At 41.3% G+C, this 57,671-nt stretch carries 56 protein-coding genes (2 of these 56 only partly in view); all 56 read right to left on the bottom strand.

The window, feature by feature from the left end:
• Positions 1-399 carry the 5' portion of a recombinase RecA gene (gene recA / locus B0I26_RS01965; RefSeq protein ID WP_111643796.1) on the bottom strand. The gene continues 648 nt to the left of window position 1, outside the view, so the window shows 399 of its 1,047 coding nt (coding positions 1-399); its start codon is at positions 397-399; the stop codon falls past the left edge of the window.
• Between the two features lie 207 nt (positions 400-606).
• The gene (locus B0I26_RS01960; RefSeq protein ID WP_111643795.1) at positions 607-1,848 is read right to left on the bottom strand and encodes a competence/damage-inducible protein A; all 1,242 of its coding nucleotides are present in this window, start codon (positions 1,846-1,848) and stop codon (positions 607-609) included.
• Positions 1,849-1,887: 39 nt separating this feature from the next.
• On the bottom strand, positions 1,888-2,466 hold the full coding sequence (gene pgsA, locus B0I26_RS01955) for a CDP-diacylglycerol--glycerol-3-phosphate 3-phosphatidyltransferase (RefSeq protein ID WP_111643794.1): 579 nt from the start codon (positions 2,464-2,466) through the stop codon (positions 1,888-1,890).
• Between the two features lie 55 nt (positions 2,467-2,521).
• A complete protein-coding gene (locus B0I26_RS01950; protein WP_111643793.1) occupies positions 2,522-3,406 on the bottom strand; it encodes a helix-turn-helix domain-containing protein in 885 nt (294 codons plus the stop codon).
• A 34-nt stretch (positions 3,407-3,440) separates the two neighbouring features.
• The gene (locus B0I26_RS01945; protein WP_111643792.1) at positions 3,441-4,232 is read right to left on the bottom strand and encodes a DUF3388 domain-containing protein; all 792 of its coding nucleotides are present in this window, start codon (positions 4,230-4,232) and stop codon (positions 3,441-3,443) included.
• Positions 4,233-4,484: 252 nt separating this feature from the next.
• Positions 4,485-4,736, bottom strand: coding sequence for a DUF3243 domain-containing protein (locus B0I26_RS01940; RefSeq protein WP_111643791.1), 252 nt, complete (start codon positions 4,734-4,736; stop codon positions 4,485-4,487).
• 72 nt (positions 4,737-4,808) lie between these two features.
• Positions 4,809-5,525, bottom strand: coding sequence for an elongation factor P 5-aminopentanone reductase (ymfI, locus tag B0I26_RS01935; RefSeq protein WP_111643790.1), 717 nt, complete (start codon positions 5,523-5,525; stop codon positions 4,809-4,811).
• Between the two features lie 131 nt (positions 5,526-5,656).
• Complete coding sequence (gene yfmH / locus B0I26_RS01930; RefSeq protein WP_111643789.1) at positions 5,657-6,952, bottom strand: EF-P 5-aminopentanol modification-associated protein YfmH; 1,296 nt, start codon at positions 6,950-6,952, stop codon at positions 5,657-5,659.
• Positions 6,952-8,229, bottom strand: a complete 1,278-nt coding sequence (gene yfmF / locus B0I26_RS01925; protein WP_111643788.1) for an EF-P 5-aminopentanol modification-associated protein YfmF — start codon at positions 8,227-8,229, stop codon at positions 6,952-6,954. Before yfmF ends, yfmH begins: the two co-directional genes overlap by 1 nt.
• A gap of 255 nt (positions 8,230-8,484) precedes the next feature.
• Positions 8,485-9,444, bottom strand: a complete 960-nt coding sequence (locus B0I26_RS01920; protein ID WP_111643787.1) for an ABC transporter permease — start codon at positions 9,442-9,444, stop codon at positions 8,485-8,487.
• Positions 9,445-10,491, bottom strand: a complete 1,047-nt coding sequence (locus B0I26_RS01915) for an ABC transporter permease (RefSeq protein ID WP_111643786.1) — start codon at positions 10,489-10,491, stop codon at positions 9,445-9,447.
• Positions 10,488-12,017, bottom strand: coding sequence for an ABC transporter ATP-binding protein (locus B0I26_RS01910; protein ID WP_111643785.1), 1,530 nt, complete (start codon positions 12,015-12,017; stop codon positions 10,488-10,490). The genes B0I26_RS01915 and B0I26_RS01910 overlap by 4 nt, the downstream gene beginning before the upstream one ends.
• Positions 12,018-12,223: 206 nt before the next feature.
• Positions 12,224-13,315, bottom strand: coding sequence for a BMP family lipoprotein (locus tag B0I26_RS01905; protein ID WP_111643784.1), 1,092 nt, complete (start codon positions 13,313-13,315; stop codon positions 12,224-12,226).
• A gap of 103 nt (positions 13,316-13,418) precedes the next feature.
• Positions 13,419-14,144: a GntR family transcriptional regulator gene (locus tag B0I26_RS01900; RefSeq protein WP_111643783.1), complete on the bottom strand. Its 726-nt coding sequence runs from the start codon at positions 14,142-14,144 to the stop codon at positions 13,419-13,421.
• Between the two features lie 220 nt (positions 14,145-14,364).
• Positions 14,365-16,668, bottom strand: coding sequence for a DNA translocase FtsK (locus B0I26_RS01895; RefSeq protein ID WP_111643782.1), 2,304 nt, complete (start codon positions 16,666-16,668; stop codon positions 14,365-14,367).
• Between the two features lie 227 nt (positions 16,669-16,895).
• Entirely contained in the window at positions 16,896-17,111 is a 216-nt protein-coding gene (locus B0I26_RS01890; RefSeq protein WP_111643781.1) for a YlzJ-like family protein, read from the bottom strand.
• Positions 17,108-17,827 (bottom strand): ClpP family protease, encoded by a 720-nt coding sequence (locus tag B0I26_RS01885; RefSeq protein WP_409991401.1) that lies wholly within the window; start codon positions 17,825-17,827, stop codon positions 17,108-17,110. The genes B0I26_RS01890 and B0I26_RS01885 overlap by 4 nt, the downstream gene beginning before the upstream one ends.
• Before the next feature lie 134 nt (positions 17,828-17,961).
• Positions 17,962-19,629, bottom strand: coding sequence for a ribonuclease J (locus tag B0I26_RS01880; protein ID WP_111643779.1), 1,668 nt, complete (start codon positions 19,627-19,629; stop codon positions 17,962-17,964).
• A gap of 208 nt (positions 19,630-19,837) precedes the next feature.
• Entirely contained in the window at positions 19,838-20,710 is an 873-nt protein-coding gene (gene dapA / locus B0I26_RS01875) for a 4-hydroxy-tetrahydrodipicolinate synthase (RefSeq protein WP_111643778.1), read from the bottom strand.
• Between the two features lie 12 nt (positions 20,711-20,722).
• Entirely contained in the window at positions 20,723-21,970 is a 1,248-nt protein-coding gene (gene dapG / locus B0I26_RS01870) for an aspartate kinase (RefSeq protein WP_111643777.1), read from the bottom strand.
• Between the two features lie 47 nt (positions 21,971-22,017).
• Positions 22,018-23,067: an aspartate-semialdehyde dehydrogenase gene (gene asd / locus B0I26_RS01865; protein WP_111643776.1), complete on the bottom strand. Its 1,050-nt coding sequence runs from the start codon at positions 23,065-23,067 to the stop codon at positions 22,018-22,020.
• A gap of 134 nt (positions 23,068-23,201) precedes the next feature.
• Positions 23,202-23,804, bottom strand: a complete 603-nt coding sequence (locus B0I26_RS01860) for a dipicolinate synthase subunit B (protein WP_111643775.1) — start codon at positions 23,802-23,804, stop codon at positions 23,202-23,204.
• Positions 23,805-23,807: 3 nt separating this feature from the next.
• Positions 23,808-24,704 carry a dipicolinic acid synthetase subunit A gene (gene dpaA, locus B0I26_RS01855; RefSeq protein WP_111643774.1) on the bottom strand — a complete coding sequence of 299 codons (897 nt, stop codon included), beginning with the start codon at positions 24,702-24,704 and terminating at the stop codon, positions 23,808-23,810.
• A 148-nt stretch (positions 24,705-24,852) separates the two neighbouring features.
• Complete coding sequence (locus tag B0I26_RS01850; RefSeq protein ID WP_111643773.1) at positions 24,853-25,092, bottom strand: YlmC/YmxH family sporulation protein; 240 nt, start codon at positions 25,090-25,092, stop codon at positions 24,853-24,855.
• Between the two features lie 81 nt (positions 25,093-25,173).
• The gene (locus tag B0I26_RS01845; RefSeq protein WP_111643772.1) at positions 25,174-26,415 is read right to left on the bottom strand and encodes a M16 family metallopeptidase; all 1,242 of its coding nucleotides are present in this window, start codon (positions 26,413-26,415) and stop codon (positions 25,174-25,176) included.
• Between the two features lie 13 nt (positions 26,416-26,428).
• Positions 26,429-27,352: a polysaccharide deacetylase family protein gene (locus tag B0I26_RS01840; RefSeq protein WP_409991400.1), complete on the bottom strand. Its 924-nt coding sequence runs from the start codon at positions 27,350-27,352 to the stop codon at positions 26,429-26,431.
• A gap of 161 nt (positions 27,353-27,513) precedes the next feature.
• The gene (gene pnp / locus B0I26_RS01835; protein WP_111643770.1) at positions 27,514-29,625 is read right to left on the bottom strand and encodes a polyribonucleotide nucleotidyltransferase; all 2,112 of its coding nucleotides are present in this window, start codon (positions 29,623-29,625) and stop codon (positions 27,514-27,516) included.
• A 272-nt stretch (positions 29,626-29,897) separates the two neighbouring features.
• The gene (gene rpsO / locus B0I26_RS01830) at positions 29,898-30,167 is read right to left on the bottom strand and encodes a 30S ribosomal protein S15 (RefSeq protein ID WP_111643769.1); all 270 of its coding nucleotides are present in this window, start codon (positions 30,165-30,167) and stop codon (positions 29,898-29,900) included.
• A gap of 90 nt (positions 30,168-30,257) precedes the next feature.
• Positions 30,258-31,241: a bifunctional riboflavin kinase/FAD synthetase gene (gene ribF / locus B0I26_RS01825; RefSeq protein ID WP_111643768.1), complete on the bottom strand. Its 984-nt coding sequence runs from the start codon at positions 31,239-31,241 to the stop codon at positions 30,258-30,260.
• 34 nt (positions 31,242-31,275) lie between these two features.
• Positions 31,276-32,184 carry a tRNA pseudouridine(55) synthase TruB gene (gene truB, locus B0I26_RS01820; protein ID WP_111643767.1) on the bottom strand — a complete coding sequence of 303 codons (909 nt, stop codon included), beginning with the start codon at positions 32,182-32,184 and terminating at the stop codon, positions 31,276-31,278.
• Between the two features lie 104 nt (positions 32,185-32,288).
• Positions 32,289-32,651: a 30S ribosome-binding factor RbfA gene (gene rbfA, locus B0I26_RS01815; protein WP_111643766.1), complete on the bottom strand. Its 363-nt coding sequence runs from the start codon at positions 32,649-32,651 to the stop codon at positions 32,289-32,291.
• A gap of 15 nt (positions 32,652-32,666) precedes the next feature.
• A complete protein-coding gene (locus tag B0I26_RS01810; RefSeq protein WP_111643765.1) occupies positions 32,667-32,945 on the bottom strand; it encodes a DUF503 domain-containing protein in 279 nt (92 codons plus the stop codon).
• Positions 32,942-35,140: a translation initiation factor IF-2 gene (gene infB, locus B0I26_RS01805; protein WP_111643764.1), complete on the bottom strand. Its 2,199-nt coding sequence runs from the start codon at positions 35,138-35,140 to the stop codon at positions 32,942-32,944. Before infB ends, B0I26_RS01810 begins: the two co-directional genes overlap by 4 nt.
• Positions 35,141-35,199: 59 nt before the next feature.
• Positions 35,200-35,505 (bottom strand): YlxQ family RNA-binding protein, encoded by a 306-nt coding sequence (locus tag B0I26_RS01800; RefSeq protein WP_111643763.1) that lies wholly within the window; start codon positions 35,503-35,505, stop codon positions 35,200-35,202.
• Positions 35,495-35,785: an RNase P modulator RnpM gene (gene rnpM / locus B0I26_RS01795; protein WP_111643762.1), complete on the bottom strand. Its 291-nt coding sequence runs from the start codon at positions 35,783-35,785 to the stop codon at positions 35,495-35,497. Before rnpM ends, B0I26_RS01800 begins: the two co-directional genes overlap by 11 nt.
• 13 nt (positions 35,786-35,798) lie before the next feature.
• Complete coding sequence (gene nusA / locus B0I26_RS01790) at positions 35,799-36,947, bottom strand: transcription termination factor NusA (protein ID WP_111643761.1); 1,149 nt, start codon at positions 36,945-36,947, stop codon at positions 35,799-35,801.
• 36 nt (positions 36,948-36,983) lie between these two features.
• On the bottom strand, positions 36,984-37,457 hold the full coding sequence (rimP, locus tag B0I26_RS01785; RefSeq protein WP_111643760.1) for a ribosome maturation factor RimP: 474 nt from the start codon (positions 37,455-37,457) through the stop codon (positions 36,984-36,986).
• Between the two features lie 194 nt (positions 37,458-37,651).
• Positions 37,652-41,965, bottom strand: coding sequence for a PolC-type DNA polymerase III (locus tag B0I26_RS01780; RefSeq protein ID WP_111643759.1), 4,314 nt, complete (start codon positions 41,963-41,965; stop codon positions 37,652-37,654).
• A gap of 127 nt (positions 41,966-42,092) precedes the next feature.
• The gene (locus B0I26_RS01775) at positions 42,093-43,796 is read right to left on the bottom strand and encodes a proline--tRNA ligase (protein WP_111643758.1); all 1,704 of its coding nucleotides are present in this window, start codon (positions 43,794-43,796) and stop codon (positions 42,093-42,095) included.
• A 95-nt stretch (positions 43,797-43,891) separates the two neighbouring features.
• Entirely contained in the window at positions 43,892-45,151 is a 1,260-nt protein-coding gene (rseP, locus tag B0I26_RS01770; protein WP_111643757.1) for an RIP metalloprotease RseP, read from the bottom strand.
• Between the two features lie 15 nt (positions 45,152-45,166).
• A complete protein-coding gene (locus tag B0I26_RS01765; protein WP_181502663.1) occupies positions 45,167-46,315 on the bottom strand; it encodes a 1-deoxy-D-xylulose-5-phosphate reductoisomerase in 1,149 nt (382 codons plus the stop codon).
• Positions 46,316-46,342: 27 nt separating this feature from the next.
• Positions 46,343-47,116, bottom strand: a complete 774-nt coding sequence (locus tag B0I26_RS01760) for a phosphatidate cytidylyltransferase (RefSeq protein ID WP_111643755.1) — start codon at positions 47,114-47,116, stop codon at positions 46,343-46,345.
• Positions 47,117-47,896, bottom strand: a complete 780-nt coding sequence (locus B0I26_RS01755) for an isoprenyl transferase (RefSeq protein ID WP_111643754.1) — start codon at positions 47,894-47,896, stop codon at positions 47,117-47,119.
• Between the two features lie 170 nt (positions 47,897-48,066).
• Positions 48,067-48,624: a ribosome recycling factor gene (gene frr, locus B0I26_RS01750; RefSeq protein WP_111643753.1), complete on the bottom strand. Its 558-nt coding sequence runs from the start codon at positions 48,622-48,624 to the stop codon at positions 48,067-48,069.
• A 2-nt stretch (positions 48,625-48,626) separates the two neighbouring features.
• On the bottom strand, positions 48,627-49,349 hold the full coding sequence (pyrH, locus tag B0I26_RS01745) for a UMP kinase (protein ID WP_111643752.1): 723 nt from the start codon (positions 49,347-49,349) through the stop codon (positions 48,627-48,629).
• A gap of 67 nt (positions 49,350-49,416) precedes the next feature.
• A complete protein-coding gene (gene tsf, locus B0I26_RS01740; protein ID WP_111643751.1) occupies positions 49,417-50,298 on the bottom strand; it encodes a translation elongation factor Ts in 882 nt (293 codons plus the stop codon).
• A gap of 155 nt (positions 50,299-50,453) precedes the next feature.
• Positions 50,454-51,167: a 30S ribosomal protein S2 gene (gene rpsB, locus B0I26_RS01735; RefSeq protein ID WP_111643750.1), complete on the bottom strand. Its 714-nt coding sequence runs from the start codon at positions 51,165-51,167 to the stop codon at positions 50,454-50,456.
• 157 nt (positions 51,168-51,324) lie between these two features.
• Positions 51,325-51,834, bottom strand: a complete 510-nt coding sequence (locus tag B0I26_RS01730; protein WP_111643749.1) for a hypothetical protein — start codon at positions 51,832-51,834, stop codon at positions 51,325-51,327.
• A 9-nt stretch (positions 51,835-51,843) separates the two neighbouring features.
• Positions 51,844-52,131: a hypothetical protein gene (locus B0I26_RS01725; protein ID WP_111643748.1), complete on the bottom strand. Its 288-nt coding sequence runs from the start codon at positions 52,129-52,131 to the stop codon at positions 51,844-51,846.
• A gap of 57 nt (positions 52,132-52,188) precedes the next feature.
• Positions 52,189-52,953 carry a FliA/WhiG family RNA polymerase sigma factor gene (locus B0I26_RS01720; RefSeq protein ID WP_111643747.1) on the bottom strand — a complete coding sequence of 255 codons (765 nt, stop codon included), beginning with the start codon at positions 52,951-52,953 and terminating at the stop codon, positions 52,189-52,191.
• Positions 52,954-53,378: 425 nt separating this feature from the next.
• Positions 53,379-53,708, bottom strand: a complete 330-nt coding sequence (locus tag B0I26_RS01715; protein WP_111643746.1) for a hypothetical protein — start codon at positions 53,706-53,708, stop codon at positions 53,379-53,381.
• Positions 53,708-54,208, bottom strand: coding sequence for a chemotaxis protein CheD (locus tag B0I26_RS01710; protein WP_111643745.1), 501 nt, complete (start codon positions 54,206-54,208; stop codon positions 53,708-53,710). Before B0I26_RS01710 ends, B0I26_RS01715 begins: the two co-directional genes overlap by 1 nt.
• On the bottom strand, positions 54,205-54,819 hold the full coding sequence (locus tag B0I26_RS01705; RefSeq protein ID WP_111643744.1) for a chemotaxis protein CheC: 615 nt from the start codon (positions 54,817-54,819) through the stop codon (positions 54,205-54,207). The genes B0I26_RS01710 and B0I26_RS01705 overlap by 4 nt, the downstream gene beginning before the upstream one ends.
• Positions 54,820-54,839: 20 nt before the next feature.
• The gene (locus tag B0I26_RS01700) at positions 54,840-55,298 is read right to left on the bottom strand and encodes a chemotaxis protein CheW (protein ID WP_111643743.1); all 459 of its coding nucleotides are present in this window, start codon (positions 55,296-55,298) and stop codon (positions 54,840-54,842) included.
• Positions 55,299-55,373: 75 nt separating this feature from the next.
• Positions 55,374-57,401, bottom strand: coding sequence for a chemotaxis protein CheA (locus B0I26_RS01695; protein WP_111643742.1), 2,028 nt, complete (start codon positions 57,399-57,401; stop codon positions 55,374-55,376).
• Between the two features lie 5 nt (positions 57,402-57,406).
• Positions 57,407-57,671, bottom strand: partial view of a protein-glutamate methylesterase/protein-glutamine glutaminase gene (locus tag B0I26_RS01690; RefSeq protein ID WP_111643741.1) — the 3' end only. The gene runs 827 nt beyond the window's last position; 265 of the gene's 1,092 nt are visible here — the last part of the coding sequence; its start codon lies beyond the right edge, outside the window; the stop codon is at positions 57,407-57,409.

The raw sequence follows: 57,671 nt of genomic DNA, 5'->3' as shown, positions 1-57,671 counted from the left end.
GCTTCTTACAAGCGCCTCCGCGATCTCCAACGCCTGCTCCCCCGTATCTGGCTGTGAAAGAAGCAATTCATCAATATTAACGCCTAGTTTTTGGGCATAAATCGGATCAAGCGCATGTTCCGCATCGATGAACGCAGCTTGTCCGCCTAATTTTTGCACTTCAGCAATCGCATGCAGCGCTACTGTCGTTTTACCGGAAGATTCCGGACCATAAATTTCAATGATACGTCCGCGCGGATAACCGCCAACGCCTAATGCGATATCCAGCGCTAAAGAGCCGCTTGATACCGTTGAAATTTGCCGGTCTGTTTGCTCACCTAATTTCATAATGGAGCCTTTACCAAATTGTTTCTCAATTTGCTTTAACGCCTGTTCCAAGGCAGCTTGACGATCGTTCACACAATTTCCTCCTTTGTTTCTTAACTATTTATACTATATCGCTTTTTTTGTGATTTGCCAAGCAAAAAACGAACATTTATTCGTTTCCTTTCTATCTTTTGCTGGTGATAAAACCAGTTTTTTCTAGATATTATAAACAAAGGGTCAGACTTCCCCGAAAACCTACGTATTGGCCAGCATTAGAGGAGATCAGACCCTTATCATTTATTATTTATTTTCCAGTTTTTTCAACAAATAATAACAACCATATTTCGCTGTACGCATACGAATCGATTCGCGGCTGCCGGCGAGAGATAAAGAAAATACTTCAGTTGGACCATTGCTTATAGCAATTCCGATATAAACGGTTCCGACAGGTTTTCCTTCCTGCAAGCCCGGCCCGGCCACACCTGTAAAACTGATTCCTATATCCGTTTGGAAAAGCGTGCGAACGTTCTCAGCCAGCGCTTTTGCACATGATTCACTCACGGCTCCGTCTGTTTTTAATATCGCTTCGGAAACATGAAGGAGGCGTTGCTTTATTTCATTTGTGTAGCAAACAATGCCCCCTTTTACCGTTTGCGATGCTCCAGGGATGGCTGTCAGCTGCTGGGCAAATAATCCGCCTGTTAAACTTTCAGCAGAAGCAATCGTTACATTTCGGGCGATAAGCTGTTCCATTGTTTTGCTGAAAATCGTGCCTTCGTTGTATCCGTAAAAATAGTCTCCTGCTCTTTCTAAAATCGTTTTCTCGATTTCATCAAGCATTTTTTGTGCTTCAGAAACCGAATGATGTTTGGCCGTCAAACGCAATGTCACTTCTCCGTCACCGGCAAGAGGGGCGATGGTCGGATTGGATTGGCGATCAATTAAATCTTCAATCTCTGTTTCTAACTGTGATTCGCCGATGCCAAAAAACCGCAAAACGCGAGATTCAATCCGTTCATGACGCCCGAGTTTTCGCATAAGAAACGGACGACCATAATTTAAAAACATCGGCTTCATTTCTTTCGGAGGACCCGGCAGCAACATATATGTAATCTCATCAATGGTCAGCGCCATACCGGGAGCCATACCGTTATCATTTTTCAATACTTCCGCACCCTCTAGCACAAGCGCCTGTTTGATATTATTTTCTGTCATTGTCCGCTTTGTCCGCGCAAAATAAGCGCGTATCGACTGAAGCGCTTCCTCATCGATCATAAGTTTGCAGTTTAATAGGTCCGCAATGGTTTCCTTTGTTAAATCATCTTTTGTCGGACCAAGCCCGCCTGTAAAAATAATTAAGTTAGCACGCGTCTGCGCGACTTCAATGGCCCTCCGAAGCCGCGACGGATTGTCGCCAACAACGGTATGAAAATAGACATTAATCCCTAACTCCGCCATTTGCTTCGATAAAAACTGGGCATTCGTATTGGCGATTTGTCCGAGCAATAATTCTGAACCGACGGCAATAATTTCCGCATTCACAATAAAAGCATCTCCTTTGGCACAATTCCACTTAATGAACTATTTCGAATGGATGAACGCATGCTTATTTTTCGCAAAATAGTCCCATCCAGACCAAATCGTAAAAAATACTGCCACCCATAACGAAATCATCGCAAACGGAAATGAGACCATTTCAAACGGCAGGTTGCGAAGAAGAAGCGCAGAAATCGCAATAATTTGCGTCCACGTTTTTATTTTGCCTAACATGTTGGCGGCGACGACTTCCCCTTCACCCGCAAGAACAAGGCGTAATCCTGTTACGGCAAACTCCCGGCTGATAATAATAATCACCATCCAAGCAGGCGCCAAGTCGAGATCAACAAGTACGATAAGCGCTGCCGACACAAGCAATTTGTCAGCAAGCGGATCTAAAAATTTCCCCAAATTAGTAACTAAGTTATATTTCCGGGCAAAATAACCATCAATCCAATCAGTCGTTGAAGCCAAAATAAAAATCAATGCGCCAACTAAATGGGCTACCGGCAATATTTGCGTGCCAACTTGAATGTTCCCCCAATTAAACGGAACGAGCATAACGATGAGAAAAAAGGGAATAAGCATAATTCGTGCTATCGTAATCTTATTTGGCAAATTCACATCCAATAACCTCCACTAAGAAAAACATATAAAAGTCATCTATAACAAAGATGACTTACGACTTTTTGAATAAAATTTTTATTTTTTGAAACACTTCTTCACTAGGACTAATTGGATAAGTAAAAGGTTGTCCGTTAATTTTCATTTCAATATCTGTTGCTTTTCCGATTTTCACAAGAATTTCCGATTCATTTGACAAATCAAATCGCTGTGTTTCATTTTCGTTTAAAGTAGCGGCAAAAAATGTGTGGCCTTTTCCATTATGAACTTCAACCCATGATGTTCCCTTAGAAGCAACTTCGAGTATAAATTGATTTGTATTTGTCAGTTCTACCGTTGATTCTTTTCCATTTTGCTCAATAACTGTTAATGTATGCATATTTTCTTCTTCCTCTGAAGGTTGTTCAGAGGATTGTACTTCCTTTTGCCCTTTGCTTTCCTCGCTTTTCTCTTTATCCTTCGCTTCTTCCAAAGGTGAATTTTTTGATTGTTCAACTTCCGCTGGATTGTTTGTTACATTTTCTTTCGATGTTTTATTATTTACATCCCATTTTTGGATAATAAGCCAAAGTGCAACAGCTGCCCCAATAATCAATACGGTCATCAGCAGCTTCGGGAGCATGTCAATGATTTTTGACGTTTTCGGCGAAAGCTGCTGTCTGCTTTTTACCCGTGACAGCTGTTCAGGCAATTCTTCATGCTGTGAGCTAGGAATTTCATGTTTGTACTCTTCAAATAACTGTTCAGAGTCTAATCCTACCGCTTCCGCATATTGCTTAATAAACGCACGCACATAAAAATTTCCCGGCATGATATTATAATTGCCTTCTTCAATTCCGATTAAATAACGTTTTTGAATTTTCGTCATTTCCTGTAACTCATCTAAGCTAATGTTCTTCGCTTCTCTCGCTTCTTTCAACCGCTTACCTAACTCTGTCAATGAGAACACCTTCCACATTTTTTATTAAAAAATATTAAAAGTCAAAATTCCCGAATCCATCTTCAGAAAATAAAGACTGCTGATCAACTAAATCGTATGTAATTTCTTCATCATGTTCATTTCGCAATTCAATAATATAATCGAAATCATCAAGCGTATATTCTGTATGTCTGACAAAAATATCCGGATGTTCAACGACTTTTGTTGCCGGCAAGCGCATAAGTTCGCGAATGAGCTGCCAATGCCGTTCGTTTGCGCGGCGGGTCGAAACAATCGCATCAATGATAAATATATTGTTCTCATTATATTCATCTTCTATTAATTGACTGCGAACCGTTTGTTTAATCAATGTGGATGATACAAATAACCAACGTTTATTGGCACAAACGCTTGCGGCAACGACAGATTCTGTTTTCCCAACACGAGGCATGCCGCGAATGCCGATTAACTTATGGCCCTCCTGCTTAAAAAGCTCGGCCATAAAGTCAACAAGCAATCCTAACTCATCGCGGACAAAACGAAACGTCTTTTTGTCATCCGCATCGCGTTGAATATAACGTCCATGCCGGACCGCTAAACGATCACGCAATTTCGGCTGACGCAGCTTCGTAACCGTTATATTATCCATTGTGCGCAAAATGGATTCAAGCCGCTCAATTTGCTCATTGTTATCACAAAGCAAAAGCATTCCGCGCCGCGAATCATCGACGCCGTTAATCGTCACAATATTAATGGACAACATCCCTAAAAGAGAAGAAATATCACCTAACAGCCCCGGTCGATTGATATGTATTTCATATTCTAAATACCATTCTTTTTTCCCCATCATCGCTTCCTCCCTTTTATTAGGATGGTCCAAATAATGTGACGTATTATGCTAAATTTATACTACTATAATAGCGAATTTCAATGCAACAGAAAAGGGGATTAGAAGGAAACAAGGAAAAATGATCATACACAACGAAAGAGGCTGACCCAAAAGTAAAGTGTCAGACCCCACAACACAATATATAAGACATAACATAAGACTATATATTGTGAAATGCACGTGAGGCCAGACACTTATGGATCAGTCTCTTTATTTCTGGCTTTGCACTAATTTAACCATCGCATTAGCGATTGCGTACTGTTCCTGCTCATCCGCGGCGTTCCAAAGGTCAGCAAGCACACGTTCTTCAGGGTTTTTTGGATCGACTTGTTTCGCTAAATAGTCACCGATTTGGTAAGCCATATCGGAAATCACTTCGCCGTTCATTCCTTGTTGCTGCGCCTGCTCTAACCGTTCGCTTAAAAAGCTCTTCCATTGGTTGAAATTATCTAAAACAGACATTGCCTCTACCTCCTTGATATTCGATTCAAGGATAGTTTGCCAACCTTTTGCGAAATTATTCGATTCATTTTCTTAACAATACCATCCGCCGTTGACAGATAAAACTTGCCCTGTAATATACGAGGCATGATTCGAAATTAAAAACGAAACAGCTTTTGCCACTTCATCCGGCGTACCTATTCTCCCCATCGGTATTTCCTCGGCAAGCTGCGTCAGCTCCTCTTCATTAAACTGGCCCAACATCTTTGTATGGATGGCTCCCGGAGCAACCGCATTCACGCGGATTCCGCTCGGAGCAAGCTCCTTGGCTAAAGCTTTTACAAACGTATTTTGTCCTCCCTTTACCATCGAATATAACACTTCACACGATGCTCCTGTTAATCCCCATATCGATGAAATAACAACAATATTGCCGCTTTTTTGCGAGATCATATGCGGCAGCAGTTTTTTCGTCAGCAAAAACGGGCTTGTCACATGAAGCTGAACCATTTTTGTGACCAATTCATCGCTCATGTCCGTTATAAGACCGTAATAGCTATTACCGCAATTATGAACAATGACATCAACGGGCTGCTGAAGTTGGGTGAGAAGTGTTTCGACTCCATTTTTTTCTGAAAGATCCGCTTGAATGAGATACGCTTCTTTTATTGGGGTATTGGAAACAAATTGTTCAAGTGAATGCCGGTTTTGATGATAATGCAAAAAAAGACCGTACCCATCAGCAGCAAGTTGTTTGGCAATGCTGAGACCAATATCGCCGCTGGCACCCGTAATAAGCGCATACTTCATGAACTTTTCCTCCTAAAAGAGACTGACCCGTAAGCACAGATCTCACCCCATCCTATATAGCCGGATAAGAACACTATATAGGATGGATTGCACGTGAGATCAGACACTTATGAGCCAGTCTTGATTTCTCTTTATTCCCTTGCGTTTTTTGGAACAACTTGACAAACAACCAATTGCGATTCGTTAAAGCATTCGTTTGCTGCTTGTTCAATGTCTTGGCACGTGAGCGATTCCAATACAGAAACAACATCAAACAAACTCATTTGATTAAAGGCGTAACGCGTAAATTGGTTGGCGATGTATTCAGGAGAATTGAGAGAGCGCAAAAATGCACCGATTTTTTTCTTTTTGACCCGTGTTAGATCTTGCTCATGAAGCGAATGCTCGCGGAATGTCAACATAATTTTCTTTAGTTCATCGGCTAAACGATCCGGTTCAGCCGTGTCACCGCCGACAATCGCAAAACCAAACTGGGCTTCTTCCGTATAATCGTATGAAAATGTCTCATCAATTAAGCCATCGCTGTATAGCCGCTCATAATGCGGTGAACTTTTTCCAAATAAATAATCCAATAACACATTCATCGCCAGTTCATGCTTTAATTTATCTTTACCAATCTGACCAACGTTTTTCGCTTTAATACCGACAAGACATTTCGGCGTTTGTACATTCATCGGAATCACTTGCTTCGCTTGGGCGACCTCTTCTGGTTCGCTATAAACAAAACGCTTTATTTCCGCAGCAGGCTTAAACGATTTGCGCGCTTGATTATCGCGGATTTGTTGCATCATTTTTTCTTGATCGACAGGACCAACGACAAATAATAGCATGTTGCTCGGATGATAAAACGTTTCATAGCATTCATACAGCAGTTCTTTCGTAATTTCTGCAATCGACTCAACGGTTCCGGCAATATCAATTCTTACAGGATGGTTTTTGTACATACTTTGAATCGTGCCGAAGTAAAGGCGCCAATCCGGGTTGTCATCATACATGCGGATTTCCTGACCAATAATGCCTTTTTCTTTTTCGACTGTCTTGTCTGTAAAATACGGGCTTTGGACAAAGTCGATAAGCGTTTCCAAGTTTTTTTCAACATTGGCTGTGCTTGAAAACAAATAAGCCGTTCTCGTAAATGACGTAAAGGCATTCGCTGAGGCACCTTGTTTGCTGAACTGCTGAAATACATCACCGTCTTCTTTTTCAAACAGCTTATGCTCTAAAAAGTGGGCAATTCCATCCGGCACTCGTTTCATTTCCGTCTGTCCAAGCGGCACGAATTGATTATCGATGGAGCCGTATTTCGTTGTAAACGTCGCATACGTCTTGTTAAATCCTTTTTTCGGCAATATATATACATCTAAACCGTTCGGCATTTTTTCGTAATACAATTCCTCTTGCAGCTGCTCATAAAAAAGTTTTTCCATTATTTTTCCCCCTCCATTCCTGTGAGGAAATAAATCGTATCAAGCTCGATTTTATTAGCAACCTCGATAATTTCTTCACGAGTCACTTTCTCGATTGCGGCAATCCATTCATCAATCGGTCGTTTTCTTTCGGAGACGACGTTATGATATAACACTTCAACAAGCCCCCTTGGCGTATCGAGCGTTTCGAGAAGTTGATTGCGAATCACCGCTTTCGTTTGCGCTATTTCCTCATCGGTAAATGCGCCTTTTTTCATTGCTTCCATTTGTTCTTTAATGATATTGACTGCTTTTTCATAATTGCTCGGCTCAATTCCCGACATGACCATTAATAATCCTTTATGGCTTTCCAGACGGGAAGCTGCATAGTAGGCAAGGCTTGCCTTTTCACGCACGTTAATAAACAGTTTGGAATGAGAAAAGCCGCCGAAAATGCCGTTAAACACCTGCAAAGCGTAATATTGCTCATCTTCATATGTGATGTTTGTACGGTAGCCGATATTTAATTTCCCTTGTTTGACATCCTGTTTTTCAATGACTTCATTCACATTTGTAATCGTTTTTTTCGTCATTGGCAACTTTCTATGGGATACGGCACGATTTTCAAATTGAAAGTGGGACTTCACCAAATTAAGCACTTCTGTCTCATCCATATCACCGATGATATACAAATCTATTTCATCTTCCTGCAATGCTTTTTGATAATAGTCGTACAAATTTTTCGTTGTCATTGCTTCGACAGCTTCCAGCTCCCCATTAACGTGGAGCGCATACGGCTCCCCTTTGCACATTTCTTCAACAAGACGCAAGTTGGCATAATGCATTTTATCATCATAACCGGATTTAATGCGCTGCTTTAAAGAACGTTTTTCTTGCTCAACGATTTTCGCAACAAATTCACCGTTTTCAAGAGCGGGCTGAAGAATGATGCCGCTGAGCAATTGGACCGCTTTGTTCAATAGAGGGGTTGAATCTTTTAAAAATTTTTCATTTGCAATGTCAACTCGAATCGTTATAATATGCTGTTCCCCTTTTTTTGCTAAGTCAACATTTAATGTCGCACCATATAGTTCATCTAAATAGCTGCGCAAGGCTGTAGCGTTTGGATGTGTTCTCGTTCCGCTTTGCAGGACGTATGGCAAAAGCGCCCGCTGTGTAACGGTCTCTTTTGTAAGCGGAGCTTTCATTTTAAACACAAGCGTATTTGTTTTATATTTATCTGTTTGGATCGTATGCACGTTTAAGCCGTTAACAACGGTTATTTTTTCTTTTAGCAAAAGAACCTCCTCCTTGTTATAAACAATCGCAGTTGTCCTTATTGTTTACCCTTCTAGCCATTTTAGTCTTACAACAAATATACCTTTTTGGAAAAGGAAAATGCAAATAAGAGCTGGAAAATTTTTTAGAAACTGAAATCATTTCATTTATAACCAAATTGAAGTTAATACGTTCACAGTAATGGTTATTAGCAGAGCGAAAACGATAAAAAAGAACCCGGTTTTGCCAACCGAGTTCTTGTTTGCATAGCGTTTTTATCGTTTTCCTTTTATATACGGAGTACCTAGCGCTTTTGGTGCATCGGCACGGCCAATAAAACCTGTTAACGCTAAAATCGTTAATACGTATGGGGCAATCAGCAAATACACGGTTGGCACTTCTTTTAAGAACGGAATCGTTTGACCAACGATGCTTAAACTTTGGGCAAATCCAAAGAATAACGCTGCTCCCATTGCCCCTAGTGGATGCCATTTTCCGAAAATCATTGCTGCCAGCGCCATAAAACCATGACCGGAAATCGTCGCATGGCTAAAGTCGCGGGAAATAATCGTCGCGTATACCGCTCCGCCAATGCCGGCTAACGCGCCGCTAATCATAACGGCAATGTAACGCATTATCGCAACATTAATTCCCATTGTATCAGCTGCCATCGGATGTTCCCCGACAGAGCGAAGACGAAGCCCGAATGGTGTTTTAAAGATGATATACCATACAACAAATGCTAAAGCGATAGCAATATAAGACGGAATATAGCCATTTTCAAAAAGCAACGGTCCGATAATTGGAATATCGCTTAATACCGGGATATCAATTTTATCAAATCCAACTTGAATTTGATCTGTTTGTCCTTTACCATATATTTTCTTTACTAAAAAGAGAGATAAACCGATTGCTAAAAAGTTAATGGCCACACCGCTGACTACTTGATCCGCGCGGAACGAGATCGACGCGACCGCATGAAGCAGTGAAAAAAGTGCTCCAATAATCATTGCAGCCAGTAATGCCAGCCAAGGTGTTAACTCTCCGAATTGATCGGCAAACGTTAAGTTAAACACAACACCAGTGAACGCACCGATAACCATTAAACCTTCCAAACCAATGTTAACAACGCCGGAGCGCTCGCTGAATACACCGCCAAGAGCAGTGAAAATAAGTGGCGCTGCAAAGAAAATCGCTGAAGGGATGATAATTTGTAAAATCTCAAAAACGCCCACTTATTTTCCCTCCTTTTTTACCCGAGTTAATAACAAACGAATGAGATAGCTTGATGCTACGAAGAAAATAATCAATGCGATAACAATATCAACAAGTTCTGTTGGAACCCCGGCACTTGACGGCATTTCAAGCGCACCGACTTTTAAGGCGCCAAACAGAAGCGCTGATAAAATGATGCCAAATGCATTGTTTCCACCAAGTAAAGCAACGGCGATACCATCGAAACCAACACCTGTAAACCCAGCTTTCACAGAAATGTTGGCAAATGTACCAAGCCCTTCCATCGCGCCCGCTACTCCGGCAAACGCTCCGGAAATGACCATCGCCAGCACGATGTTGTTGCTTACGTTCATGCCGGCATAGTGAGAAGCATGCTGGTTAAAACCGACCGCGCGCAACTCATATCCTTTTGTCGTTTTCTCAAGCAAAAACCACATAATAACCGCAGCAATAAGCGCAATAATGATTCCATAGTGAAGTGTCGAATAGTCTGTAATCGATTGTAAAAACTCTGAGCGCAAAGATGCTGATTCATGAATTTCTTCTGATTTATAGCTTTTATCTGATAAAACAAAGCGAATAATCGCGTTTGTTACATGCAAAGCAATGTAGTTCATCATAATCGTGACAATTACTTCATGAACTTTAAAACGCGCTTTTAAAAAACCTGGAATGAGCGCCCATAACGCTCCTGCTAAAGCAGCTGCTAAAATCGCGAGCGGCAAATGGATAAATTTTGGAAGTTCAAATGCAACACCGACCCATACAGCAGCAAGCCAGCCGACAATTAATTGTCCTTCTACACCGATATTAAAAAGACCGGTACGGAAGGCAAACGCGACGGCTAAACCAGAAAGAATGTATGGTGTCATTTGGCGAATCGTTTCTCCGATATAATAACTGTCACCAAACGCCCCGTATAAAAGAGCGGAATACCCGGCAATCGGGTCATAACCGCTTATAACCATCACAATTGAACCTGCAATCACACCAAGCAAAACCGCTAACAGCGGAATAAGAAAATTCGTTAAACGACCTGAATTCATGAAGAAACACCTGCTTCCTTACGTTTACTTCCTGCCATCAATAAGCCAAGCTCTTGCTCTGTTGTTTCTTTCGGATCCACAATGGCAACAATTTTTCCTTCATAAATGACGGCGATTCGGTCACTTACATTCATAATTTCATCTAATTCAAACGAAACGAGCAGCACTGCTTTTCCTTGATCGCGTTGTTCAATGAGACGCTTATGAATAAACTCAATCGCACCAACGTCAAGACCGCGCGTCGGTTGTGCTGCGATCAAGAGATCCGGATTGCGATCGACTTCGCGGCCGATAATCGCTTTTTGTTGGTTACCGCCGGAAAGAGCACGCGCTTTTGTGTATTCGTCCGGTGTACGCACGTCAAATTCTTTAATTAACTGACGGGCTTTATCATAAATATTTTTAAAGTTTAAAATACCGTTTTTCGAATATGGCTCTTTATAATAGGTTTGCAATACCATATTTTCACCGATTGGAAAATCAAGTACTAAGCCATGTTTATGACGGTCTTGCGGGATATGGCCAACGCCTGCTTCTGTAATTTTCCGCGGCGGCAAGTTAAGAATTTCTTTTCCATTTAATTTAATGGAGCCGGATTCCGCTTTTATTAAACCGGTAATCGCTTCAATTAATTCGGATTGACCGTTTCCGTCCACACCAGCAATGCCGACGATTTCACCAGCGCGAACCGTTAAGTTCAAATGGTCAACAACGGTTACACCGCGGGCATCTTTGACAACTAAATCTTTAATGTCGAGCACTTCTTTACCAGGTTGCGCCGGTTTTTTATCTGTCTTGAAATGTACTTCACGACCAACCATCAATGCCGCAAGTTCATTCGGATTTGTATCCGCCACATTGAGCGTACCGATTCCTTTCCCCCGGCGAATAACGGTAACGCGGTCACACACTTCCATAATTTCTTTTAACTTATGAGTGATTAAAATAATCGATTTTCCTTCTCTTACGAGCGCTTTCATAATTTGAATCAACTCTTGAATTTCTTGGGGTGTTAATACCGCTGTTGGTTCGTCAAAAATTAAAATGTCTGCACCGCGATATAACGTTTTTAAAATTTCGACGCGCTGCTGCATGCCGACAGAGATATCAGCAATTTTTGCCGTCGGATCCACCGCTAATCCATAGCGTTCTGATAATTCACGTACTTCTCGTTCTGCACGTTTAATATCAATTTTTCCTCCCTTTGTCGGCTCGCTTCCTAATATGATGTTCTCGGTGACCGTGAACGTGTCAACAAGCATAAAATGTTGATGCACCATACCGATACCAAGATCGTTAGCGACATTCGGATTGGAGATTTTTACTGTTTGTCCCTTAACGCGAATTTCGCCGCCGTCCGGTTGGTAAAGTCCGAATAAGACGTTCATCAACGTCGATTTACCGGCACCGTTTTCTCCAAGAAGGGCATGAATTTCCCCTTTTTTCAATTGAAGTGTAATATTATCGTTCGCTACGAAATTGCCGAATACTTTGCGAATATTCAACATCTCAATTACATATTCCAAGCACCATTCACTCCTTGCATGAGAATGTTAAAATCATTAAATGAAAAGCTACAAAGTATTTTGTAACTTTTCATTTAATGGTTTTCATGGCGAGACTGGTCTCAAAAGCCAAGGGTCAGACCCCACAACACAATATATAAAATGAGCTATATATTGTTAAACGCACGTGAGGTCAGACCCTATGAGACAGCCTCAGTTGGCTTTCATTATTTTAATGTTGCTTCGAACGCTTTGTATTCATCGCGAGTTTTTGGTACTTTCACTTCACCTTTGACGATTTTTTCTTTCCATTCGTCAACCGCTTTTAATACATCTGGTTTAATATTGTCTTGAGTAGGAGCAATACCTACACCATTTTCTGGAAGACCATACTCAATTACTTTACCGCCAGGGAATTGACCTTCTTTTGTTTTCTTCGCAACGTCGTAAACCGCTACATCAACGCGCTTAACCATTGATGTTAATGTCACGTTGTATTCTTTTCCGCCCGCTTTTACAACACCTTCTGGAGCTTGGTCTTTGTCAACACCAATTACCCAAAGTTCACGGTTTGGATCTTTTGTTTTTAAGTCTTTTGCTTCGGAGAATACACCGTTACCAGTAGCACCTGCTGCATGGTAAATGACGTCAATGCCGGAAGCGTACATGCTTGATGCGATTGCTTTTCCTTTATCTGCTTGGTCAAACGCACCTGCATATTGAACTTCAACTGTTGCCTTTGGATTTACCGCTTTCACACCGGCACGGAATCCGCTTTCAAATTTCTCAATTAACGGAATTTCCATACCGCCAACAAAACCGATTTTATTTGTTTTGGTTGTTAAACCAGCAACAACACCAACAAGGAAAGAACCTTCATGCTCTTTGAACGTAATGCTTGCTACATTTGGCTTTTCAACTACGCTGTCGACAATCGCGAATTTATTGTCCGGTTTTTGTTCAGCAATTTTTGTAATCGCGTCAGTCATTAAGAAACCAATACCGTAAATTAAGTCAAAGTCGCTTCTTACAAGCTTGTTTAAGTTTGTTGCATAATCGGCGTCACTTTGAGATTGTAAGTAATCATAGCCGCCTTTTCCTTTTTTCAAGCCATTTTCTTCACCAAATTTTTGCAAACCTTCCCATGCAGATTGATTGAAAGATTTGTCGTCAATACCGCCGACGTCAGTAACCATCGCGACGCTGAAAGTATCCTTGCCTCCGCCAGCGTTGTTCTCATCTTTTTGTCCGCAGCCGCCTAAAAGGGCACCGGCAGCTAACATAATTGAAAGAGCTACGCCAAAACGTTTTTTCTTCATCCTGTTTACCCCCTAGTTTTTTATAGATAGACTTTATTATTATTTTGTTAGACGCTGCTTTCTATGTAACAGAATGTCACCCCCCTTAAAAAACTCTCATTTTTTATACGCGCTTTCGTAAGACATGAAAGCTAAATTTATCAGACTTAAAGTAGTTAATGGAGTATAAAATCGGCTCGTCATTATAATCGTAGTGCATTTGTTTCAGGACTAACAAGGCTGTTTCCGGCTCACATTCTAAAATCGGTGACACTTTTTCGTGATAGCCGAGCGGTTCGATATGGGCGACCGCATACGCAATGTCTCTGTTCGCTTGCTGATGGAGATTTTCAAACAACGACTCATTCTCATAGGAAATTCCTTGAGGCAAATATTTACATGGGATTTTGTCCACACAGTAGACAACCGGCTCACCGTCTGCCGTCCGTACCCTCTCGACTAAAAGAATTTCCTCATCTTTTGAGCAGCGGAAGCGCCGTACATCTTCCTCCGTTGGACCTTGAATGGAAGAGGAAAGAAAAATCGTTCCCGGTTTGCGTCCTGCTTGTTTGATCATATCGGTTACACTGCTCAATTGTTCAATGCCGGAAGTAAACATTGGTCGTGAATTAACGAACGTTCCGACACCATGACGGCGAATGATAACGTTTTCTTCTTCTAAAACACGAAGAGCTTCCTGCAATGTCGCCCGGCTGACGCCCAATTGTTTTGAAAGCTCAAACTCGGAAGGTAACTTTTCTTTTTCTTTGTAAACCCCTGTCTCGATATCATGTTTAAGCCGGTCAATAACTTGTAAATATAAATGGCGATTGTCTGACTTAATGGACATTGTGAAGCCTCCATAACGATATTTTCAAGATATCAGACCTCTGACGTTAGACAATTTAGTCTAATCGAAATTACTATAACACTTTTTTTGTCATAAATAAATAGTAAATCGACATTTTGTCGAAAAAAGTAGAAAATAAAATGAATGTAAGCGGTTTTAATAGTATGGCACAATCTCTATTTCTAATATATAAAAAAAAGAGACAGACATTCTGCCTCTTTTATGAACTTTTTGCATTTTCTTTTGGGATTAACACAGCGCGCGGTTTACTTCCTTCATAAGGGCCGACAACGCCTCGGGCTTCCATCGCATCAATCAAACGCGCAGCCCGGTTATACCCGATGCGAAAACGGCGCTGCAGCATCGAAACGGAAGCGCTTTGCATTTCAATAACAAGCTGAACGGCTTCGTCATATAATTCATCATCAAAGTCAGCCGTCTCTTCATCGGACTCTGTCGGGATCATCTCTTCATGATACTGCGCCTTTTGCTGTGAAATGACAAAATTAACAACTGCTTCTACTTCTTTGTCCGATACGAATGCACCTTGCACACGAATCGGCTTGGAAGCTCCGACTGGTAAAAATAGCATATCGCCGCGGCCGAGCAGTTTCTCCGCCCCTCCCATATCTAAAATCGTCCGTGAGTCGGTTTGTGACGATACGCTAAAGGCGATCCGCGATGGAATGTTTGCTTTAATGACACCGGTAATGACATCGACAGACGGTCTTTGCGTGGCAATAATTAAATGAATCCCTGCCGCACGAGCCATTTGTGCTAGACGTGTAATCGAATCCTCGACATCTGATGAAGCGACCATCATTAAGTCCGCCAACTCGTCCACAATAACAACGATGTATGGAAGGAGCGGCTGTTTGACATCCGATTCTTGATTATAACGTTTCACATATTCATTATATCCTTCAATGTTTCTCGTCCCTGTATGCGAAAACAACTCATATCTCCGCTCCATTTCGCTGACGACTTTCTTTAACGCCTGCGATGCTTTTTTCGGATCCGTCACTACAGGGGCAAGCAAATGCGGAATTCCGTTATATACGCTTAGCTCCACCATTTTTGGATCAATCATCATCATTTTCACTTCATGCGGCTTAGTACGCATTAAGAGGCTTGTAATAATCGCATTGATACATACGCTTTTTCCGCTTCCTGTCGCACCTGCTACTAACAGATGCGGCATTTTATTTAACTCTGCAAGCACCGCTTGTCCGGAAATGTCCCTGCCTAATCCAATTAATAATTTTGCATCCGGCTTATTATTTTCTTTTGCTTCCAGTACTTCCCGCAATGATACCATGGCGATTTCTTCATTCGGCACCTCAATGCCAATTGCTGATTTTCCGGGAATCGGTGCTTCAATGCGAATATCTTTTGCAGCCAGCGCTAATGCTAAATCATCGCTTAAGCTGACAATTTTGCTCACCTTCACCCCTGCATCCGGATATACCTCATATTTTGTTACTGCCGGACCGAGGTGGACTTGAGTTACCTTTGCTTTTACCCCAAAGCTTTGAAACGTTTTTTCCAGCTTTCTGGCATTGGCATAAATGTTTTCGTGATCCTTTGATTGATTTGCGGGTTTTGGCATATTTAACAAATCAAGCGGCGGCAATTGGTAATCCACATTTTCCATCTCTGAAAATGTCATTGGTGTGTTAGATTCTTCATTATCTTCCTTTTCCGTCGATATCGCTTCAACCTTTTCTCCAACATGCGTACTAAAATCAGAAATGATTGGAGGAGCATGAGACTCCTCGTGCTCCTCTGCATCCATTGTCGTTTCATTCTGAACGATTTCTTGTTCTGTAGAACCCTCATTTTCACGCGCTCTTTTCGCTTTTTTCGACTTATATTTGTTTCGGGTTATAAACATTTGTTTTACATCTGAAACAAATTCCTTCCATTGTCTTTGAACAAACGATAAAAGAAAGCCAATCGCTTTTCCAACGGTTTCATGCAGCGATTTTCCGGTGATGAATGCGACGCCGACAATAATGAGCAAAAAGGAAATCCACTTTGTTCCAAGCTCATCAAATAAATAATAGCTTGCCGAAAAAAGAACAGCACCGATGATGCCGCCGCCTAAATCAGCAAAAGAAGATTCGCCGCGCACTTCCAGCCAAAACAGCTCCCATGTCGTTCGCACAATGCTTGGATCGGCAAATTTTCCTTGCCGCGACAGAAGCTCAAATAACGTTTGATGGCTTAATAATAACATTGCCATGACAACAATATATATGCCGATTAACGAGCGATGTGCAAAAGAAGGCCACGTCCTCTTCCAAATTAAATAAAGTGATAAAACGAATAAGCCGATTAAGGCAAGTATGTACCATTCTCCCATAAAAAAACGCATGAAAAAGACAAACGTTTTTCCTACTAATCCGAGATGCGCCATGGCAATCACGGAAACAGCTAACATAGCAAGCCCTGTTAACTCTAAGCGAAACGCTGCCTTCCACTGCTCCTTGCTTTTTCGTTGTCGTCGTTTACGTTTTGCCATTGTTTGTCACTCCAACATAAAACTTGAAATAGAGCCTGACCCAGCAGCAAAGTGTCAGACCCTATAAGAGGCTGTCTCAAAATCCCAAGGTCAGACCCCACAACACAATACATAGGACATCATGTTGGACAAATGAACGATAATTGTGAAACACGCGTGAGGTCAGACACTTATGGGGTGATTTTATTATATCACAAATAACAAGAATACAGGAGTTTATTACGATGTTATCGTGGTGGCAAGATTCTCATTCCAGGTGAATATTTTGCTTGTAAAAAATGTTGCGGATTCGTGCTTAAATTGCGGACTATTTCATACTCTTTTGTTTCCGTTTCCCGCACTAACAATGGGATGCTGTCATAATAAACAAGCTGTTGTTTTGCATACTCGGCAGAAGCCGTTTGAAATATAAGCTCTTGCGGCATCGTCGTATATAGAATCATTGCAGCATCTTTCCTTCTTTTCCTTTTTTAAATTCGATTAGCTCCTGCAGCTTTTTCATCGCCTGCGATACACCGCCGACTTCATCGATTAGCCCATACTTCACAGCATCTAAGCCAACTACATTTGTACCGATATCGCGCGTTAAATTCCCTTTGGAAAACATCAATTCCTTAAACTTTTCCTCGCTAATATTTGAATGTTTCGTCACAAATCTGACAACCCGTTCCTGCATTTTATCTAAATACTCAAATGTTTGCGGTACTCCAATGACAAGACCTGTTAAACGAATCGGGTGAATGGTCATTGTCGCCGTCTCCACAATAAATGAATAATCACAAGAAACAGCAATCGGTACACCGATAGAATGCCCGCCGCCTAGCACAACGGAAACGGTTGGTTTGGATAAAGAGGCAAGCATTTCCGCAATCGCCAACCCCGCTTCCACATCTCCACCGACCGTATTCAACAAAACAAGCAGCCCCTCGATATTTGGATTTTGTTCGATTGCCACAATTTGCGGAATAACGTGTTCGTATTTTGTCGTCTTGTTCTGTGGAGGCAGCTGAATATGTCCTTCAATTTGGCCAACAATGGTTAAGCAATGAATATTTGAATCTTGCGCCATTTGTGGAATATTTGTTTGTCCTAATTGTTGTATAGCTGTCGTCACATTTTCTTCTTGTTTTTCTTCTTTTTCTTCCGAATCGGAAGTCATGTACCCCTTGTCGTTCATTTATATGCTCCTTTCTCTTCATGATATAGCTTAGTATGTTCTAGCTGTAAAATAAAAATGCCGATTGAAACAAACTGTTCAATCGGCATTTTCATTAGACTTTGAGCATGATTGCATTAAATTTCCATAATGATTGGCAAAATCATCGGTTTACGCTTTGTCTTTTCAAATAAATATTGGTTTAACGCCTCACGAATATTTGACTTGAGCGACGACCATTCAATGATGTAGTCTTGCATGCATTTGTTGACGATATCCGTAACAATCTTGGTTGCTTCATCAAGAAGAGTCTCTGATCCCCTTACATAGACAAAACCACGAGAAATAATTTCCGGTCCAGCAATAATCTTCTTTGCTTCTTTACTAAGTGTAACTACAACGATTAAAATCCCGTCTTGCGAAAGCAGACGGCGATCGCGTAATACAATATTTCCAACGTCACCGATTCCCAACCCGTCGATAAGAATATTGCCGCATGGCACTTTTCCGCCGTAACGCGCCTGACCATTGCGAAACTCGATGACATCTCCCTTATCAATTAAAAACGTTTGGTCCTCAGCAATTCCAACCGCTTTTGCCAGCTTTGCATGCGCTTTTTGCATACGGTATTCGCCATGAACAGGGATAAAATATTTCGGTTTCATTAAATTGAGCATTAATTTTAATTCTTCTTGACTTCCATGTCCGGAAACATGCACGTTTCGTTGTCTGTAAATGACATTCGCACCGGCACGATACAAGGCGTCGATGGTTCGGGAAACAGTGAGCTCATTTCCTGGCATCGGCGAAGCAGCAATAATGACCGTATCGCCTTCCTTAATATTGACTTGTTTATGCGCCTGCTTCGCCATGCGAGCCAATACTCCCATCGGTTCTCCATGGCCGCCTGTTGTCAATATAACGAGCTCTTTATCCTCATATTGATGAATATCGTTAATCGGTATGACAAGCTTGTCAGGTATTTGCAGATAACCAAGCCGAAGGGCAATATCCATTACTTTATGCATGCTGCGCCCGGCAATGGCAACTTTCCGTTTATGTTTTTTTGCCGCATTTAATACTTGTTGGATTCTTGTAATATTTGACGCATAGCAAGCGACAATCACCCTGCCGGGGGCATCATAAACAACATCGGCAATCTCTTGAGCAACAATGGCATCTGATCCGGTATATCCTGGTTTTTCTGCATTCGTACTGTCTGAAAGTAAACATAATACGCCTTGATCGCCGATTTGTGCCATTTTCCCTAAATCGACCCGGTTTATACCGTATGGCGTTTGGTCAAATTTAAAATCGCCCGTATAAACAATCGCTCCTTGTGACGTGTGAATGCTGATCCCGATTGAATCAGGAATGCTGTGAATCGTTCGGAAAAACGTCATTTTTACTTTCTCAAAAGTCACTACAGAATCGGAATGAACTTCATTTAACTGTGCACGTACTGTAACGCCATGCTCTTTTAACTTTTCTTCGACTAATGCAAGCGTTAACTTCGTTGCATAGACCGGAACATTGATTTTCCGCAAAACATAAGCAATCGCTCCGATATGCTCTTCATGACCGTGCGTAAGAAATATACCTTTAATTCGCTCTTGACGCTCCACAAGATAAGAAATGTCAGGAATAACCATATCAATTCCTAACATTTCACCTTCCGGAAACATAATTCCTGCATCAATGACAAAAATGTCGTCATCAATCTCAACGACATACATGTTTTTTCCGATTTCCCCAACTCCCCCAAGGGAAAACACTCTTATTTTTTCTGCATGTTTTGTACTCAATGCTACGTCCTCCTATGAAGATACTAACCCGCTCAAAGTCACTTGAGTTTATTATAACTGATGCAAGATTTGGAACACAAGATAATTTGTTGAGCATACATTCAGTCATGTCACAAAAAACAAAGGGTCAGCTCCCTCGGGCGACAATAAAAACTCTGTTCCATCATTGTCATCATTCGAGGAAATCTGACCCTTCGCAAGATCAAATTTATAAAGTATTTAAAAGATTAGCAAGCTGCACTCGCTCCTGCTCTGTCAAAGGCACAAGCGGCAAACGTACAGAACCGACGTCCAGCCCTTTCATTTGCAATGCTGTTTTTACAGGCGCTGGGCTTGGTGCTGCAAACAAGCCTTTCATGATTGGCAAGAGCTTTTGATGAAGCTTCGCTGCCTTCACGCGATCGCCGTTTTCAAATGCGGCAATCATTTCTTGCATTTCATTGCCAATAATGTGTGATGCAACCGACACAATTCCATCTCCGCCAATGGCCAGCACCGGAAGTGTTAAACCGTCATCACCGCTGTATAACATAAAATCTTCATCTGTATTAGCAATAATTTCTGTCATCGCATCTAAATTGCCGCTTGCATCTTTTACAGCAACAACATTCGGAATTTTTGACAGGCGGATAATCGTATCAACAGCGATATTTACAACTGAACGTCCCGGAATATTGTACAGCATAACCGGAAGAGAGGTACTTTCGGCGATCGCCTTAAAATGCTGGTAAAGCCCCTCCTGATTCGGCTTATTATAGTAAGGAGCTACAAGCATAACCGCATCAACGCCCGCTTCCTCTGCCCTTTTTGTTAAATCGATGGAAGCATGCGTATTGTTGCTCCCTGTTCCAGCAATGACCGGAACTCTGCCATCGACAACAGAAACAACATGGCGGAATAACGCCATTTTTTCCTCCGTCGTTAATGTTGGGGATTCCCCTGTCGTCCCTGCGACAACGAGAGAATCCGTCCCGTTGTCGATTAAGTAATTGACAAGTTGCGTTGTTTTGGCAAAATCGATATTTCCTTTGCTATCAAACGGCGTCACCATCGCTGTGACGACTTTACCGAATTGAATCAACGCTTTCACTCCTCATTCGTATTCATATTTCTCTACATCTTGCGGTTCTTCGGAGAGATGAAAAGCTTCGTGCAATGCATTCACAGCTTTCTTTAAATCTTCTTCTTTGACAAGCACCCAAATCGTTGTATGGCTGTCAGCCGACTGCAAAATTTGAATGCCTTGTTCTGAAAGAGCGGTTACGATTTTAGCTGTAACCCCGGGAACTCCGGCAATTCCCGCACCGACAGTAGACACTTTCGCGCACCCTTTTGTTACAACAGGCTCGTAGCCGATGTTCCGCAATGCCGCAACAGCGCGCTCCGTCATCTCTCCCGCAACCGTATATACAACACCGTTTGGAGAGATATTAATAAAGTCTACACTAATTCCTTCTTTGGCCATCGCTTTAAACACTTCGGACTGCAATTCATAGTGTCCTTCTTTTGCATACACTTTAATTTGCGTAATATTGGACACATGGGCAATTCCTGTTACTAGACGCTCCTTTACATCACTTCCTTTATTCCCTTTTACAAGGGAGGTGACGAGCGTTCCCGGGGCATCGGAATACGTCGACCTTATGCGAATCGGAACTTTTGCCTGCATCGCGATTTCGACAGCGCGCGGATGAATCACTTTTGCCCCTTGATACGCCATATTACAAATTTCTGTATACGTCACGACATCAAGCGGGCGCGCATTTTCGACAATGCGCGGATCCGCCGTCATAACTCCTTCCACATCGGTAAAAATATCGATCCATTCAGCACCTAATGCTGCGCCGAGCGCAGCTGCTGATGTATCGCTGCCACCGCGGCCAATCGTTGTAACATCCCCATCTTTTGTTGCTCCTTGAAAGCCGGCAACCACAACCACTTCATATTCCTTTAACATCTTTAACAAACGGTCGCAGCGCATTTCGATAATTTTTGCATTTGTATGATCGGCATTCGTACGAAAGCCGGCTTGCGCTCCCGTTAATGCCGTTGCTTTAATTCCATGCATGTTCAGCATATTGCTGAAAACAACGCTTGAAATAATTTCACCGCAAGCCATAAGCATATCTTGCTCACGCTTGCTAACATGAGAGTGACTGCCTCCAATTAGGCTTAAAAGCGTATCTGTTGCATACGGTTCTCCTTTTCTGCCCATCGCAGAAACAACAACAACGACTTTATAACCTTCATCCAGCGCCCGCATAATGTGCTTGCGCGCTAATTCTCGTCCGTGCTCATCACGGACCGATGTACCGCCGAACTTTTGAACAATGATTTTCATTGTAACACCCCAATTAATATTTGCAGAAACCTTGATGCTTTTTGGTTTTACGCCTTCACAAGACCTAATTTAAGCAAACTTTCGGCAATTTGTACAGAATTCCATGCCGCTCCTTTTAATAAGTTATCAGATACAATCCATAAATGGAATCCATTGTCACGGTCTAAATCTTTTCGAATTCGGCCGACAAATACGTCATTTTTGCCAACGCAGTCCGCTGGCATTGGATAGATCTGTTCGGCCGGCTCATCCTGCAAGACAACTCCCGGTGCATCTTTCAATACGCTTTTCACATCTTCTATTGCTACACCTGCTTTTTCGATTTCGATATATACGGACTCAGAATGCCCTGTGATCACTGGAATGCGTACGCACGTTGCCGCTACTTCCAACTCTGGCATGTGCATGATTTTCTTTGTTTCGTTAATCATTTTCATTTCTTCAAACGTAAAACCGTTCTCTTGAAATTTATCAATTTGCGGAATCGCATTAAACGCAATTTGATAATGTTTTTTATCGGATTTAACCGGTAAAATTTCCGGAGTAAACTCTTTACCTTCAAGAACGGCTTTTGCTTGAGATTTAAGCTCTTCAATCGCTTGTGCTCCCGCACCGGATACAGCTTGATAGGTGGAAACAATCACTTTTTTCAAGCCGAATGCCTTGCGAATCGGTTCAAGCGCTACGACCATTTGAATCGTTGAGCAGTTTGGATTGGCGATAATCCCGTTATGCCATTTTAGATCTTCTTCATTTACTTCTGGTACGACAAGCGGTACATTTTCATCCATGCGGAAAGCGCTCGTATTATCGACAACGACAGCCCCCCGTTTGACTGCTTCCGGAGCTAATTCTTTTGAAACAGAGCCTCCAGCGCTGAAAAGAGCGATATCTACGCCTTCAAAACTTTCCGGCTTTGCTACTTGTACTTCAAATTCTTCTCCTTTAAAAACGACTTTTTTCCCAGCTGAGCGCTCAGACGATAACAACGTTAATTTGGCAATTGGGAAATTTCTGTTTTCTAATGTTTGAATCATTTGTTGACCAACAGCACCTGTTGCTCCGACAACCGCAACATGCAATCCTTTTTGTTCCATGACGATTTCTCCTTCCGCTCTAAGATCAATATCATATTCATAGCTTTTTTAATAACATTTATTTTAGCACATCCATCTATAATGGGGAGAAAAATTTTACTCATTGCATAAATTTTCTCTCCAATGCTTATTTATTAATTCCCGCTGTCACGGAATTTTTCGATAATAACAGGCTGCAGCTGTCTGCCTTCAAGCGCTGTGATAATCGTATCCCGTAAAAGTGACATTTTCGCTACCATCGAATTCGGCTTTGTTTGCGGTGCATCTTGACCGAAAGGAATGAAATAAATGTTTTTTGCGGCCATGAGACGCATTAAATTGACGCCATTTAAACCAAGTGCGTCATTCGTGGAAATGCCGACAACGACTGGCCGATGACCGCGCATCGTTGCCTTTGCTGCCATTAACACCGGTGAGTCGGTCATTGCATTTGCCAATTTGCTCATTGAATTCCCTGTAAGCGGTGCGATAACCATGCAGTCAAGCGGAATTTTTGGTCCGAGCGGCTCTGCCTTAACAATCGTATCAATCACTTTATTTCCTGTTATTTCTTCTAATTTTTTTACCCAATCTTCTCCGTCTCCAAAACGGGTATTTGTCGTTTTTACTGTATGCGTAACGATCGGTAAAACTTCCGCCCCTTCTTTCACTAATTTTTCAATTTCCGGCATTACTTCATCATATGTGCAATGAGATCCTGTCAAGCCAAAGCCGATTCGCTTTCCTTGTAAACTCATCCATCATGTCTCCTTTCGCTTTTTTAAATCTGCTGAAAGCAACTGTGCTAACACATTGGCAACAATTTGCCCCGCTGTTTTCGGCGCCACAATTCCCGGCAATCCGGGAGCGAGCAACGCTTTAACGCCTCTTTTTTCCGCATAGCGAAAATCAGTGCCTCCTGGTTTGGAAGCAAGATCAACGATTAATGTGTGAGCCGGCATCTTCGAAATCACACTGGCCGTAACAACCATGTGCGGAATCGTATTAATACATATATCGATGTCTGCTGCTTCTTTTTCTAAGTCATTAAGATGAAAAGGATATAATCCCATTTCGGTTATGCGTGCAATATGCTCCGAGCGCCGGGCTCCCACTTTTACGTTCGCTCCTAAAGCGGCAAACGCACGCGCTACGCTCATTCCAACTCTCCCTAAACCTAAAACAGCGACACGAGAGCCGTGAATCGTAAAATCGGTATGCTGAATCACGATCATGAGCGTTCCTTCAACGGTTGGAATCGAATTATAAATCGCTACATCATCGCGCTCAAATAGCTGCACATGTTTCCGGTTTGCAGCTTTCATTAACTTCTCAAGATAGCTGTTGCTGATTCCGGAGTAAATCGTGCAATGCTTCGGTGTTTTTAACAGCATCTCTTCTGTTAAAAACACTTTTTCATTGGAAAAAACGGTGTCAACTTGCCCTTCAAGATTTGTACCGGGAACCGGTAAAATAATCGCATCTAACTCGGAAAAATCGACCTCATCGATTTGAACTTTTGCCGCACCTGTAAACCCGTGATCTAATTGATCAAAGCCGATTAAAGACAACTTGGCATCAAGCTCTGTCAACTTGCGAATGACTTCCAACTGTCTGGCATCTCCGCCTATTATAGCAACGTGCATTCCCGTCAGCATTTTTGGCTCACCTTCTTATTTGAAACTAGATTTTTGCCTAAAGAGCTTCATTTTCTTCACATCTTATGAAAAACAAAAGAAATAGGTGAATGTAATAGAAAATAAAAAAACTGCTTGAGTGCTCCCAAGCAGTTTTGTACATATCCTTTTAGTCTTCAGGAAAATCAATAATAATCATATCGGTCCCAATCTTTTTAATGTATTTCCAAGGAACACGAATTTCATTTCCTTCCTTGCGAAAACCAAACCATTTTGACGTTGGAATAAGTAATGCTTGAATTTGCCCCGTTTGCTCGTTTATTTCCAAATCCGTCTGTCCTAAAACCCCTAATCGTTCTGCACGCTTCACATCCACAATCTCCTTGCCGCTCAGCTCGCTTAACCTCATTATGGCAGCCCTCCTTTCTATCATTGTAAGAGACAATAGAACAAAAAATGCCTGCAAGTAAAAACTTGCAGGCATTTTTTGTTAATGTTGAAGCGCTTTTGGAAGTTCGCCAGACGGACTGATAAGCGCTACTGCAAAATCTTCGCTGAAAATTTGTTTTGCCAGCTTATTGACACTATCTTCGGTGACATGATTAATGCATTCAATTACTTCGTCGAGCGAACGGTGACGGCCTAATAAAAGTTCGTTTTTTCCATTGCGGCTCATGCGGCTGTTTGTGCTTTCAAGGCTGAGCATTAAGCTTCCTTTCATCTGTTCTTTACTATTTTGCAGTTCTTTCGATGTAATTCCTTCATCCTTGAGCTTTTGTATTGTTTCATAGATCGTTTCAAAAAGTACATCTAATTGATTACTACCCGTACCGCCATAAATCGTTAACAATCCTCCATCCTGATAGGAGGAATGATAAGAGAATACAGAGTATGCAAGCCCCCGTTGTTCACGCACTTCTTGGAATAAACGGCTGCTCATACTTCCGCCCAATATATTATTTAAAATAATTAAGCTATAAATATCATCATGACCTACAGGTAAGCCATTAAATCCGATACATAAATGTGCTTGCTCTGTTTCTTTTTTCCGCGCCAGCTTTTGCGGTTGAAAAACGGGTGCAATCATCTCGCGGGTCTTTTGTTTTGCTTCGAACGAACCGAAATATTTTTCGATTTCATCAATAAAGCTTTCATCTACATTTCCGGCAACAGAAATGACTACTTTATCCGGCGTATAATTTTCCGCCATATATTCACGCAGTGTATCGCCTGTAAATGTATTTAATGTTTGCTCCGTCCCTAAAATTGGATAGCCAAGCGAATGGTTCGCATAACAGGCTTTACTTAATAAATCATGAACAATATCGTCAGGAGTATCTTCGTACATTTTAATTTCTTCTAATACAACATTTTTCTCTTTCTTTAATTCTTCTTCAACAAATGTCGAGTTAAAGAACATATCCGCCAATATTTCCAAGGCGAAACCGGCGTGATCATCTAATACTTTTGCATAGTAGCATGTATACTCTTTCGAAGTAAAAGCGTTCACTTGTCCGCCGATGCTGTCAAACGCCTCAGCAATGTCCCGGGCACTGCGTGTTTTTGTTCCTTTAAAAAACATATGCTCTAAAAAATGAGAAATTCCATTATTTTGCTCGTTCTCATCGCGTGACCCCGTTCCGATCCATACACCGATGGCAACTGAACGCATTGTTGGAATCTGTTCAAGAACAATTCTTACTCCATTTTGACACGTATACTTTTTAATCAATGCCGCGTTCCTCCTATTTTCTCACAATTCTTTCTTCGTCTAATAATGTTGACACATTAGAAATTTCGTATTCTTTCTTTTTTATTAAGACAATAAGCGAATCAAGTGCTTGTGCAGTAGACGCAGTTGGGTGCATTAACACCATCGCACCTGGATGAATTTTAGACAGTACTCGTTCAACTATAACAGATGGCGATGGTTTTTGCCAATCAATTGTATCAACGCTCCACATAATCGTTCCCATTTGCAGCTCATGAGCAATTTTTACGACATCATCGCGATAACTGCCGCTCGGCGGAGCAAACCATTTACATTTCACCCCTGTTGTTGCTTCAATGACTTCATTCGTCTTGATCAACTGCTCATGAATTGCTTTGTTGCTCATCGTTTTTAAATCTGGATGGCTGTATGAATGATTGCCGACTTCATGACCGGCATCAACAATCATTTTTGCCATATCCGGGTTGTTTTTTACCCAACGTCCCTCTAAGAAAAATGTTGCCTTTATATCATGTTTTTTTAATGTGGCAAGCATTTTCGGAATATGCTCATTTCCCCAAGCCACATTAATTAAAAAAGCAACCATCGGCTTGTCTGGATGACCGCGGTAAATCGCCTCAGGCGGCAAATCAGATAAATGAACTTTTGGAGGTATTTGTTTATACATAAGCATCTGCTCGTTAAATGTTCCTAATTTTTTCATGTTTTTATAAGAAACAGCTATATCCACTTTTAAACCGTTATATCCAGGAATCGCTTTCCAAACTTTATCAAGTTTCGCATCTTGAGCAGGGATTTCATATTGCTTTGCTTTTTCTTCAATTTCCAGATAAAGCTTATCTTTTTGTTTGGCTGTTTCTACACTCGCATTCCGCAAATGATGAACGTATTGATCGATCCAAGGATTTTGCAGGATGATAAATATAAACAATAACATGATGACGAATGAAAAAGGACGAATATATTTTATGTTCACACAATGTCCCCCCCTCTTTACTAGAAATATGTAAAGGAAGGACAAGGTAGAACGAAAGGAGCGCATTATTTTCTTTTCGTCAACGATAAAGAAGCCATGGGAAATCCCAAGGCTCCTCAAAGTTACGATTTTTGATTTTCTTTTTGCTCACGCAATACGGCTTTACGGGAAAGATTGACTCGGCCTTGTTTATCGATTTCCATCACTTTTACTAAAATTTCGTCTCCAACCGCCACAACGTCTTCTACTTTGCCAATTCGTTCTTCAGCTAATTCAGAAATATGGACAAGACCGTCTTTTCCGTTAAATAATTCGACGAATGCCCCAAACTTTTCAATGCGTTTTACTTTTCCAAGGTAAATTTGTCCTACTTCAACTTCGCGAACAATGTCTTCAATGATCTTTTTCGCTTTGCGGTTCATCTCTTCATTGACAGAAGAAATGAAAATCGTACCATCTTGTTCGATATCAATTTTGACGCCGGTTTCTTCGATAATTTTGTTAATTTGTTTGCCGCTTGGCCCGATGACTTCGCGAATTTTATCTGGATTGATCTGCATTGTTAAAATTTTCGGAGCATATTTGGAAAGCTCTTTGCGCGGTTCGCTAATCGTTTGCATCATATGCTCAAGGATTTCCATGCGGCCTTTTTTCGCCTGCTGTAAAGCCTCTTCAAGAATTTCGCGCGATAAGCCTTTAATTTTAATATCCATTTGCAATGCAGTTACACCTTTTGCCGTACCAGCTACTTTAAAGTCCATATCGCCAAGATGGTCTTCCATTCCTTGAATATCCGTAAGAATGGTATAATGTTCACCGTTTTTGATAAGCCCCATTGCAATTCCCGCGACCGGTGCTTTTATCGGAACACCTGCATCCATCATCGCTAATGTGCTTGCGCAAATACTTGCTTGCGAAGTCGAGCCGTTCGATTCCAGCACTTCAGAAACGAGGCGAATCGTATAAGGAAATTCCTTCTCGGATGGAATCACCGGCTCTAATGCCCGCTCACCAAGCGCACCATGTCCAATTTCCCGACGTCCAGGTCCGCGCATGGCGCCTGTTTCACCGACGGAAAATGGCGGGAAGTTATAATGATGCATAAAGCGTTTTGTTTCTTCGATACCAAGCCCGTCCAAAATTTGGACATCGCCGAGGGCTCCTAACGTACAAACGCTGAGCGCCTGCGTTTGCCCGCGCGTAAACAAACCTGAACCATGTGTGCGCGGCAATAAACCGACTTCAGAGGATAACGGACGAATTTCATCAATTTTTCGCCCGTCTGGACGCACTTTTTCTTCTGTAATAAGACGGCGAACTTCTTCTTTCACTAATTTATGTAGTATCTCATTCACTTGTTTAAGCGTTTCTTCATCTGCTTCCTGCTCTTCGTATTTTGCCACAACACCTGCTTTTACTTCTTCAATCGCTGCCTCACGAGCCAGTTTTTCAGGAACTTGAACCGCACGTTTAATGTCGGCTTCAGCCATTTGGCGAATTTCCGCCTCCAGCTCTGGGTCAAGTTCGTAAAGCACAACCTCCATCTTTTCTTTTCCGACTTTCGCTGCAATTTCCTCTTGGAACGCAATCAACCGTTTAATTTCCTCATGTCCAAACATAATCGCTTCAAGCATTACTTCTTCCGGCACCTCGTCCGCACCGGCTTCAACCATGTTAATCGCGTCTTTTGTGCCCGCAACGACAAGATGGATATCGCTTTTCTCCATTTGCTCAACTGACGGATTGATCACAAATTGCCCGTCAACACGTCCAACGGTTACGCCGGCAATCGGTCCTTCAAACGGGATATCAGAAATCGTTAACGCCAATGATGAGCCAAACATCGCTGCCATTTCTGGAGAACAGTCTTGATCGACGCTCATGACCATTGACACAATTTGCACTTCATTGCGAAATCCTTCAGCAAATAACGGACGAATCGGACGGTCGATAAGACGGCTCGCCAAAATGGCCTTTTCACTCGGACGACCTTCACGTTTAATAAAGCCGCCTGGAATTTTGCCAACCGCATATAAACGTTCCTCATAGTTGACCGTTAACGGGAAGAAATCGACACTTTTCGCTTCTTTCGATGCTGTTGCTGTACTTAAAACAACCGTATCACCATAGCGGACTAAGACAGCGCCATTAGCTTGTTTGGCCAATTGACCAATTTCCGCGGTGAGCGTCCGTCCTGCCCAATCTATGGAAAAGACATGTTTCTCTTGCTCCATATAAATGAGTACTCCTCTCTATGTACAAATGAAAAATAAGCAAATTTCGTTATGCATAAATCTCCGAGATCACAAACACTAGAGATGCCTAGTGTGGAAGAGATTTCCTCAATCGTTACCGGATGAGGCTTCCCTTCATTTCTTATTTCTAGTATGAACGAATCAACAAGAACATATCAATAATTATTGTATATAAATGCATCGCAGTTTCTAGAAGTTTTTTTATTTAAACTAGCAAAAAAGCGGGAATGCTCCCGCTTTTTCTACTAACATTAACGACGTAATCCAAGTTTGTTAATTAGTTCACGATAGCGTGTAATATCTTTGTTGCGCAAATAAGTTAGTAAGTTACGGCGCTTACCAACCATTTTCAATAATCCACGACGTGAATGATGATCTTTCTTGTGAACACGTAAATGTTCGTTCAAGTTGTTAATTTGCTCTGTAAGGATAGCAATTTGAACTTCTGGAGAACCAGTGTCATTTTCGTGAATTTTAAAAGCGTTAATAATCTCATTTTTACGCTCTTGTGTAAGTGCCATCCTTTTTCACCTCCTCATTATGAAACCCCAATTACCGAGCAAGCGTCGGTGACTCGACTTGCCAAGCAATGGTTATTTTGCATACGCTTATTAGAATACATCTTTTTCTGCTAAAATGCAAGTATTTTCATTGAGATTTCGAAAATAGTTTCGGGCTGCTTCTTTATCGCGTTGAATTTGCGCAATTAATTCATCAATCTGTGCAAACTTTTTTTCACTTCTTATCCGTTTATGCCACTGAAGAGTGATCGTTTCTCCATAAATATCCTTTGTAAAATCAAAAATATGCACTTCAATATTCGGCCGATCCGCTTTTGTTTGATGAAATGTTGGTTTATAGCCGACGTTGCATACTCCTTCATACGTATGATCGTCTATTTTAATTTTGACTACATATACTCCAAGTGCAGGTAAAAGATAATCATCGATTGGTTCGATATTTGCTGTTGGGAAGCCGATCGTTCTTCCCCGCTTTTCTCCGTCAATCACAATCCCCTTTATTTCATAAAAGCGGCCAAGCAAGCTGGGAAGCTGAGCGACATCCCCATTTTTCAGCAATTGACGTATATAAGTGGAACTAATTTTCTCCTCTTGAAAACTTAATTTTGGCACAACGGTTTGCGAGAACTGTCCGCGCGAATGAAACGGCAATGTCTCCATCGTTCCTTTGCCAAGACGTCCGTACGTAAAATCGAAGCCGGCAACAACGTGTTTGACATGAAAATCAATAATATATTGGTCAACAAACTGCTGTGGAAGCAATTCAGCAAACTGTGATGTAAATTCAACGACATATAAATAATCAATTCCTAGCTCGGCAATTAATCGTTCCTTTTCTTTCAAAGGTGTAATAAAATGAATATGTTTTTCTTGTCGCCCTAATACGACGGATGGATGCGGGTCAAACGTCATCACCGCGCTTTTATAACCTTTTTCAGCAGCAATTTGTTTCGCTGTTTTGATCACTTGCTGATGGCCCAGATGAACACCATCAAAATACCCAAGCGCCATCACCGTCGGCGGGAATTCGTCTTTATTCATATGATGAGGATGAGAGATAAACAATGTTTTCATAGCATATTCACCTTCTGCCTATTGCCGCTTCTAATCATCCCAATACTTTTAACGGCTTGATGAGATGCGGTTTTTCCGGATGCTTTATATATAAAGCCAATGCTTTATTGTGTTTGTCTACGACTAACATAGGATCTTTCACATTTTTTAATTCGTTCGGCATTGGCAATACCGCTCCGTTTTTTACTTTCTCTGCTACTTTATCATTAATTTGATATTTCGGCAAATGGAAAAGTGCATGTTCAATTGGTATTAAAATCGTTGCTAATTCGTTATTCTTAAGTTTTTCTTCCATTTCTTCAAAAGTTAAGCATTGATCAAGCGTAAATCGACCAGAGGCTGTTCGAATTAAATGAGACATATGTGCCGGGAAGCCTAACATTTCTCCGATGGTGACAGCTAACGTTCGTACATATGTGCCTTTACTGCATGTAACCCGAAAGCGGAACGAAATCGTTTCTCCTGTAAATATTTCTCTATTATCAAGTAATGTCAATTCATGAATCGTTACAATCCGAATCGGCCTTTCGACTTCAATACCAGCACGGGCATATTCATATAACTTTTTTCCATTTACCTTTACAGCCGAGTACATTGGCGGTGTTTGTTCAATTTCCCCTGTTAATTGTTGAAACACCCTTTCAATTTCGCTCCGCTGAATCGGTCTGTCCACTTTTTTTTCTTCGACCATTTCACCGGAAGCATCTTCTGTTGTTGTTGAGAAGCCTAACGTTACTTCTCCTTCATATGTTTTGTTTGCTCCTGTTAGCAGCTCAACAACTTTTGTCGCTTTCCCGATACAAATTGGTAAAACACCAGATACATCTGGATCGAGAGTTCCCGTATGGCCTGCTTTTTTTATTTTTAACATTTTGCGCACCTTTAAGACACAATCATGTGATGTTATCCCGGCTGGTTTATGTAACAAAAGAATTCCGTCCATAACAATCCCCCTTAAAAACAAAAGGTCCGTCCCCCTCAACTACAATATATCACACCCATATATATTGTAATCGTTCGGGGGAAACAGACCCTTACAGCTGCTCATCATTCCTCGCTTTTATGTTGTTCTTCCTCTGAAATTTGTTTAATTAAAGATTCAATGCGGTTACCATAGTCAATCGATTCGTCAATTTCAAAATAAATCTCCGGCGTTTTCCGAAGGCGGATGCGTTGACCAATTTCTGAACGGATAAAACCTTTTGCTTTTGCTAACCCCTTTAATGTATTTTGCCGTTGTTCCTCGTCACCTAAGACAGAGATATATACTTTAGCTTGCTGCAAATCTCCTGTGACACGTACATCGGTAACTGTCACAAAACCGATGCGCGGGTCTTTCAGTTTACGACCAATAATGTCGCTTAATTCCTTTTTCATTTGTTCGCCAACACGAGCAGCTCGTAAACGCATTTTCATCACCTCGATTTAAAACCACTCAAATGTTGTAACCGTCCGTTCTATTTCAGGAAATGAATCGATCATCTCAAGCGCCCGCTGCAATTCACGTTCCGTTGTTGTTCGGTCTGACGTAATAGCTACAATTCCAAGCTTTGTACGCTGCCAAACATCTTGATGATCGATTTCGGCTACTGATACATTATATTTTTGTTTGAGCCGTGTGACAACACGCTGCAGCACGGCTCTTTTTTCTTTTAGTGATTGTGCGTCATAAATGAGGCACTCACACTCGACATAGCCAATCATGCCCGTTTTACTTCTTCCATCACATATGCTTCGATAACATCGCCTTCTTTAATATCATTGAAGTTTTTAATGGTAACACCGCATTCGTAGCCTTGAGCCACTTCTTTCACATCGTCTTTGAAGCGTTTGAGCGTGTCAATTTCACCTTCATAAACAACAATACCTTGACGAATGAGGCGGACTTTGCTGTCGCGTGTAATTTTTCCATCTGTGACATAACAACCAGCAATCGTTCCGACTTTCGATACTTTAAATGTTTGACGAACTTCCGCTTGACCAATCACTTTTTCTTCATACTCTGGGTCAAGCATTCCTTTCATTGCCGCCTCAATTTCCTCAATAACTTTATAAATGATGCGGTGAAGGCGAATGTCCACTTTTTCTGTTTCAGCAACACGCTTCGCGTTCGCATCTGGACGAACGTTAAAGCCGATGACAATCGCGTTGGAAGCAGTTGCTAAAATGATATCGGATTCCGTAATTGCTCCTACTCCGGCATGAATAATTTTTACTCTGACACCTTCAACATCAATTTTTTGCAGTGCTGCTGCAAGCGCCTCAACAGAACCTTGAACATCCGCTTTTACGATGATGTTAAGTTCTTTCATTTCGCCTTGTTTAATTTGTTCGAATAAATCGTCAAGGCTGACGCGGGTTTTCACGCTGCGCTGTTCAAGCAATTGTTTTTGTGCTCGCGCTTCCCCGATTTGACGAGCTTTTTTCTCATCTTCAAATACCATGAAACGGTCGCCTGCTTGCGGCACATCGTTTAGCCCTGTAATCTCAACTGGAGTGGACGGACCGGCTTCTTTGATGCGGCGTCCTGAGTCATTCACCATTGCACGCACGCGTCCATAAGTGTTACCGACTACAATCGGGTCACCGACACGCAATGTACCTGCCTGTACGAGCAATGTTGCTACAGGACCGCGACCTTTATCTAGTTTTGCTTCAATCACTGTACCTGTTGCACGGCGATTTGGATTCGCTTTAAGCTCTTCCATTTCGCTGACAAGAAGGATCATTTCTAACAAATGTTCAATTCCTTCGCCGGTTTTTGCCGACAGTTTGCAGAAAATCGTGTCACCGCCCCATTCTTCCGGCACAAGATTATATTCCATAAGTTCTTGCATGACGCGATCAGGATTTGCAGTAGGTTTATCCATTTTGTTAACAGCGACGATAATTGGCACATTCGCCGCTTTCGCATGGTTAATGGCTTCGACCGTTTGCGGCATGACGCCGTCATCCGCTGCAACAACAAGAACAACGATATCTGTTACTTGCGCACCGCGGGCACGCATCGTTGTAAACGCCTCATGTCCCGGTGTATCAAGGAACGTTATTTTCTTATCGTTTACAACAACTTGGTATGCACCGATATGTTGCGTAATACCGCCAGCTTCTCCTTCTGTTACTTTTGAGTTGCGAATCGAGTCTAAAAGCGTTGTTTTTCCGTGGTCAACGTGTCCCATAATGGTAACAACCGGAGGGCGTTCTACTAAATCTTCTGGATTATCAACGATTTCATATGCTTCAAATTCCGTTTCATCAATGACAACTTTTTCTTCGACTTCAACGCCATAGTCAGCGCAAATTAACTCGATCGCGTCTTTATCTAAATCTTGGTTAATTGTCGCCATAATGCCGAGCATAAACAGTTTTTTAATAATTTCAGACGGTTCTTTGCCAAGCTTTTTCGCAAGTTCCGCAACCGTTAAAGAGCCTTCAAACGTAATTTTCTTAGGAAGCTCTTTTTCTTTTTTCTTTTCGACTTCCTGGACTACAGGCTGATCCACCTTTTGCTTATGTTTATTTTTGTTTTTATTTTTCTTATTATTATTAAAAATTTTCTTTTCTTTTTGCTGGCTTTCGACATCGTGTTTCTTGCTTTCGCGGCTTTTGCTGCCGCCCTTTTTAATCGGAACTTTCGTTTTTACTACCTCGTCGTCATCTTCGAAATCACCGATATATCCTTTTGGTTTTAATGGCGCTTTTTCTTTTTTTGGCGCCTTATGCTCTTCTTGTTTTTCTTCTTTTTTATGATATGAACGATCTAGTTTTTCTACGATTTCCGGTTCAAGTGCTGCCATATGATTGGTAACCTCAATATTCATTTCTTTTAATTTATGAATGATGTCTTTGCTAGAAACGTTATTTTTTTTCGCGTATTCATATACACGTATTTTCGACATAGATTCACCCCCACATAAAATCGGTAATATCTAATTTTATACAACTTTTGACATTACCATTATACATCGAGCATCGTCATTAATTTTTTCGCAAATCCTTCGTCCGTAACGGCGACAACGACTCTTGCCTCTTTTCCGATGGCATGGCCGAGTTCATATCGATCCGTTACTTTTCGAAGCGGAACATGATAAGATGAGCATTTATCTTGAATTTTTTTCGCTGTATTGACAGATGCATCTTCGGCAAGAAGAACGAGCTTTGCCCTTCCGCTTCGAATTTCTTTAACGACAAGCTCCTCGCCCGAAACAATTTTCCGCGCTCGATTGGCTAAGCCTAAGAAGGATGCCCACTGTTTATTGTTCATTCTCCGTTTGCTTCTCCTTTTCTGCTAAACGAAGCAGCTCATCATATATTGATTCTTCAATTTCGACCTTTAAATGATGCGCTAATATATTTTTCTTTTTGGCAAGTAAAATGCAGTCTTTATCAAGCGTTAAATAAGCACCGCGTCCCGCTTTTTTTCCGGTCGGGTCGATCGATACGACACCTTCTTTGGAACGAACGACGCGAATGAGCTCTTTTTTCGGCTTCATTTCACCGGTTACTACGCACTTACGAAGAGGTATTTTTTTACGAATCGTCATTCTTGTTCACCTCTCACTCGATTTCATTTTCAGACAAATCGAATGTTGGGTCGTATTCATCTTCATTATTCATATGCTCATCTTTCAAATCAAGCAAAGCGGACTGTTCGCGCGGATAAATTCCCAATCGCTCTGCTTCTGTTTGACTTTTAATATCAATTTTCCAATTCGTCAATTTTGCCGCTAAACGCGCATTTTGTCCGCGTTTTCCAATCGCTAATGATAATTGATAATCAGGAACAATAACCGTCGTTGCTTTCTCTTCTTCGTTAACGATGACATCTAGCACTTTTGCTGGACTTAGCGCGTTCGCGACAAATTCGACAGGGTCAGCCGACCAACGAACGATATCGATTTTTTCACCTTTTAATTCATTGACAATCGCTTGAACGCGTTGTCCTTTTGGTCCGACGCACGCCCCAACCGGGTCAACCTCTGGATTATCGGAGTGCACCGAAATTTTTGAGCGGTCGCCAGCTTCACGGGCTACCGACTTTATTTCCACTGTGCCGTCATAAATTTCCGGAACTTCTAATTCAAACAATCGTTTTAAAAGTCCCGGATGTGTGCGTGACACGAAAATTTGCGGGCCTTTTGTCGTTTTTTCTACCTTTGTAATATATACTTTAATGCGATCATGCGGCTTATATGTCTCATTCGGCATTTGTTCGCTGACAGGCAGAAGCGCTTCTGTTTTTCCTAAGCTTACGTAAATAAACTTTGAGTCCGTACGTTGAACAATGCCCGTCATAATATCTTCTTCGCGGTCAATAAACTCCGCATAAATCACACCGCGTTCTGCTTCGCGTACACGTTGTGTCACAACTTGTTTTGCCGTTTGCACCGCGATACGCCCAAAATCTTTCGGTGTTACTTCAATCTCGACGATATCGCCGACTTGATAGTTTGGATTGATTCTTCTCGCTTCTTCAAGAGAAATTTCTAAACGAGAATCATCGACTTCATCGACAACTTCTTTGCGGGCAAAAACGCGAATGGTCCCTGTTTCCACATTAAAATCGACACGAACGTTTTGCGCTTGATTAAAGTTTCGTTTATAAGCGGAGACAAGCGCCGCCTCAAGCGCTTCTACCAACACTTCTTGACTAATGCCCTTTTCTTTTACGATCGTTGTTAAGGCATCTAATAGTTGTGTATTCATGAAACGTGAATCCCCCTCTTTAAAAACGTTTACCCATTAGAAAAACACAATCGCGAGTCTGGCGTTTGCGATTTTTTCATAAGGAATTTCGATCGCTTTTTTGCGCATCTTTTGCTTAACCGTAATCGTCACAACCGTGCCGTCAAAGGCGGTGAGCTCACCTTCAAATTCTTTTTCTCCTTCAATCGGTTCATATGTTTTTATATATACATTTTTTCCGACAGCCCGTTCGAAATCGGTGCGCTTTTTCAATGGCCGCTCGGCCCCTGGAGAAGACACTTCAAGAAAATAGTTATATGGAATAGGGTCAACTTCGTCCAGCTTCTCGCTTAATTTTTCGCTGACGACTCCGCACTGTTCAATATCAATTCCGTCTTCCGAATCAATAAACACTCGGAGAAACCAGTTTTTTCCTTCTTTTACATATTCGATATCGACTAACTCGAGCTCCATCTCTTCAAGAATAGGTGTCACTAGCTCTTCAACGATTTCGGTGACTTTTTTGCTCATTCTCTTCCTCCTACTTAGAGAAAATTGAACTTTATGGCATAATGCGAAAAGCCCCTGCTAAAAACAGCAGGGAAACAATGCAATGAATCCAATACAACAGAAAGAGTGGGTTTCCCCACTCTTTTCTTACAGATTATCTTTACCATTTCCACTAAAACTATAACATATTGATAAAAGTAATGCAATGAAAAACACTAGAATAATGATAATTGGTTATGATCCGGAAGCGAATCGAGACAGCCGCGGCTCTCTAAATATTCGATTAATGTTTTTGAGACTTTTCCACGCTGCTGCAAATCTTCTTTTGATAAAAATTCTCCTTCTTCGCGGGCACGGACAATATTCCAGGCTACGTTTGTTCCTAATCCCGGAATCGCGTTAAACGGCGGTATAAGTGAATTGCCGTCGATAACAAATTCTGTTGCCTGTGAACGATAAAGATCAATGTTTTTAAATGAGAAGCCGCGCTCACACATTTCTAAAGCGATTTCTAATACGGTTAGTAAGCTTTTCTCTTTCGCTGACGCATCCAACCCTTTTGCATTAATTTCCTCAATCCGCTTGCGAATTGCTGCTGAGCCTTTTACCATGGCATCTAAATCGAAGTCTTCTGCGCGCACAGTGAAGTAAGAGGCATAGTATAAAAGCGGATGGTGTACTTTAAAGTACGCAATTCTTACTGCCATTAATACATAAGCGGCCGCATGCGCTTTCGGGAACATGTACTTAATTTTTTTGCATGATTCGATATACCATTCAGGTACATCGTGTTTCCGCATTTCTTCTTCAAATTCTGGAGTTAAGCCTTTTCCTTTACGTACTGACTCCATAATTTTAAAGGCAAGTGACGGCTCAAGACCACGATAAATTAAATAGACCATAATATCGTCACGGCAGCCGATTACTTCCGACAATGTACAAATTCCGTTTTGAATTAATTCTTGGGCATTCCCCAACCATACATCCGTTCCATGCGACAGTCCGGAAATTTGCACAAGTTCAGAAAACGTTTTCGGCTTTGTATCCTCAAGCATTTGTCTAACAAATCTTGTACCGAACTCCGGAATTCCTAACGTTCCAACGTTGCACATAATTTGTTCCGGCGTAACGCCGAGAGATTCGGTTCCGCTAAAAATCTTCATGACTTCCGGGTCATCGGTCGGAATCGTTTTTGGATCAATTCCGCTTAAATCTTGAAGCATGCGAATGACGGTCGGATCATCGTGTCCGAGAATATCAAGCTTCAGTAAATTGTCATGAATCGAATGGAAGTCAAAATGTGTCGTTCTCCACTCTGAGCTTGTATCGTCTGCCGGATATTGAATTGGCGTGAAATCATAAATATCCATATAATCAGGAACGACAATAATCCCGCCTGGATGCTGGCCAGTCGTCCTTTTTACTCCTGTACATCCAGCCGCTAACCGATCGATTTCTGCGCCGCGAAGCTGAAGATTATTTTCGCTTGCATACGCTTTAACAAATCCATAGGCGGTTTTATCAGCCACCGTACCGATCGTTCCAGCACGATAAACGTTATCTTCACCGAACAACACTTTTGTATAGTTATGTGCGCGCGGCTGATATTCACCGGAGAAGTTTAAGTCGATATCAGGAACTTTATCTCCTTTAAAACCAAGGAATGTCTCAAACGGAATATCGTGACCGTCTTTATTATACCGCGTGCCGCACTTTGGACAATCTTTATCCGGCAAGTCAAACCCTGAGCCGACTGAACCGTCATTAAAAAATTCGGAGTGCTTGCAATTAGGACAGACATAATGCGGCGGCAACGGGTTTACTTCTGTTATTTCCGTCATTGTTGCTACAAACGATGAACCGACTGAACCACGCGAACCAACAAGATAACCGTCATCAAGTGATTTTTTCACAAGTTTATGGGAAATGAGATAAATAACCGCAAATCCATGCCCGATAATGCTTTTTAACTCTTTTTCCAGACGCTGTTCCACGATTTCCGGAAGCGGGTCACCATAAATGCTTTTCGCGCGGCGGTAGCTCATCTCGCGAATTTCTTCATCTGCTCCCTCGATTCGCGGCGTGTAAAGTTCATCTTTAATCGGCTTAACGTCATCGATTAAAGAAGCGATTTTTTGTGTATTTGTTACGACAATTTCTTTTGCTTTTTCTTCACCGAGAAACGCAAAACAATCGAGCATTTCATTCGTTGTTCGGAAATATACATCAGGCAATTCATGACGGTTTAATGGATTGGCTCCAGCTTGCGAACTAATTAATATTTTTCGATAAATTTTATCTTTAGGATTTAAATAATGAACGTTTCCGGTTGCGACAACTGGAATATTTAATTTTTCTCCGAGCCTAACAATATTGTGAATAATCTCTTTTAACATTTGTTCATCTTTGACATAATCCATCTCAATTAACGGTTTATATACTTCTGGCGGATGTACTTCAAGGAAATCATAAAATTGTGCAATCTCCTCCACTTCTTCCGGTGCCTTTTGAATCATATTGTCAAACACTTCACCTTTATCGCAGCCGGAACCAACTAATATGCCTTCGCGGTGTTGCTGCAATACAGATCGCGGAATGCGAGGCACACGATAAAAATATTGAATATGTGAAAGCGAGACGAGCTTAAATAAATTTTTCAGTCCAACTTCGTTTTGGGCAAGCAGCGTGACATGAAACGGACGAGAACGTTGAAATGCTGCTGCTTCGCTAGTCGCTTTGTTTAGCTCATCATGATAAAGAATCCCTTTTTCATGCGCATCTTTCAGCATGCGGATCAATAAATAACCTGTTGCTTCTGCGTCATAAATCGCGCGGTGATGCTGCGTTAATTCAATATCAAATTTTTTACAAAGCGTATTTAAGCGATGATTCTTTAGTTCCGGGTACAAAAAGCGGGCCAGTTCGAGCGTATCAATGACAGGATTGGTCACTTTGCCAAGCCCGATTTTTTTGAATCCTGCATTTAAGAAGCCGATATCAAAGGTAGCATTATGAGCAACAAGTACACTATCGTCAATCCATTCATAAAACTTTTGCAATACTTCCTCAACATCCGGTGCATCTTTCAGCATATCATCGGTGATTCCGGTCAGCTCAATCGTTGTAATCGAAAGCGGATGATGCGGATTGGCAAACGACGTAAAGCGATCGATAATTTCCCCGTTTTTCACCTTCACAGCGGCAAGCTCAATAATCGTATTATAAACAGCAGACAATCCTGTTGTTTCAACGTCAAAAACAACAAATGTATCATCTGCAAGTAAACGGTGCGCCTCGTTATATGCGATTGGCACTCCATCATCAACAATGTTTGCTTCTAGTCCATAAATCACTTTTATTCCGTTTTTCTTCGCAGCGCTGTATGCTTCCGGAAACGATTGAACAACGGCGTGATCGGTAATCGCAATCGCTGGATGACCCCATTTTTTTGCTTGTTCAATCAGCTTGCTGACCGATGTGACCGCATCCATTTGGCTCATTGGCGTATGAAGGTGAAGCTCGACCCGTTTTTCTCCTTCAGGAGCGGTATCCTGGCGCTCATTTGGCTTTATTTCGTTTACATCATTAGCAATTAAAACAAGGTCACGAACAAATGTATCATTTTGGACGCTTCCTCTTACCTTTATCCACATTCCTTTTTTTACTTTTGCCATTAAAGCGGCATCTTCTTTGTCGCGTGAGAACATTTTTACAAGAATGGAGTTTGTATAGTCTGTTATTTTTAAAGTCAATAATGAACGTCCGCTTTTAAGTTCTTTTAACTCGGCATCAAAGACATAACCTTGTACGACAACACGGCGTTCTTCTTCAACAATGCTGTCCAAGGTGCGAATTTCTTCCTCCTCTTTAATCGGATAACCGATGACAAGCGGCCCTGCCGGAGCTTCAACGGCCACTTCAGAGGAAGATTCTTTCTTCATTGTCATTTCTGTCAATGCCGCCAGGACACGTTCTTGGTCTTCCTGTTGTTTTTGCGCTAAAAATTGCTCATACTCGCTTTGTGACTGCTTCACTTCTGTTTCCAGCTGCAAATACGGAAAACCAAATGACTGATAGACTTGTGCAATGGGCGATGCAAAACGGCGTTTTAACGCCATTGCTTCCGCATCATTTCGCGCTGATATGTAGAGTTTGTTTCCTTTTAAACTTGGAAGCTGCTCATAAAGCAATGATAAAAGCGGCGACGAGATTCCTTGCATCTCTTCTAGACAAATCGGCCAATATTGTTGAATGTCCTCTTCCGTAAACGTAGAATCCAGTGTTTGAATCGTATGCTTGACGTTGGCAATATGCCCAAAAGCATGAATCAATCGCTGCGTAAATAGCTGATACAAATTAGCAGGCAATATTTTCGGCAGCAAAAAATAAAAATGCCAGCGTTTTTGTTCCTTTTCAATGACAAGTTTTTGAATTCCGGCTTGTGAAAAATATGGAACGAAATCATCAGACGTCAGCTCAAGCTGCTGCAGCAGTACTTGAAATCGTTCTTTTTGCTCGTTTGTTAACATGACGTCGCTACATTCTCCCCTCTTATCATTCATGTATATATTTATGATAACAGAAGGGCTGTCCCAAAAGTAGAAGTTCTACCCGAGGGATGCAGCCCTATTTCTTCCTTTGACACCCATTGATATTTTAGATGGCTAAAAGACGCTGGATGGTCTCATTTAATTCAGAAACGTGAACTTCCATTGTTTCACCGGTTTGGCGCACTTTCATTTCTACAATACCTTCGCCGGCGCGTTTGCCAACCGTAATTCTGACCGGTATACCGATAAGATCGCTGTCAGCAAATTTTACGCCCGGGCGCTCGTGGCGATCATCGTAAAGCACTTCATAGCCATCATTTTGCAGCTTTTCATACAGCTCATCTGCTAAATGACGCTGTTCATCATTTTTTGGATTCACGGAAATTAAATGTAAATGGAACGGTGCCACAGCAACCGGCCATACAAGACCGTTTTCATCGCTAAATTGCTCGGCAATCGCCGCCATCGTGCGGGACACACCGATACCGTAGCAGCCCATAATCATTGTTTGCGTGCGGCCATTTTCATCCAGATAGGTTGCGTTCATCGCTTCGCTGTAACGAGTGCCTAGTTTAAAGACATGGCCTACTTCAATACCGCGCGCAAAGCGAATCGTTCCTTGCCCGTCCGGTGAAGGGTCTCCTTCTTGAATAAAACGTAAATCAGCATATTGTGAAACGGCAAAATCACGGTCAGGGTTTACGCCGATATAATGATATCCTTCTTCATTAGCACCGCATACACCATTGACAATCGCTTGTACAGCCTTGTCCGCTACGACTTCGACTTCCGCGTTTACCCCAATCGGACCTAATGAGCCAACAGAGCATTGCATGATTTGTTTTGTTTCCTCAGGTGAAGCTAGTTCAACGACGGACGCCTCAAACAAGTTTTTCACTTTCACATCATTGACTTCATGGTCGCCGCGCACTAAGACAAGAACGTACTTTTCATCTACTTTAAAGAGCAGCGATTTAATGCATTTTTCCCGAGGGACGTTTAAGAAAGACGACACTTCTTCAATTGATTTTTTCTCTGGTGTATGCACTTTTTCTAATTCCCGAAGCGGCTCATCGCTTTTTTCGTAAGTAGTGATAACCGGCGCCATTTCGATGTTTGCCGCATAATCAGATGTATCAGAATAAGCAATTGTATCTTCGCCAACATCTGAGAGCACCATGAATTCATGTGTATCTTTTCCGCCCATTGCTCCCGAATCGGCAATCACCGCACGGAAGTTTAAGCCGCAGCGGCGGAACACATTGGAGTAGGCTTCATACATTTTGTTATATACTTCATCTAAACTTTCTTGAGAAGTATGGAAGGAATAGGCATCCTTCATAATAAATTCGCGGCCGCGCAGCAAGCCGAAACGAGGACGTTTTTCATCGCGAAACTTCGTTTGAATTTGATACAACGTTAATGGCAGACGTTTATATGTTTTTATTTCATCCCGGACAAGCGCCGTAATCACTTCTTCATGAGTCGCTCCAAGCGCGAAATCACGGTCATGGCGGTCTTTAAGACGCATGAGCTCCGGTCCGTATGAATACCAGCGGCCGGACTCTTGCCAAAGCTCCGCTTGCTGTAAAGCTGGCATTAACAATTCAATCGCCCCGGCGCGATTCATTTCCTCGCGAATAATCTTTTCGATTTTTTGTAACACGCGTTGACCAAGCGGCAAATAGCTGTAAACACCGCTTGCGTTTTGACGGATAAATCCTGCGCGCAGCAGGAGCTGATGGCTTTTAATTTCCGCATCTGCCGGTACTTCCCGTAACGTCGGGATAAAAGACATACTTTGTTTCATCTTCTTGCACCTCTTATTTAATTGTTGGTTGTTTATATTAAGGCATAAGGCGAAGAGAAATAGAATTATTTGTTCTACTTCTCTTCAACGAAATATTACAGGAAAAACTTTTGAATATCATTCCATGTCACGACAAGCATTAATAACATTAATAAAGCAAAGCCGATAAAATGAACCAAGCCCTCTTTTTGGCGATCAATCGGCTTGCCGCGCAATGCTTCAACAGCGAAAAACATTAGGCGGCCGCCATCAAGTGCCGGAATCGGCAAAAGGTTGACAATACCGAGATTAATACTTAAAATCGCTCCCCATTTCATTAAATAATAAATTCCTGACTCCGCCACTTTGTGGGTAGATACCGCAATCCCAACAGGGCCTGAGAGCATATCAAGAGAAAATTGACCTGTAAGCAAGTGTCCAAGACCAACAATAATCTCTTTTGTCCAGTAATACGTTTCATAAGCCCCTTGTTTAAACGCACCGAACAACGATTTTTCCATCGGTCCATACACACCGATCAAGCCAATGGTCTCCCCTTGCACTTCTTTCGGCTTCGGTGTGACCGGAATTTCTAGTACTTCTCCGTTACGGCTTACTCGAAACAATAACTCTTGATCAGGATTGTCACGAATGATTTCAACCACTTCTGTCCACGTTGAAAGCGGTTGGTCGTCAATCGCTAACACTTTATCGTTTTCTTTTAATCCCGCTTCAAGTGCAGCACCATCTTTTGTTAATTCACCGATGATCGGTTTATCTACAGGATAGCCTTGCAACATGCCGATAAGCACAAAAATGATAAAGGCAAGGACAAAGTTCATTAACGGACCAGCAAAAATTGCCATCGCCCGCTGGCCAAGCGTTTTTGCAGCAAACTGGCGATGATAAGGGGCAATTTGGATTTCCTGCTGATCCATGACAAAAAAGGTAGGTTCACTTAACTCAAAACGTTGAAGACGTTCATTGTTATCATCTTCATATCCTGTAATATACATTCCATGTTCTAAATCCGCATGTTCGACTTCAATAATTTTCGCATTTGGATATTGATCTTTATGATTAATAATGACTTTGTTCACTTTTCCATCCGGGGCAAATTCCAGCCCGACAATCTGTCCCGGTTTCACTTCAATCATTTCCGGATCTTCGCCGGCCATACGGACAAAGCCGCCAAGCGGCAACAGGCGAATCGTATAAACCGTCTCATTTTTCTTAAACGAAAATACTTTTGGGCCAAAGCCAATAGCAAACTCGCGGCATAAAATGCCGGCTCGCTTTGCAAAGATTAAATGTCCAAGTTCATGGAAGAAAACAAGCGCACCAAAAATGATGACAAAGGCAATGATCGTGTTCAATTTTTCAACCACCTTTTAAATTAATAATGACTTGACATAGCGACGGGTTTCCTCGTCAATTTCACGAATCTCATCAAACGTCGGCTGTTTGACTGCATGATGACGTTCTAACGCCTGTTCAATCAGCTCTTCAATTGCTAAAAACGAAATTTGTCCGTTTAAAAATGCTGCAACCGCCTCTTCATTTGCCGCATTCAACACCGTCGGCAAGGAACCGCCGGCTTTTCCCGCTTCATAGGCAAACTTTAAACAACGATAACGTTCAAAGTCTACTTTTTGGAAATGGAGCGTTCCTACTTCTGCTAAGTTTAGCTTTTTGGCACCGAATAATTCGAATCGGTCAGGATACGTAAGAGCATATTGGATTGGCACCCGCATATCAGGTGTCCCCAATTGGGCAATGACGCTGCTATCATGAAATTGCACCATTGAATGAATAATGCTCTCCTTATGTAGTAAAACATCAATTTGTTCATATGGCAAATGAAACAACCAGTGCGCCTCAATCACTTCCAAACCTTTATTCATCATTGTTGCCGAATCAATCGTAATTTTCGCCCCCATCGCCCAGTTCGGATGGCGGAGCGCTTCTTCCACGGTGACATTTTGCAGTTCTTCTCGTTTTTTGTCACGGAAGCTGCCGCCGGAGGCTGTTAAAATAATTTTTTCGATATTTTTCTTTTTTTCTCCTTGCAGACATTGAAAAATCGCTGAATGTTCACTGTCCACCGGCAATATCGTGACACCTCGTTTTTGTGCCGCTTCCATGACAATGTGACCGGCTGTAACAAGCGTCTCCTTGTTGGCAAGGGCGATTGTTTTTCCCGCTTCAATCGCCTGTAATGTCGGCAAAAGACCAACGCTTCCCACGACAGCATTCACAACAATGTCTGTCTTTGGATATGTAGCAACCTCTATTAATCCTTCTTCTCCGTATACAAATTTTACTTTGCTGCCAAATTCTTGACGAAGACGTTCACAATCCTCCTTGTTCGCTACGGAGACAAGATGCGGAGTAAATTCCTTAATGATTTTCCCTGCTAATTCAATATTTTTTCCTATCGACATTGCCGCTAACTGAAACTCATTCGGATGAGAACGTATCACATCGAGCGTTTGTGTGCCAATGGATCCGCTTGCTCCTAATAAACTAATATATTTCAATACATTCACTCCTAACTGCTTGCACGATTACACAAATTTTAAAAAATGTAGAAGCGGCAAGATAAATAGCAAACTATCGAAACGATCTAAAATGCCCCCGTGTCCAGGTAAAATTTTTCCGGAGTCCTTCACACCATAATGCCGTTTAAAGGCCGACTCAACTAAATCACCAATTTGTCCAAATACAGACAAAATAACCGTCATCATTAAAAGTGCTGTCAACGTTTGCTCAAAATCAGCCATTGCATAATAAACAGCCGCAACGATTAACGCTGAAATAATCCCGCCTAAAGAGCCTTCGATTGTTTTGTTCGGGCTAATTTCCGGCCACAGTTTTCTCTTGCCGATTGCCCGGCCGATGAAATAAGCTCCTGTATCCGTTGCCCAAATAATAAATAGTGCATAAAAAATATAATGTAAACCGGCAAGTCTTGTTTCGATAAAGTAATGGAAACCGATGCCCACATACAATGTCGAAAGGAGGACAAACCCTGCTTCATCAAAAGTAAACTTATTTTTCGTTGCAACCGTATATGTTAATAATAACAAGACACCGATGAACAAAAGTTCCGTTTTCGCAATCGGCAGAGAGCGTTCCGTTGGAAGCAAGAAAGCCCATAATAGCAAGAAGCTGGTCAGTGCTTGAAACGATAAAAGGTTTATATTTTTCATGCGAAATAATTCGAATAGTCCAATCGTTGCTAGCACATATGTTAACAGTATAAACGGTAATCCTCCAAAAATGACAATTGGTAAGAAAAATGCTGCGGCGATTACACCTGTAATAATTCGTTGCTTCATCTATACTCCTCCAAAGCGCCGACCTCTTTGTTGAAAATCGGCAATTGCTTGTAATAAATGTTGTTCTGTAAAATCAGGCCAAAGTACATCGGTAAACCAAAATTCGGTATAAGCAAGCTGCCAAAGCATAAAGTTGCTTAAGCGAATTTCACCGCTTGTCCGAATAAGCAAATCAGGATCTCCTAAATCTTTTGTCATTAAGTATGAAGCGACAAGTTCTTCATTTACTTGTTCGGCTGTTAAATTCCCCGCTTCAATCTGTTTCGCGATCGCCTGCACAGCGCTTGTAATCTCAGCCCGGCTGCCATAGTTCAACGCAAAGTTTAAAATGAGACCTGTATTGTTTTTCGTTTCCTTAATCGCTTTTTCAACAGCGCGTCTCGTATGCTCAGGCAGCTGCTCTTTATTCCCCATGACACGGACTTGAACATTTTCCTTTACTAACTCTGGAAGAAATGTGCCAAGAAATTCTTCCGGTAATTTCATTAAGTAATCCACTTCGCTTTTCGGCCGCTTCCAATTTTCAGTGGAAAACGCATAGAGTGTAAGTACTTTCACTCCAAGCTCATTGGCAAAACGGGTAATTTTTCGCACAACTTGCATTCCTTCATAATGCCCTGCTACCCGCGGCATCGCTCTTTTTTTTGCCCAGCGGCCATTTCCATCCATAATGATGGCAATATGTTCCGGTATCGGTCGTTTTTTCACTTCTTCTTTTGTATATTCCGAAGAAAAAGGCTCTTGTCCTTTATTCTTCCATAATCGTACTTTATTTAACATAATGACTAGTCCTCCGCATTTATGTATAGATTTGAATAAATAATGTATTATGAGGCTAGTGTAATCAGAAGTTGCTTTTTCGTCAAATGTCGTTTTCACTCATGTTGTCTCATTTTTACATTATAGCAAAAAAACCCTCTGCAAATATAGAGGGTTTTTAGGATCAGCAATTAAACTTCCATGACTTCTTTTTCTTTTTCTTTCGTAATCGCATCAATCTTCGCAATATGCTCGTCTGTCATTTTTTGAACGTCATCTGTATATCCGCGAAGTTCATCTTCCGTGATTTCACCGTTTTTCTCAAGCTTTTTCAATTCGTCATTCGCATCGCGGCGAATGTTGCGAACAGCTACTTTGGCTTCTTCAGCATATTTTTTTACAAGCTTAACAAGCTCGCGGCGGCGTTCTTCTGTTAATGGCGGAATGGTAATGCGAATGACAGAACCGTCATTAGAAGGTGTTAACCCTAAATCAGAAGCTAAAATCGCTTTCTCGATATCTTTAAGAATGGATTTATCATACGGTTGAATAACAAGAAGGCGAGCCTCCGGAACGCTGATACCTGCCAGCTGAATGATTGGTGTAGGCACACCATAGTAGTCTACCGTCACTTTCTCAAGCAAGCTAGGACTCGCTTTTCCGGCGCGGATTGTCGCTAATTCACGGCTAAATGCTTGAATGGCTTTATCCATTTTTTCTTTTGCAGTCGTTAATACTTGTTTTACCATCGCTATTTCCCCCTTACAATTGTTCCGATATTTTCGCCAAGTACCGCTCGTTTAATGTTGCCTTCTTCAGTGATGGAGAAGACGATAAGCGGAATGTTGTTATCCATGCATAAAGATGAAGCGGTAGAGTCCATAACCCCTAATCCTTGTTTAATAACGTCCAAATACGATAATTCATCGTATTTTACCGCGTTTTGATCCACTTTCGGGTCGGCGCTGTATACACCATCAACATTGTTTTTCGCCATTAAGATAACATCTGCTTCGATTTCGGCAGCGCGCAAGGCAGCAGTTGTGTCTGTTGAGAAATATGGATTTCCTGTTCCCGCTGCAAAAATAACAACGCGCTTTTTCTCCAGATGACGAATCGCTTTTCTTCTTATGTACGGCTCGGCAACCTGGCGCATTTCAATCGATGTTTGAACGCGCGTCTGTACACCAAGATTTTCAAGACTGTCTTGGAGCGCAAGCGAATTCATGACTGTCGCTAGCATTCCCATGTAATCGGCAGTTGCACGATCCATTCCCATTTCGCTTCCCGTTTTTCCGCGCCAAATGTTACCTCCGCCGACAACAACAGCCACTTCAACACCTAACTCAGCTACTTCTTTGATTTGTTTCGCGATCGACTGAATGATGGATGGATTAATACCGAAACCTTGATCACCGGCTAATGCTTCACCGCTTAATTTTAACACAATCCGTTTATATTTAGGGCTACTCATGTTAAACCTCCATGCATCCTCTTTAAAAATAGGGAACACACGTTGTGTTCCCCATTATATTTACAAATTACTTTCTAACTTGATTCATAACTTCTTCAGCAAAATTGTCTTGGCGTTTTTCGATGCCTTCTCCCACTTCATAGCGGACGAAGCTTTTTACTGTCGCACCGTTTGATTCGACAAATTGGCGAACTTTCATATCTGGATTTTTTACGAAACTTTGCTCAAGCAAGCAAATTTCTTCGTAAAATTTGTTCAAACGGCCTTCAACCATTTTTGCAACGATATTTTCCGGTTTTCCTTCGTTTAATGCTTGTTGTGTTAATACTTCACGTTCGCGTGCGATTTCTTCTTGAGAAACTTGGTCGCGAGAAACGTATTTCGGACTAATTGCAGCGATATGCATAGCAACGTCTTTCGCTACTTCTTCATTTGTTGTTCCTTCTAATAATGTTAATACGCCGATGCGGCCGCCCATATGCAAGTATGCACCAAATGCAGCATTTTCGCCTTTTTCCACAATTTCAAAGCGGCGCAATGTAATTTTCTCACCGATTTTAGCGATTGCAGCATTGATGTGCTCTTCAACTGTTGTACCGTTATCCATTTTTTGTTGAAGCGCTTCTTCAACTGTTGCAGGTTTATTTTTTAATAAATGTACCGCAAGCTCTTTTACTAATGTTTTGAACCCTTCGTTTTTTGCTACGAAGTCTGTCTCAGAGTTTACCTCTAAAATGACTGCTGTATTGCCGTCAATTTCGATGAGTGTAGTACCTTCAGCAGCAATGCGGTCAGCTTTCTTCGCTGCTTTCGCGATTCCTTTTTCACGAAGCCAGTCGATTGCTTTTTCCATATCACCATTTGTCTCAGTTAACGCTTTTTTGCAGTCCATCATACCTGCGCCTGTTTTTTCGCGCAATTCTTTTACCATTTGAGCAGTAATTGCCATATACTGTATCCTCCTTTGTAGCTTACGATATGTATAGAAACAAAATTCGCATAGCAAATTTTGTTTAAATATTAGTATAACCAGCCATTCGATTTTTCTGTCTCAAAAAAAGGTGATAAAAGGCTTTCCCCTCTTATCACCTTTCAAATGAACCATTACTCAGCAGCTGTTGTTGCTACTGCTTCCTCGCCTTGTTTTGCTTCTAAAATCGCATCGGCAATTTTAGAAGTAAGAAGTTTAACAGCACGAATCGCATCGTCGTTTGCCGGAATGACATAATCGATTTCATCCGGATCGCAGTTTGTATCAACGATACCTACGATTGGGATGTTTAATTTGCGTGCTTCCGCAACTGCGATGCGCTCTTTACGAGGATCGATGATAAACAACGCATCTGGCAATTGTTTCATTTCTTTAATGCCGCCTAAGAATTTTTCTAAACGCTCTTGTTCTTTCTTTAATTTTACAACTTCTTTCTTAGGCAATACATCAAATGTGCCATCTTCAGCCATTTTTTCAAGATCTTTTAAACGTTTGATACGTTTTTGAATGGTTTCAAAGTTTGTTAACGTACCGCCCAACCAACGTTGGTTAACATAGAACATGCCTGAACGTTCTGCTTCTTCTTTCACAGATTCTTGTGCTTGTTTTTTCGTACCAACAAATAAAATTTTACCGCCGTTTGCAGCTAACTCTTTAACGAAATTATAAGCTTCTTCTACTTTCTTCACAGTTTTTTGCAAGTCGATGATATAAATTCCGTTGCGCTCTGTGAAGATGTATTTTTTCATTTTTGGGTTCCAACGACGAGTTTGATGTCCGAAATGAACACCTGCTTCAAGCAATTGCTTCATTGAAATAACTGACATTTATCTTTTCCTCCTAAATTTGGTTTTTAGTCCTCCGCCCACTTCATCTTTAAGCAAGACTGTGTGAAACAGCACCATTGCTTAAATCGATGAGCGTGTGTATTCACACCATACTAAAATATATCATAACTGATACTGACAATCAAGCTATATTTGCCTATGTTTGCCGAAATTTCAATAACAATTCTATTTCTGTTTTTCCTTTTTCGAGAATTCGTGCAATTTCTTCGATTGTTTTCCCCTGTCTATGCAATTGGAGCGCCTGCTGCATAATCGATTGCATCTCTTTATTCGCTTCTATCTCCTTACTCGAATCCAGCTTGCCATATGTGATGTGAGTCGTACTTATATCCACTTGATCTTTTATTTGTTCAATGTTTGGCAAATAGGGCGGCAATACTGCCTCTTCTTCCTTTTCCTCTTGGTCCGTTTTTTCGTTTTTCAATTCAATGCGGTTTAAGGTTTTAGTTAATGTATGAATAAACTTTTCGTTTTCTTCTTTAAATTCGAGTAAATATGCAGCAATCGCTTCCTCCATATCTTTTATCATTTTCGCCTGCTTTGTTTCCATTTCTTTTACCTTTGAAAATTTAAGCAATAAAAGTATGATAAAAAAGAAGGAAATAAGATGAAAGATAAAACTTATTACAAGCAAAAGTGTACTCATCGAATCCCTCTATCCGGTAAAATCTATCATTGTTCCTTTATATGGATGATTTTGTTTTGCCGTTTTCATTTTTTTGTTTGTCTGAAGCTGAAGCGGGTTTCCTTCCTTTTTCCAGCGTGCTTCTGAACTTTTCTCTTTTGCTGTTACCTGACGCCTTTGCAGTTCCTCTTTCTTTTGTATGCTAGCTGCCAGTTGAGATTGCATGAATTGTGACTGCTGAGCCATCTGCTCTTGTATTTTTCCTATATCATACGTCCTCGGAAGTGCTACTTGTAATTCTACCAATTTTAAACTCATAATCGGTATCACTTCCTTATAAACTAAATTTTTACTGTATGAAACTTATATCATTCCTTATAGTACTTGTTCAAGTATTTTCCGCATTTTAAATATTGCTTTTGCATGAATTTGTGAAATTCTCGATGTGGAAAGCCCCATGATTTGTCCAATCTCTGTTAACGTTAACTCTTCTTTATAAAACAGACTTATGACGAGCTGTTCTTTTTCGCTTAATTGCTTAATCACCTCAGCAAGCTGTAAATTCAGTTCTTGCTTTAATAGCTGTTCTTCTGGAGAAATCGACTTTTCATCACGAATCGCAAATTGGAGTTGTTCCTGTTCCTCATCGTCTTTTGCAGGTTCGTCAAGAGAAAGAACATTGGCAAAAAAGCTTTCATTCATCGTCATATATACCTCTTCTTCTGTCATACATAGCTCGTCAGCTACTTCTTTTGCGCTTACCGTCCGCATATATTTTTGCTCAAGCTTTTCGATTGCCGCCTCAATTTTTTTCGTTTTTTCCCTCGTGCTGCGCGGCAGCCAGTCTTCTTTTCTTAATCCGTCAAGAATGGCGCCACGAATTCGGAAGGAAGCGTACGTATCGAATTTTAAATCGCGCGAAGGATCAAATTTCTCCAAGGCATCATAAAGCCCCATTAATCCAAGGCTTATAAGTTCCTTTTTGTTTATATTTTTTGGTAAAGAAGCAGAAATGCGTTGCACATGGTAATGAACAAGTGGCATATATTTTTGAACAAGTTCATCCCCAGCTTGCGGATCGCGGTGATACATCCAACTGTTCCAATATTTCTGTTCCTCGCTTGCCGAGATGTTTGCCATTATTAGTACTCCTCCTCCTGAACCCGGGACTGATCCATAAGTGCCTGACCTCACATGTCTTTCATCATATAAGCCCTAGATTGTATTTTCGGGTCTGACGCTACTTTGTTGTTGGATCAGCCACATTCTATATAAGTTCAGAGTGAAAAATCGACATCAATAAAGTGTTTAAGTTAGGCAAAAGAGCAGTTGAGACGTTTTATATATGTCGGAAAATCAATCTGCATTTATATAGTGTTCTCAAGAGTTGTTTCTTCTGTACCTAGATATAACAACTTTGTTCCACTAGATTTTCATGAGCAACGTCCATTCACGCTCTGTCGCCCCGGTTTAAAATCGTTTAACCACTTCTTCCCGTTGACCGGAGCCACATTCTTGTAAGTCAAGAAGCTGCAAAAGCTAATGAATCATTAAACATATTCGTTTTATGTCCTACGCTGATCGTTTAACATGTTGCGAATATATTGTGCAACTTTTTTGGCTTCCTCATCGGAAAGGCTGTTGAGCAACTGCTCGATTTCATTTTCCTTTTGAACAGGTGGCTGTGAATTCGCAATTTTTTTTACTTTTCCTTGATCAGCTTTTATATACGCAAACATCCATCGAAAAATATAGCCGATCAAGAAAAATAAAATAAAAGTGATAAACGAGCGAATAAACGTAGTTAATATCGTATTCCCCGTAAAGGAAAGCAAGAAAACGATAAAAAATCCAAACAGTCCAAGCAATAAGTTAAATATCCACGTTCCTGCCATTATATCTCTTGTACCCCTTGATTGACTGTCCGAATAGACAGCAGACATGTTCTTGGATTAAATTCAATCGTACGCCCGCTGCTTCCTCCTATATCTTCGGCCACAATTGGAATATTGAGACGACGCAATTGCTGTTTAACTGCTTCCACATTTCTTGGACCAATTCTCATGATATCCGAGGTGGCTGTACTGAACTGAAACATTTGCGCTCCACCTGCTAATTTGGCTTTTAATGCATTTTTCCTTCCACCCTCTTTTATCACACGTTCTACTAATGCCTCCACAGCTGTATCAGCATATTTTGCAATATTCAATTCGCTAGATTTAGCAAGCTTTGAATCTGGCAGCATGACGTGAGCTAAACCCGCTACTTCTCTTACTTGATCGTAAATAACGACACCAACGCATGACCCTAATCCAGATGTGCGTATAACATCGGGTGATTTTACAACATTCATATCCGCTATTCCTACTTTTACTATGTTTATCACTTCGCTCATCTCATTTCCACACCTAAAGACCGAAACAACGGTGCAAATGAATCTGGATCAGGGAGCAGGAAAAAGTGGCCGTTCACGCTGTCTTGTACTTGATCTGCTTCATAAAGTGCGGTGTCAACCACAATCGCAAAGTCGCCAACACGGGAAAGCTCAATTAAACCATACTGTAAAATTGCTCCAATCATATCAACACTTAAAGCGGGAACAGAAGGATATAGCTTAAGATTTGTAAAATCTGCCAATGCAGAAAGGTAAGAGCCAGCTAAAATATTTCCCAACTCTTGTAAAGCAGAGATGCCTAATTCACCAAACTCTTTATACCCTGTCATTTGCTGAATAAAACGCTCTGCCTGTTCCAAAGACAACATGAAAAACATATTTCCTGATACGTCTCCTTCAATTCGCAAAAAAACGGAAACAACAACATTCTCTGCGCCGCCGACCAACTCCATCATTTCATCAAATGAAACAATGCGCACGTCCGGTACATTCATCTCTATTTTTTTATTTAATAACCGGGAAAGTGCAGTCGCAGCATTTCCTGCCCCAATATTTCCGATTTCTTTTAAAATATCCATGTGGTCGGTATTTAACTTGTCAAAATAAGGCATCGTCTAACACGACCTCTCTTTTATTTTGCCGCTTTCAACTGTCGATTGTTCAGTATCTTTTCTAAATTAAGCAAAATTAATAACCGTTTTCCTATTTTAGCTACACCGTTTATATAATCTACTTGAGCTGTATCCATTACTTCCGGTGCAGGCTCGATGGCATCTGTTGGTATATCAACGACATCATTTGCCGCATCAACAATGAATCCAACCTCTATTTCATCAAGTGCAACAATAATGACGCGCGTATTTTCGGAAATAGCCGCTTCCTCAAGCCCAAAGCGCGTCCGCAAATCAATAATGGGCGTAACGACTCCGCGTAAGTTGATAACTCCTTTTACAAAATTCGGTGTTCTCGGAACACGTGTAATATGCTGAATTTTTTCGATGGAACGAACTTGTTGGACAGATATGGCATATTCTTTATCTTTCAGTTGAAACACAATCACTTTTAGCTCCGTTCCTTGAAGTTCCGTCATCCTGTTTACCTCCCTTGAGAAGCAAGGTTGTTTTTCGCCTAGTCGTCATTTTTCCCGACTAGGCGAAACAAATATTTACTTAATTAACGCATTACAATCAATGATAAGAGCGACTTGACCATCACCAAGAATCGTTGCACCCGAAATGGCAAAGACATTTGTTAAGTAATTCCCAAGTGATTTTAAAACAATTTCTTGTTGACCGATAAATGAATCAACGACAAGACCAGCCATTTTTTCACCTTTACGAACAATAACAACCGACACAAATTCTTCTTCTTCCTTATGCACAGGAATCTCAAAAATATCTTTTAAGAATAATAGAGGCACTACTTTTCCACGGAAATCAATCACTTTTTGATTATGAGCATGTAAAATGTCTTCCTTCTTTACAATTGCTGTTTCAATAATCGATGACAGCGGGATCGCATATTTTTCGTTTTGGATCTCTACAAGCATCACAGAAATAATCGATAATGTAAGCGGCAGTTGAATGGAAAATACCGAACCGACTCCTTCATAAGAATCGATTGTGACAGAGCCGCCGAGCGATTCAATTGTATTTTTTACAACATCCAAGCCAACACCGCGTCCGGAAACATCAGAAATTGTATCAGCTGTTGAAAAACCAGAAGAAAAAATCAGTTCATAAACTTGCTTGTCAGTTAAACTTGCGGCGTTTTGTTCGGAAATGATTCCTTTGCTAATCGCCTTTTTCAATACTTTTTCGCGGTTAATTCCGGCACCATCGTCTTCAATTTCAATAAAGACATGGTTGCCGCTATGATATGCTTTTAACTTTACCGTTCCTTCCTCCGGCTTTCCTTTCGCACGGCGTACATCCGGTGTTTCAATACCGTGGTCAATTGCATTGCGCAAAAGATGGACAAGCGGATCACCAATTTCATCAATGACGGTTCGATCAAGCTCTGTTTCCGCACCGATAATTTCTAAATTCACTTTCTTTCCTAAATCGCGCGCCAGCTGGCGAACCATGCGCGGGAAGCGGTTAAATACCGTTTCTACCGGCACCATTCGCATATTCAAAATAATATTTTGCAAGTCTCCGGAAATACGCGACATTCTTTCAACAGTTTCTTGCAATTCAGGATGATTTAACTCTCTTGAAATTTGCTCCAGCCGTCCACGATCAATCACGAGTTCCTCAAACAAATTCATTAAAATGTCAAGACGTTCAATATTAACGCGAATCGTTTTATTACCAGCAGCAGTCTGTCTAGCCGTTGAAGCTTTTTCTTTTTCTTTTTTTTCTTGTTCCTCTGTTTTTTCGCTTTTTTCTTCCGCTTGTGTCAAAGAAGCTTCCGTCCGTTGTAATTCCATTCCTATCTTCTCTAAATCGAGCGGTGTAACAACAACTTCCTCAATCTCTGAAACTTTTATGATACGTTTATATAAATCTTCTTTATTTTCTTTTGAAATAACCGTAATGATAAATTCAGTGTCAAATTGTTCTTGCTCTAGCAGCTCAGCAGGAGGGTTCGATTTTATAATTTCGCCAACTTGTTCAAGCGTTTCAAATATCATAAATACGCGAGCAGCTTTTAACAAACAATCGGCGCGAAGTTTAACATGAACCTCATAGCTTGTAAATCCTTGTTCTTTCGCCTGCTGAAGCACATTATATTCAAAGTCTCCGTATGTTTGTGTGTGTATCGGAGAAGAAGGAGATGGTCGGCTTGTCGGCTCAGTTGCTATCGGAGTTTTTCCTTGCTCGATTAATTTCAACTGCTGAACGACCTCTGTTACATCGCGCTTTCCATCTCCGCCTTCTGCAATCGAATTTACCATTGCTTCCAAATCATCGACAGCGTGGAAGACCACATCAAGTATGTCAGGTGTTACTTGAATTTTATGATTGCGGATCGCATCGAGAACATTTTCCATTTGATGGGTCAAATTAGCCAAATCTTCAAACCCCATTGTTGCCGACATACCTTTTAACGTATGGGCAGAACGGAAAATTTCGTTAACAATTGTGACATCTTCAGGGCTTTTTTCTAATTCTAACAGCTGCTCATTAATCGTTTGTAAATGCTCCTTACTCTCATCAATAAACACTTCTAAGTATTGGCGCATGTCCATAGCTTTTACACTCCTTGGCCATTTACATATTTCATAATCATTTCCGCAATTTTACTCAAAGGAACGACATCATCGATTAAATTAGCAGTAATAGCCGCTTTTGGCATTCCAAAAACGACAGCCGTTTCCTCTGATTCAGCCACCGCCTTTACATATCCGGATTGCTTCAGGTGTTTGAGACCTTCTGTACCATCAGAACCCATTCCTGTCATAATGACCGCAATTTTTTCGTAATCATATAATGTGCTAACTGACTCAAACATGACATCT

Origin of the sequence: Paranoxybacillus vitaminiphilus (assembly GCF_003259935.1) — a bacterium.
Lineage (GTDB): Bacteria > Bacillota > Bacilli > Bacillales > Anoxybacillaceae > Paranoxybacillus > Paranoxybacillus vitaminiphilus.
Note: the sequence above shows the minus strand (reverse complement) of the source record. Positions and strands in the feature narration are given on the sequence as shown.

Excerpts from the sequence above, each read along its gene's own strand:
- B0I26_RS01695 (WP_111643742.1), bottom strand. The coding sequence starts at position 57,401 with ATGGACATGCGCCAATACTTAGAAGTGTTTATTGATGAGAGTAAGGAG.
- B0I26_RS01760 (WP_111643755.1), bottom strand. The coding sequence starts at position 47,116 with ATGAAGCAACGAATTATTACAGGTGTAATCGCCGCAGCATTTTTCTTA.
- B0I26_RS01915 (WP_111643786.1), bottom strand. The coding sequence starts at position 10,491 with ATGAATTCAGGTCGTTTAACGAATTTTCTTATTCCGCTGTTAGCGGTT.
- rimP (WP_111643760.1), bottom strand. The coding sequence starts at position 37,457 with ATGAGCAAAAAAGTCACCGAAATCGTTGAAGAGCTAGTGACACCTATT.
- rnpM (WP_111643762.1), bottom strand. The coding sequence starts at position 35,785 with ATGACGATTCGTAAAAAAATACCTCTTCGTAAGTGCGTAGTAACCGGT.
- pnp (WP_111643770.1), bottom strand. The coding sequence starts at position 29,625 with ATGGAGCAAGAGAAACATGTCTTTTCCATAGATTGGGCAGGACGGACG.
- B0I26_RS01755 (WP_111643754.1), bottom strand. The coding sequence starts at position 47,896 with ATGTTAAATAAAGTACGATTATGGAAGAATAAAGGACAAGAGCCTTTT.
- yfmH (WP_111643789.1), bottom strand. The coding sequence starts at position 6,952 with ATGGAAAAACTTTTTTATGAGCAGCTGCAAGAGGAATTGTATTACGAA.
- infB (WP_111643764.1), bottom strand. The coding sequence starts at position 35,140 with ATGTCGAAAATACGTGTATATGAATACGCGAAAAAAAATAACGTTTCT.
- B0I26_RS01860 (WP_111643775.1), bottom strand. The coding sequence starts at position 23,804 with ATGAGTTTACAAGGAAAGCGAATCGGCTTTGGCTTGACAGGATCTCAT.
- B0I26_RS01890 (WP_111643781.1), bottom strand. The coding sequence starts at position 17,111 with ATGATTCTATATACGACGATGCCGCAAGAGCTTATATTTCAAACGGCT.
- B0I26_RS01900 (WP_111643783.1), bottom strand. The coding sequence starts at position 14,144 with ATGTCCATTAAGTCAGACAATCGCCATTTATATTTACAAGTTATTGAC.
- B0I26_RS01780 (WP_111643759.1), bottom strand. The coding sequence starts at position 41,965 with ATGTTAACAAACGAGCAAAAAGAACGATTTCAAGTACTGCTGCAGCAG.
- B0I26_RS01730 (WP_111643749.1), bottom strand. The coding sequence starts at position 51,834 with ATGAGTACACTTTTGCTTGTAATAAGTTTTATCTTTCATCTTATTTCC.
- B0I26_RS01810 (WP_111643765.1), bottom strand. The coding sequence starts at position 32,945 with ATGATTGGCTATGTCGAGTGTGAGTGCCTCATTTATGACGCACAATCA.
- dpaA (WP_111643774.1), bottom strand. The coding sequence starts at position 24,704 with ATGCTGACGGGAATGCACGTTGCTATAATAGGCGGAGATGCCAGACAG.
- B0I26_RS01700 (WP_111643743.1), bottom strand. The coding sequence starts at position 55,298 with ATGACGGAACTTCAAGGAACGGAGCTAAAAGTGATTGTGTTTCAACTG.
- B0I26_RS01940 (WP_111643791.1), bottom strand. The coding sequence starts at position 4,736 with ATGTCTGTTTTAGATAATTTCAACCAATGGAAGAGCTTTTTAAGCGAA.
- frr (WP_111643753.1), bottom strand. The coding sequence starts at position 48,624 with ATGGTAAAACAAGTATTAACGACTGCAAAAGAAAAAATGGATAAAGCC.
- pyrH (WP_111643752.1), bottom strand. The coding sequence starts at position 49,349 with ATGAGTAGCCCTAAATATAAACGGATTGTGTTAAAATTAAGCGGTGAA.
- asd (WP_111643776.1), bottom strand. The coding sequence starts at position 23,067 with ATGGAACAAAAAGGATTGCATGTTGCGGTTGTCGGAGCAACAGGTGCT.
- truB (WP_111643767.1), bottom strand. The coding sequence starts at position 32,184 with ATGGACGGAATTCTTTTGTTACATAAACCAGCCGGGATAACATCACAT.
- ribF (WP_111643768.1), bottom strand. The coding sequence starts at position 31,241 with ATGAAAACATTGTTTATCTCTCATCCTCATCATATGAATAAAGACGAA.
- B0I26_RS01895 (WP_111643782.1), bottom strand. The coding sequence starts at position 16,668 with ATGGCAAAACGTAAACGACGACAACGAAAAAGCAAGGAGCAGTGGAAG.
- rpsB (WP_111643750.1), bottom strand. The coding sequence starts at position 51,167 with ATGTCAGTTATTTCAATGAAGCAATTGCTTGAAGCAGGTGTTCATTTC.
- B0I26_RS01945 (WP_111643792.1), bottom strand. The coding sequence starts at position 4,232 with ATGGGGAAAAAAGAATGGTATTTAGAATATGAAATACATATCAATCGA.
- B0I26_RS01715 (WP_111643746.1), bottom strand. The coding sequence starts at position 53,708 with ATGGCAGGAACGTGGATATTTAACTTATTGCTTGGACTGTTTGGATTT.
- B0I26_RS01840 (WP_409991400.1), bottom strand. The coding sequence starts at position 27,352 with ATGTTATTGTTTATATTTATCATCCTGCAAAATCCTTGGATCGATCAA.
- B0I26_RS01725 (WP_111643748.1), bottom strand. The coding sequence starts at position 52,131 with ATGAGTTTAAAATTGGTAGAATTACAAGTAGCACTTCCGAGGACGTAT.
- tsf (WP_111643751.1), bottom strand. The coding sequence starts at position 50,298 with ATGGCAATTACTGCTCAAATGGTAAAAGAATTGCGCGAAAAAACAGGC.
- B0I26_RS01705 (WP_111643744.1), bottom strand. The coding sequence starts at position 54,819 with ATGCCTTATTTTGACAAGTTAAATACCGACCACATGGATATTTTAAAA.
- rpsO (WP_111643769.1), bottom strand. The coding sequence starts at position 30,167 with ATGGCACTTACACAAGAGCGTAAAAATGAGATTATTAACGCTTTTAAA.
- B0I26_RS01885 (WP_409991401.1), bottom strand. The coding sequence starts at position 17,827 with ATGACTTCCGATTCGGAAGAAAAAGAAGAAAAACAAGAAGAAAATGTG.
- dapG (WP_111643777.1), bottom strand. The coding sequence starts at position 21,970 with ATGAAAATCATTGTTCAAAAGTTCGGCGGTACATCGGTCCGTGATGAG.
- rbfA (WP_111643766.1), bottom strand. The coding sequence starts at position 32,651 with ATGCGTTTACGAGCTGCTCGTGTTGGCGAACAAATGAAAAAGGAATTA.
- B0I26_RS01775 (WP_111643758.1), bottom strand. The coding sequence starts at position 43,796 with ATGAAACAAAGTATGTCTTTTATCCCGACGTTACGGGAAGTACCGGCA.
- B0I26_RS01905 (WP_111643784.1), bottom strand. The coding sequence starts at position 13,315 with ATGAAGAAAAAACGTTTTGGCGTAGCTCTTTCAATTATGTTAGCTGCC.
- B0I26_RS01720 (WP_111643747.1), bottom strand. The coding sequence starts at position 52,953 with ATGGCAAACATCTCGGCAAGCGAGGAACAGAAATATTGGAACAGTTGG.
- B0I26_RS01800 (WP_111643763.1), bottom strand. The coding sequence starts at position 35,505 with ATGAACAATAAACAGTGGGCATCCTTCTTAGGCTTAGCCAATCGAGCG.
- B0I26_RS01710 (WP_111643745.1), bottom strand. The coding sequence starts at position 54,208 with ATGAGCGAAGTGATAAACATAGTAAAAGTAGGAATAGCGGATATGAAT.
- B0I26_RS01850 (WP_111643773.1), bottom strand. The coding sequence starts at position 25,092 with ATGAGGTTAAGCGAGCTGAGCGGCAAGGAGATTGTGGATGTGAAGCGT.
- nusA (WP_111643761.1), bottom strand. The coding sequence starts at position 36,947 with ATGAATACACAACTATTAGATGCCTTAACAACGATCGTAAAAGAAAAG.
- ymfI (WP_111643790.1), bottom strand. The coding sequence starts at position 5,525 with ATGAAGTATGCGCTTATTACGGGTGCCAGCGGCGATATTGGTCTCAGC.